This window comes from Actinokineospora sp. NPDC051303, assembly GCF_055586285.1.
In genome coordinates this window covers 1-57,671 of the sequence record NZ_JBVJIN010000016.1, presented here as the reverse complement: position 1 = coordinate 57,671, position 57,671 = coordinate 1, and the positions used below count along the sequence as shown (strand labels likewise).

At 69.0% G+C, this 57,671-nt stretch carries 43 protein-coding genes; 24 read left to right on the top strand and 19 right to left on the bottom strand.

Going from position 1 to position 57,671, the window contains the following annotated elements:
* Positions 1-14: 14 nt before the first annotated feature.
* Positions 15-650, bottom strand: coding sequence for an HD domain-containing protein (locus ACZ6SD_RS14785; protein ID WP_465317472.1), 636 nt, complete (start codon positions 648-650; stop codon positions 15-17).
* Positions 650-1,732, bottom strand: a complete 1,083-nt coding sequence (locus ACZ6SD_RS14780) for a hypothetical protein (RefSeq protein ID WP_465317471.1) — start codon at positions 1,730-1,732, stop codon at positions 650-652. Before ACZ6SD_RS14780 ends, ACZ6SD_RS14785 begins: the two co-directional genes overlap by 1 nt.
* 1,348 nt (positions 1,733-3,080) lie before the next feature.
* On the opposite strand from ACZ6SD_RS14780, the gene ACZ6SD_RS14775 reads away from it, so the two are divergent.
* The 12 genes from ACZ6SD_RS14775 to ACZ6SD_RS14720 all read left to right on the top strand — a co-directional run bounded on the left by ACZ6SD_RS14775 (position 3,081) and on the right by ACZ6SD_RS14720 (position 21,709).
* A complete protein-coding gene (locus ACZ6SD_RS14775; RefSeq protein ID WP_465317470.1) occupies positions 3,081-4,646 on the top strand; it encodes a nuclease-related domain-containing DEAD/DEAH box helicase in 1,566 nt (521 codons plus the stop codon).
* Entirely contained in the window at positions 4,643-7,810 is a 3,168-nt protein-coding gene (locus ACZ6SD_RS14770) for a helicase-related protein (protein WP_465317469.1), read from the top strand. The genes ACZ6SD_RS14775 and ACZ6SD_RS14770 overlap by 4 nt, the downstream gene beginning before the upstream one ends.
* Positions 7,807-9,588 carry a DrmB family protein gene (drmB, locus tag ACZ6SD_RS14765; protein WP_465317468.1) on the top strand — a complete coding sequence of 594 codons (1,782 nt, stop codon included), beginning with the start codon at positions 7,807-7,809 and terminating at the stop codon, positions 9,586-9,588. Before ACZ6SD_RS14770 ends, drmB begins: the two co-directional genes overlap by 4 nt.
* 185 nt (positions 9,589-9,773) lie before the next feature.
* Positions 9,774-12,626: a sigma-70 family RNA polymerase sigma factor gene (locus ACZ6SD_RS14760; RefSeq protein WP_465317538.1), complete on the top strand. Its 2,853-nt coding sequence runs from the start codon at positions 9,774-9,776 to the stop codon at positions 12,624-12,626.
* Positions 12,623-14,377 carry an AIPR family protein gene (locus ACZ6SD_RS14755; RefSeq protein ID WP_465317467.1) on the top strand — a complete coding sequence of 585 codons (1,755 nt, stop codon included), beginning with the start codon at positions 12,623-12,625 and terminating at the stop codon, positions 14,375-14,377. The genes ACZ6SD_RS14760 and ACZ6SD_RS14755 overlap by 4 nt, the downstream gene beginning before the upstream one ends.
* 11 nt (positions 14,378-14,388) lie before the next feature.
* Positions 14,389-16,338, top strand: a complete 1,950-nt coding sequence (locus ACZ6SD_RS14750) for a DNA cytosine methyltransferase (RefSeq protein WP_465317466.1) — start codon at positions 14,389-14,391, stop codon at positions 16,336-16,338.
* 133 nt (positions 16,339-16,471) lie between these two features.
* Entirely contained in the window at positions 16,472-17,329 is an 858-nt protein-coding gene (locus tag ACZ6SD_RS14745) for a restriction endonuclease (protein WP_465317465.1), read from the top strand.
* 279 nt (positions 17,330-17,608) lie between these two features.
* Positions 17,609-18,130 (top strand): YbaB/EbfC family nucleoid-associated protein, encoded by a 522-nt coding sequence (locus tag ACZ6SD_RS14740; RefSeq protein ID WP_465317464.1) that lies wholly within the window; start codon positions 17,609-17,611, stop codon positions 18,128-18,130.
* Positions 18,084-19,619 carry a WXG100 family type VII secretion target gene (locus tag ACZ6SD_RS14735; RefSeq protein ID WP_465317463.1) on the top strand — a complete coding sequence of 512 codons (1,536 nt, stop codon included), beginning with the start codon at positions 18,084-18,086 and terminating at the stop codon, positions 19,617-19,619. The genes ACZ6SD_RS14740 and ACZ6SD_RS14735 overlap by 47 nt, the downstream gene beginning before the upstream one ends.
* A 350-nt stretch (positions 19,620-19,969) precedes the next feature.
* The gene (locus ACZ6SD_RS14730; RefSeq protein ID WP_465317462.1) at positions 19,970-20,311 is read left to right on the top strand and encodes a hypothetical protein; all 342 of its coding nucleotides are present in this window, start codon (positions 19,970-19,972) and stop codon (positions 20,309-20,311) included.
* Positions 20,308-20,883, top strand: a complete 576-nt coding sequence (locus tag ACZ6SD_RS14725; protein WP_465317461.1) for a hypothetical protein — start codon at positions 20,308-20,310, stop codon at positions 20,881-20,883. Before ACZ6SD_RS14730 ends, ACZ6SD_RS14725 begins: the two co-directional genes overlap by 4 nt.
* A 136-nt stretch (positions 20,884-21,019) precedes the next feature.
* Positions 21,020-21,709 carry a GyrI-like domain-containing protein gene (locus ACZ6SD_RS14720; RefSeq protein WP_465317460.1) on the top strand — a complete coding sequence of 230 codons (690 nt, stop codon included), beginning with the start codon at positions 21,020-21,022 and terminating at the stop codon, positions 21,707-21,709.
* A 220-nt stretch (positions 21,710-21,929) separates the two neighbouring features.
* Here ACZ6SD_RS14720 and ACZ6SD_RS14715 read toward each other — a convergent pair whose 3' ends face one another.
* The gene (locus tag ACZ6SD_RS14715) at positions 21,930-23,228 is read right to left on the bottom strand and encodes a DUF6801 domain-containing protein (protein ID WP_465317459.1); all 1,299 of its coding nucleotides are present in this window, start codon (positions 23,226-23,228) and stop codon (positions 21,930-21,932) included.
* A gap of 321 nt (positions 23,229-23,549) precedes the next feature.
* Between ACZ6SD_RS14715 and ACZ6SD_RS14710 the strand changes: the two genes are divergently transcribed.
* Positions 23,550-24,245 carry a TetR/AcrR family transcriptional regulator gene (locus ACZ6SD_RS14710; RefSeq protein WP_465317458.1) on the top strand — a complete coding sequence of 232 codons (696 nt, stop codon included), beginning with the start codon at positions 23,550-23,552 and terminating at the stop codon, positions 24,243-24,245.
* A gap of 51 nt (positions 24,246-24,296) precedes the next feature.
* Here ACZ6SD_RS14710 and ACZ6SD_RS14705 read toward each other — a convergent pair whose 3' ends face one another.
* Positions 24,297-25,172, bottom strand: a complete 876-nt coding sequence (locus tag ACZ6SD_RS14705) for an SGNH/GDSL hydrolase family protein (protein WP_465317457.1) — start codon at positions 25,170-25,172, stop codon at positions 24,297-24,299.
* A 231-nt stretch (positions 25,173-25,403) separates the two neighbouring features.
* Complete coding sequence (locus ACZ6SD_RS14700) at positions 25,404-26,801, bottom strand: LVIVD repeat-containing protein (protein ID WP_465317456.1); 1,398 nt, start codon at positions 26,799-26,801, stop codon at positions 25,404-25,406.
* 102 nt (positions 26,802-26,903) lie between these two features.
* On the opposite strand from ACZ6SD_RS14700, the gene ACZ6SD_RS14695 reads away from it, so the two are divergent.
* Positions 26,904-27,803: a LysR family transcriptional regulator gene (locus ACZ6SD_RS14695; protein ID WP_465317455.1), complete on the top strand. Its 900-nt coding sequence runs from the start codon at positions 26,904-26,906 to the stop codon at positions 27,801-27,803.
* Here ACZ6SD_RS14695 and ACZ6SD_RS14690 read toward each other — a convergent pair.
* Positions 27,787-28,602 carry a helix-turn-helix domain-containing protein gene (locus ACZ6SD_RS14690; protein ID WP_465317454.1) on the bottom strand — a complete coding sequence of 272 codons (816 nt, stop codon included), beginning with the start codon at positions 28,600-28,602 and terminating at the stop codon, positions 27,787-27,789. The genes ACZ6SD_RS14695 and ACZ6SD_RS14690 overlap by 17 nt on opposite strands.
* A gap of 121 nt (positions 28,603-28,723) precedes the next feature.
* On the opposite strand from ACZ6SD_RS14690, the gene ACZ6SD_RS14685 reads away from it, so the two are divergent.
* Positions 28,724-29,767 (top strand): SMP-30/gluconolactonase/LRE family protein, encoded by a 1,044-nt coding sequence (locus tag ACZ6SD_RS14685; RefSeq protein WP_465317453.1) that lies wholly within the window; start codon positions 28,724-28,726, stop codon positions 29,765-29,767.
* Here ACZ6SD_RS14685 and lexA read toward each other — a convergent pair.
* A complete protein-coding gene (gene lexA, locus ACZ6SD_RS14680; RefSeq protein WP_465317452.1) occupies positions 29,698-30,360 on the bottom strand; it encodes a transcriptional repressor LexA in 663 nt (220 codons plus the stop codon). The genes ACZ6SD_RS14685 and lexA overlap by 70 nt on opposite strands.
* A 190-nt stretch (positions 30,361-30,550) precedes the next feature.
* Between lexA and ACZ6SD_RS14675 the strand changes: the two genes are divergently transcribed.
* Together ACZ6SD_RS14675 and ACZ6SD_RS14670 are read left to right on the top strand one after the other, a co-directional pair.
* Positions 30,551-31,915 (top strand): SNIPE associated domain-containing protein, encoded by a 1,365-nt coding sequence (locus ACZ6SD_RS14675; protein WP_465317451.1) that lies wholly within the window; start codon positions 30,551-30,553, stop codon positions 31,913-31,915.
* 4 nt (positions 31,916-31,919) lie between these two features.
* Positions 31,920-32,501, top strand: a complete 582-nt coding sequence (locus ACZ6SD_RS14670) for a DUF2510 domain-containing protein (RefSeq protein WP_465317450.1) — start codon at positions 31,920-31,922, stop codon at positions 32,499-32,501.
* A 23-nt stretch (positions 32,502-32,524) separates the two neighbouring features.
* On the opposite strand, the gene ACZ6SD_RS14665 is transcribed toward ACZ6SD_RS14670, so the two are convergent.
* The 3 genes from ACZ6SD_RS14665 to ACZ6SD_RS14655 form a co-directional block, all read right to left on the bottom strand.
* Positions 32,525-33,118, bottom strand: a complete 594-nt coding sequence (locus ACZ6SD_RS14665) for a TetR/AcrR family transcriptional regulator (RefSeq protein ID WP_465317449.1) — start codon at positions 33,116-33,118, stop codon at positions 32,525-32,527.
* 270 nt (positions 33,119-33,388) lie between these two features.
* The gene (locus tag ACZ6SD_RS14660) at positions 33,389-34,525 is read right to left on the bottom strand and encodes an XRE family transcriptional regulator (protein WP_465317448.1); all 1,137 of its coding nucleotides are present in this window, start codon (positions 34,523-34,525) and stop codon (positions 33,389-33,391) included.
* Positions 34,522-35,307: a hypothetical protein gene (locus ACZ6SD_RS14655; protein WP_465317447.1), complete on the bottom strand. Its 786-nt coding sequence runs from the start codon at positions 35,305-35,307 to the stop codon at positions 34,522-34,524. The genes ACZ6SD_RS14660 and ACZ6SD_RS14655 overlap by 4 nt, the downstream gene beginning before the upstream one ends.
* Positions 35,308-35,507: 200 nt before the next feature.
* Between ACZ6SD_RS14655 and ACZ6SD_RS14650 the strand changes: the two genes are divergently transcribed.
* Together ACZ6SD_RS14650 and ACZ6SD_RS14645 are read left to right on the top strand one after the other, a co-directional pair.
* Positions 35,508-35,681: a hypothetical protein gene (locus ACZ6SD_RS14650; protein ID WP_465317446.1), complete on the top strand. Its 174-nt coding sequence runs from the start codon at positions 35,508-35,510 to the stop codon at positions 35,679-35,681.
* Positions 35,678-38,431, top strand: a complete 2,754-nt coding sequence (locus ACZ6SD_RS14645; protein ID WP_465317445.1) for an FAD-binding and (Fe-S)-binding domain-containing protein — start codon at positions 35,678-35,680, stop codon at positions 38,429-38,431. The genes ACZ6SD_RS14650 and ACZ6SD_RS14645 overlap by 4 nt, the downstream gene beginning before the upstream one ends.
* 382 nt (positions 38,432-38,813) lie before the next feature.
* Here ACZ6SD_RS14645 and ACZ6SD_RS14640 read toward each other — a convergent pair whose 3' ends face one another.
* Positions 38,814-39,929 (bottom strand): DUF6801 domain-containing protein, encoded by a 1,116-nt coding sequence (locus ACZ6SD_RS14640; protein ID WP_465317444.1) that lies wholly within the window; start codon positions 39,927-39,929, stop codon positions 38,814-38,816.
* Positions 39,930-40,301: 372 nt separating this feature from the next.
* Between ACZ6SD_RS14640 and ACZ6SD_RS14635 the strand changes: the two genes are divergently transcribed.
* Positions 40,302-41,234, top strand: coding sequence for a glycosyl hydrolase family 18 protein (locus ACZ6SD_RS14635; protein ID WP_465317443.1), 933 nt, complete (start codon positions 40,302-40,304; stop codon positions 41,232-41,234).
* A gap of 8 nt (positions 41,235-41,242) precedes the next feature.
* On the opposite strand, the gene ACZ6SD_RS14630 is transcribed toward ACZ6SD_RS14635, so the two are convergent.
* From ACZ6SD_RS14630 to ACZ6SD_RS14605, 6 genes are all read right to left on the bottom strand, one after another.
* Positions 41,243-42,385: a pyridoxal phosphate-dependent aminotransferase gene (locus ACZ6SD_RS14630; RefSeq protein WP_465317442.1), complete on the bottom strand. Its 1,143-nt coding sequence runs from the start codon at positions 42,383-42,385 to the stop codon at positions 41,243-41,245.
* On the bottom strand, positions 42,385-43,593 hold the full coding sequence (locus ACZ6SD_RS14625) for an MDR family MFS transporter (RefSeq protein WP_465317441.1): 1,209 nt from the start codon (positions 43,591-43,593) through the stop codon (positions 42,385-42,387). Before ACZ6SD_RS14625 ends, ACZ6SD_RS14630 begins: the two co-directional genes overlap by 1 nt.
* 2 nt (positions 43,594-43,595) lie before the next feature.
* Positions 43,596-44,027, bottom strand: a complete 432-nt coding sequence (locus tag ACZ6SD_RS14620; protein ID WP_465317440.1) for a DUF2000 family protein — start codon at positions 44,025-44,027, stop codon at positions 43,596-43,598.
* Entirely contained in the window at positions 44,024-44,608 is a 585-nt protein-coding gene (locus tag ACZ6SD_RS14615) for a hypothetical protein (protein WP_465317439.1), read from the bottom strand. Before ACZ6SD_RS14615 ends, ACZ6SD_RS14620 begins: the two co-directional genes overlap by 4 nt.
* A complete protein-coding gene (locus tag ACZ6SD_RS14610; RefSeq protein WP_465317438.1) occupies positions 44,605-45,885 on the bottom strand; it encodes an ATP-grasp domain-containing protein in 1,281 nt (426 codons plus the stop codon). The genes ACZ6SD_RS14615 and ACZ6SD_RS14610 overlap by 4 nt, the downstream gene beginning before the upstream one ends.
* A gap of 210 nt (positions 45,886-46,095) precedes the next feature.
* Positions 46,096-46,455, bottom strand: coding sequence for a DUF2203 domain-containing protein (locus tag ACZ6SD_RS14605; RefSeq protein WP_465317437.1), 360 nt, complete (start codon positions 46,453-46,455; stop codon positions 46,096-46,098).
* 492 nt (positions 46,456-46,947) lie between these two features.
* Between ACZ6SD_RS14605 and ACZ6SD_RS14600 the strand changes: the two genes are divergently transcribed.
* The 3 genes from ACZ6SD_RS14600 (at position 46,948) to ACZ6SD_RS14590 (ending at position 50,095) form a co-directional block, all read left to right on the top strand.
* A complete protein-coding gene (locus tag ACZ6SD_RS14600) occupies positions 46,948-48,786 on the top strand; it encodes a DUF2339 domain-containing protein (RefSeq protein WP_465317436.1) in 1,839 nt (612 codons plus the stop codon).
* A gap of 259 nt (positions 48,787-49,045) precedes the next feature.
* A complete protein-coding gene (locus tag ACZ6SD_RS14595) occupies positions 49,046-49,243 on the top strand; it encodes a hypothetical protein (RefSeq protein ID WP_091455996.1) in 198 nt (65 codons plus the stop codon).
* Positions 49,244-49,300: 57 nt separating this feature from the next.
* On the top strand, positions 49,301-50,095 hold the full coding sequence (locus ACZ6SD_RS14590) for a DUF4184 family protein (RefSeq protein WP_465317435.1): 795 nt from the start codon (positions 49,301-49,303) through the stop codon (positions 50,093-50,095).
* Positions 50,096-51,484: 1,389 nt separating this feature from the next.
* Here ACZ6SD_RS14590 and ACZ6SD_RS14585 read toward each other — a convergent pair.
* Positions 51,485-52,690 carry a GGDEF domain-containing protein gene (locus ACZ6SD_RS14585; RefSeq protein WP_465317434.1) on the bottom strand — a complete coding sequence of 402 codons (1,206 nt, stop codon included), beginning with the start codon at positions 52,688-52,690 and terminating at the stop codon, positions 51,485-51,487.
* A 2,180-nt stretch (positions 52,691-54,870) separates the two neighbouring features.
* Positions 54,871-55,758, bottom strand: a complete 888-nt coding sequence (locus ACZ6SD_RS14580) for an SDR family NAD(P)-dependent oxidoreductase (protein ID WP_465317433.1) — start codon at positions 55,756-55,758, stop codon at positions 54,871-54,873.
* 402 nt (positions 55,759-56,160) lie between these two features.
* Here ACZ6SD_RS14580 and ACZ6SD_RS14575 point away from each other — a divergent pair, with 402 nt between their 5' ends.
* Positions 56,161-57,390: an MFS transporter gene (locus ACZ6SD_RS14575; protein WP_465317432.1), complete on the top strand. Its 1,230-nt coding sequence runs from the start codon at positions 56,161-56,163 to the stop codon at positions 57,388-57,390.
* Positions 57,391-57,671 lie beyond the last annotated feature (281 nt).

The following is a 57,671-nucleotide window of genomic DNA, read 5'->3' as shown; positions in this document are numbered from 1 at the left end:
GTTGGCGTCGCCGGTCATGAAGACCGGCCGTTCCCGCGCCCACCCGGCGAAGTTCCCTCGCTGAGCCAGCGGAACTCGGCGCGCCACATGTCGTACCAGTCGCGGAACCACCGGTGACGCTCGGCGAGTGGCAGGATCGAGCGGATGGTCTCGTCGTAGTAGGCGCGACGTTTCTCCGGCCGAGGATGGGTGTCCAACCGCTGAACGTTGCTCAGCCGGTCAGCGAGCTTCACCAGGACCGCCTCATCCGGCGCGGCGCGCAGCCGAACCAGGTAAGCGTCCCGGGCTTGGGCACGGCTCCAACTCTTTGGGCGCGGCGGTTTGGTCACCCAGTCGACCAGGGCGGCCACCCGGTCGCCAAAGCGTTCCCGGACTTCCGCCAGCGTGCAGGCGGTGTCCTCGACCACGTCGTGCAGCACCGCGGCCCGCAGGACGTCGACATCGGTGACCCCGATGGCCTCCACGAGCACGCGTGTCGCTTCGAGCAGGTGCTCCAGGTACGGCTCGCCCGCAGGCCGGACCTGGCCCGCGTGCAGGCGGTCAGCGAAGGCCACGGCCTCGTCCAGCGCCGCGAGGGCGGCTTCTGGAAGGCGGTCCGCCCAGTGGGCGCGAAGGGCGGGCCAGCCGTCCTTGGCGGTGAACGTGTCCATCACGAACCTGTCCCCTCCCCCGCGAACTTCTCCGCCCACAGGTCGAAAGCGCGGGTCAGGATGCGACGGCGGTAGGCGTCGTCGGGCTCGGCGGCTGCCTTGGCGTAGGCGTCGGCGATGGCGCCGTGCGCGTCGAGGGCGCGCCGACGATCCTCCACCGCGAGAAGCCAGGCGTGTTCGGTGACCCGGGTGCCGTCACCGGCCAGGACGGCCTCCGCGTCGGCCCGGTCCGTCGCGACGATCCGGCCCGTTGTCGCGTCCAGCCGCCGCGCCCTCCTCGGGACCCCGTCGTCGGTCATGTCCACCCGCACCGGTTCGCCGCCGACGAGGAAGAACGCCCTTCCGCGCTGGACTTGACGCCACAGCTGATAAGTGGCCCGCCGGGACCACTCGGTACGCCCTTCGCGGGCGGCCCGCTCGTAGGCGGCGAAAATCTCCGGTTTGTCGTGCCGCTGGTAGAACGACTCGCGCAGTAGCCGTTCCCGCCGCTCTTCGACCGCCTCGATGAACTCGGTCTCGTCGCGCAGCGGCCAGGTCTCGTCGTCCTCCCCACCGCGCGCGCACTGGAGAGCACGGCGCGTGTCGGGCTCGAACTCGCCGGTGTGGCCGTTGAGCCCGTAGCCCTTCGCCCGCCTGCCGAGGATGGGGTCGTCAGGGCCTTGGCCGTCAGGGAAGATCTCGACGAGCTGGCCCCAGCACTCGAAGTGGCGCTCGGAGTACAGCGGGGTCTTCGGCACGGCGACCGGCGCGGCCGGGACCGCCCTCGGCGGAGCCGACGGCCGACGCCAGGGATACACCGGGCCGAAGACGTCGAGGCAGCGGCGGAACTCGGCCCAACTCGGCCAGTAGGCGAGCTCCTTCTCGTTCTCCCGGATGGTGGCGGGCCGAAAATCGGCGATCCGCGCCCGCAGGTCGGTCTGTTCCAGGGCTTCACGAACGGCGGCGCGCGCCTGTTCGGCATCCGCGTAGTCACGACCGTCGACGGCGAAGGCCGCCCTCGGCTCCCCGTGCGGTCCGGAGGCGATCCACACGAACACCAGGCGCTCGTGGTACGGGATCGACCCCAGGTTCAGTGACTCCATCGGGTCTCCTCCTGGTCGAGCGCAGCCGCTTCGGCGAGCATCCGCCGGACCGTCTCCTCGTCGGTCGTCGACATCTCGACTTCGGCGACGCGTACATATTCTCGATCTCCAGGATGCGGCCGCCATCACCAACGCCGAAGTATCTCCTGGCCGCTGCCAAGACCCGCGCCAGATCGCGCATGTCGGCGGTCATGACCCGTGCGCCCACCGCATCGATGACGTCCCCTGCCCGGTAATCGGGCAGGGGCGGGCAAGCCGGTCGTCATGCGCTCGACCTTGTCCAGGACACCCTCGGCCGACTTCGTCCGAACGTTGACGGTCGAGTCCGGAGCCACCTGCTCCCTGTTCGCCGCTGCCCGAGACAAGGTCCGCGAACAGTCCGGACTCTCGTTTAACGGGAAATTACCTTGGAAAGCGACAGGAAAGCCGATCTTGGGGAAGAATCTTCGGATGCGACTCGACATCGGCGCCGAAACCTCTCGGGTGCTGCGCTACCGAGCGTGAAGCGATCTGCGGCCAGCGGATGGATTGACAGCTCACATATGCCGACGTTGGCAATTTCAGCAGGCATCACGGACTCACCCTGAGCGGCACCGAGATCGGCCACGCACCAATCCGCTCCATCGCACGATCCAAGCCGACGCCGGTGCGAGTATCCACATCAGATCGGCAGGAGCCCGCCGCCTCCAGTTCCACCCATATCAGGACCTCAGCGACGCAACAACCCTGCTGAGCTCCAATTCAGCATCAACAGCCCGCTCGTAGCTGGCGAGCTGCCACAGAACCATGCGGCGCCACAGCAACCATGTGCACCACGCGCCAATATCCAACGCGTCATCGGAATCCCGTCACGCACAGTTCCTCAGCATCCAAGCGACCCAGGAGACCTTGATCTGGCCGGAAAGGGTACGAAGGTTGCATTCGACCACGCGCCCCTGCACGTCGTAATTCAGGTGGTCGAGTTCGAACCGGTGTGGACCCGTGAGCCAGTCGTCAACGCGTGCCAGATGTCCATCGGCGTGGTAGCCGTGGAACTGGTCCGCGACCGGCCGGGCGCCGGTCGCGGACCTGCTTGCACAGGCGGCTCGCGGTGTCCCAGGTATGGGATGAGTGTGACGTCGCAGAGGGTGCGCCGAGTCTCTCGAATCCGTTTGCGCTGCTCAGCGCATCGCATAGGCACTCGTTGTAACTGTTGCACTACCGTTTACGACTCATCCTGCGGTAGGGTGTATGGTCCCGCAAAGGGGGGTGTCTTGAGTGCGCTTTGATGACTGTGCCGATGCGGCTACCGTGATGTCGATAATGGACTGATTGAACTCATCTCATCTTGGTTGGCGACTGCATGCGAATGATTCCCAACGAGCCCCGCGGAAAGACCACGAAGGTGGAATCGTGGGTGTTCTCCCAGCTCGAGGCTGCCGACGTGGACGGCTGGACCTATGCGCTGCATAGCCTGAGCCTGCCGGAGCACCCGCGTAAGCGGATGGCGGAAATCGACTTTTTGCTACTCGGCGAGCGCGGACTGCTAGCCATTGAGGTCAAGGGCGGGAAGGTCACCATACGTGATGGGATCTGGCACACACTGACCATGAAGGGCGACCGTCGCCGGCTGACCGAAAGCCCGATTGATCAGGTCAAATCCGCGATATCAACCGTGGAGAAGCGAATCCGGCAAAGTGATGTCGGAGACCTATGGGCGAAGACCGTCTTCGCACACGGGGCGATCTTCCCCGATTGCGAGTTCGACGTCCGCTCCGTCGAGTGGGACCCGGAGACCATCCTCGACTCCCGCGGGCTTGAGGAAGTCGGCGTGGCCAGGTGGATCGACCAGTTAGCGGTCTATTGGGAGAACAAGCCAGGACACCGAGCCAGGCTCAGCGTGGACGAGGTGCAGCGGTACCTCGACTATTTACGTCCCGACTTCGAGCAAGTACTCACCCTGCGCCAGCTCGGTGACTCGATCGACGCCGACGTGGCTGACTTGACCCTGAACCAGTACCGGGCGCTCGACCTAATCGAGAGCAACCCGCGGATAGTGTTCGAGGGCGGTGCGGGCACTGGCAAGACCATGCTCGCGATCGAGGCAGCCCGACGGATCGCCGCAGGTGGCCGCATGGTGCTCATCACCTGCAGCAGCCCGGTCCTCGCGGGCTTCATCGCGGGGCAGCCTGACATGGAGCGCGTAGCGGTCCGCCCATTCAACCAGGTCGCTCGGGAGTCCCAGGCGGTCTACGACGTCGTTGTGGTCGACGAAGGTCAAGACCTCATCAACGACGCCGATTTGGACGTGCTCGATCGGATCCTCCGCGGTGGGCTCGCCGACGGTTCCTGGACCGTACTCCTCGACTCCAACAACCAGCGGGGGTTGGTCGGCCGCTATGACCCCGCGGGCATGCGGCGGTTGCGCGACCACCGCCCCGCGACCCTCCAACTGCGGGAGAACTGCCGCAACACGGCCGAGATCGTGTCCGCCGTCCAAGAGCGCACCGGCGCTGACCTGGGCATCGCGTCCACCGCCCGTGGGCCCGCTGTGGTGCTCTTGCGCGAACCCCGCGTCGAGGCCGCCCGTGGTGTCGCAGAGGTCCTTAAGAGCCTGCAGGACGATCGGGTCTCTCTATCCGATGTCGTGCTGCTCTCGCCGTTCCCCTTCGCCGAGTCGGTGTTCAACGAGATGCCACACGCCTGGCGCGTTCGGGTTGACGAACTCGACCTGGTCAAGCTCGGCAACCCGGCCGGGGGTCGCGTCGGGTTCGCGCAGGTCGCTGAGTTCAAGGGCTTGGAGAGCCCGTTCGTCATCGTCGAGGCACCGGGTGTCCTCGACGATGACGAGAACAAGGCAGCGCTGTACGTCGGCATGACGCGTGCCCGGGCCGCTCTGTGGGTCGTCAACCCGGAGCTGGAGGAGACGACATGACGCCAACCTCGACCGGGTTCCAGGACCGTGACAGTGTCCTCGCCTACCTAAGCAAGCAACTCATCGGTCCCGTGAACGGTCCCGACGAGGTTCTGGGTCCGAAGGACAACCCGCACGAGCGCTACCTGACGGGCCTCCTCTACCCGCAAACCACCGATGCGGATGCTCCTGCCCGCGACGGAGCAGAAGACGACGGCGAGGAGGTCACAGAGGCCGCAGCCGCTCAGCAGACTGACGACGACGAGGATCCGGTCACCATGGCCGGCCAGTCCAAGCCCAGCTCGGTAGGCATCAGCTTCGTCACCGATCGGGTCTGCGCGATCGAGGTCGAACTGCTCGCCGGGACCTACGAGCAGGACCCGACCTCAGATGACGAATGGGTCCGCAGCGCCCACGACCTGACCGGGCCCGCGGCACTGACCATCGAGCCCCCCGCGGACGGCGCACTCCGCAAGTCCGTCCGCGTCCTCGGTGACCGGGCGGAGCTCTACGTGCGGTGGCGTCCTTGGGGCACCTCCTGGGTCGTGACCGTCGTGCTCATCAACAAGCGCGAGAAACCGGTCCGCTCGCTGGTCGACTCCGCAGACTGCCTATTTCAGGTCGAGCTGAGGTGCGCACCGACAGAGGGGGCCATCCTCCGCTACCCAACGCGGAACCACCTCAACCCCGACCACGAGGCGGCTGAGCTGCAATTGCAGTATCGGGACGTCCTCGTCTACGCACTCGGCCACGGTTGTGCCGCGACGTGGGATAGCGGTGCGACAACCCACTCCGTGCGCACTACCTTCCTCCCGGTCCATGTGGTCCCGGACATCGCCTTCGACGTCCCGGGCTCCGACGAGGTCCTGAGTCTGCGGCAGTTGAGCGGGATCCAGCGTGAACCCGCTGAGGTCTGCGCTCAGTTGCGAGACTTCGTCCGAGGCTATGAGCAGTGGATCATCGACGTCCGCGGCTCGCTCGACACGAGGCTTAGTGACGACTTGGCCCAAGCCGCCGACCGAATCCTCGCGAAGGCCACGGCCGCCGCCGAGCGGATGCGCAAAGGCGTCGAGACACTCGCCGACCCGGGGCACAATGCCCAGCGAGCTTTCGCACTCGCCAACGAGGCGATGCTCCGCCAGATGGTGCACGGATCGACCGAGTTCGCGGGTGCCCCGCACGCGCCGTCCGCAGCCCCGGACGTCTCGCACGTTGACTACAGCCGGTTCGATCCCCGTTGGCGCCCGTTTCAGCTCGGCTTCCTGCTGCTCAACATCGACGGGATCGTCAACGACGGCGTGGACCGCGAGCTGGTCGACCTCGTGTGGTTCCCTACCGGCGGCGGCAAGACCGAGGCCTACCTGGGGTTGGCCGCTTTCACCATTTTCTTCCGCAGACTTGAGCATGGTGAGGCGGGCGCGGGGACCACGGTCATCACCCGGTACACACTGCGCCTGCTCACCACTCAGCAGTTCCAGCGCGCGGCCACCATGATCGCCGCTTGTGAGGTCCTGCGCGCCGACGCGAAGACCGATCTCGGCAGCACCCCCATCTCGATCGGCATCTGGGTCGGTGGGTCGAACACGCCCAACTCCTACGCCGAGGCCGTGAAGCTCGTTGACGACCTGCGGCAGGAGCGCAAGGTCGGCCAAGGCTTCCAAATCGAGATGTGCCCGTGGTGCGGTACCCGCATCGTCCCCGGTCCAGACGACGTCCACCAAGACATCGGTGTCGTCGCGACCAACAACGCCTTTTTCATCACCTGTCTGAACACCACCTGCCCGTTCAACCGCAGGCTTCCGATGTCCTCCGTGGATGAAGACCTCTATGACAACCCGCCCACGATGCTGGTTGGCACCGTGGACAAGTTCGCGCGGGCGACTTGGGACGCCAAAGCGGGCGCGCTGCTCGGCGTCGGCAGGGGCATGGGGCCGTCGTTGATCATCCAGGACGAGTTCCACCTCATCTCCGGGCCGTTGGGGACGATCGTCGGCCTCTACGAGGCCGCGTTCGACATCGTCATGCGCTCGACGGGAACCCGACCGAAGATCGTCGCCGCGACCGCGACCATCCGCAACGCCGAGCAGCAGACGCGCGGGGTGTTCGGGCGCGAGGTGCGGCTGTTCCCGCCCGCAGGCGTCGACGCGGGCGATTCCTATTTCGTCCGCACGAACCACGACACGCCGGGACGCGCGTACGCGGGAGTCATGCCACAGGGACACAGCCCGGTGACCGGGTTGGTCCAACTCGCGTCCGCGCTCTTGCAGGCGCCCACCGAGACGGCCCTCGCCTCCGACGACGCCCGGGACGCCTACTCGACGCTGATCATTTACCACAACAGCTTGCGGGAGCTTGGCAAGACCATCACCCTGGCCCGCGATGACATCCCCGCCCGCATCCGGGTGATCGCCGCGGCCGAAGATCGCGTGCGCGATCTCAATGACGACAACATCGTCGAGCTGACCAGCAACATCGACTCGGTGCGCATCCCGCACATCCTTCAGCGGCTCGGTGAGCCCGCCGAATCCGGCATCGCGCTGCTCGCCAGCACCAACATGATCTCCGTTGGCGTGGACGTGACCAGGCTCGGGCTGATGGCCGTAGTCGGCCAGCCCAAGACCACAGCCGAGTACATCCAGGCGTCCAGCCGAGTCGGACGCGACCAGAGCAGACCCGGCTTGGTTCTGACCTTGTACTCGGCGACAAAGCCCAGGGACCGCTCCCACTACGAGTCGTTCATCCCCTACCACTCCGCCCTCTACCGCGCGGTCGAACCGACATCGGTCACGCCGTTCTCCATCGCCGCACGGGACCGGGCACTGCACGCCGACCTCGTGATCCTGGTCCGCCACGTCCTAGGCCTGGGAGCGAGGACGGATGCGGCTCGGTTCGACCCGGACGCACCCGAACTGGGCCGACTGCTGGCCGCCTTCCTGGACCGCGCCAAGCAAGCCGATCCCGATGAGGCGAAGGCCGTCGAGGACCATCTGATGAAGCTCAAGGACGTGTGGGCGGCTGAGGTGACGCGCAACGCCGACGAGGGCGGGTTGGTCTACAGCGGTTGGGGAAATCAGCCGCGGCTGCTCCGGCAGTTCAACAAGCCGCGCGGCACTTGGGCGACTCTGAACTCGATGCGCAACGTCGACGTCGAAATCGCTGTGCACGTCGAGGGGACACGCACATGACCGAACGGAAGATGCGCCGTTCCCAGATCATTGGTCCGTTTGGCCCCGGTGCGATTGTCGACATCGTCGGCGAGTCCTTCGTGGCAGTAGACGCAGGGCGTTGGCGTGGTCGGCTGGACCCCGTGCTCTTCCCCCGACTTGCCCGAAGGCTCGGTGTCGGCTCGTTACGCGCCCCGTCTGCTGATGGCAGCGGTGTGCCCTACTACCGCTTCCCGCAGTGGATGTTCTGCTTCCACTGCCGTCGGATGATCCGCTGGAGCACCACGCGAGAGGTGGCCGGTAAGGCACCGACCTGTACACAGGACACGGACAAACAATTGGTGCCGATGCGGTTCGTGGCTGCCTGCGAGGACGGCCACCTCGCCGACGTCGACTGGCACCGCTGGGCGCACTCCGGTCCCGTCCGCCCGTACCGCTGCGAGGTTCGGCCGCCCACCCTGGAGTTCCTCAACATGGCAGGCCAGGGAAGTGGTCTGCGTTCGTTGGTGGTGCACTGCCGGTCGTGCTCAGCGAGTCGATCGCTGGACGGCATCACCGGTAAGGGAGCCTTGCGGCAGCAGTGCAGGGGTACTCAGCCGTGGCAGTCATCCGCCGACGAGCGACCATGCGGCAAGACCCTCGTCGCGCTGCAACGAGGCGCGTCGAACATCTACTTCCCCACGGTCCACAGTGCGATAGACATCCCACCGGACTCAGACTTCCGGGAAGTCGATCCCTTGATCACCAAACTTGTCGCCGACCCAATGTTCTCGGTCTTCGTCAACGGAACCGGTGTGGACGAGGTGACCAAGACAGTTCTGATCTCGAACCTGGCAACCAAGTGGGGGATCCCAGAGGACGATGTGCGAGCCGAGATCACCAAACAGGTGACGGACCTCGCTGCCTCTGTGGGATCCGTCGAGGACATCCGTCCGGAAGAATGGGGTGCGCTTTGCAACCCCAAGTCGGAGCATGATCCGCGCAGCGACTTCATCAGCTCCAGTGCTCCGCACCCAGGCGAGTCGGGGCGGTCCGCCGTGCACTCAGAGCTGCGCAGAGTGATCCACAGTGTCGTGCTCGTGCACAAGCTCCGTGAGGTCCGTGTGCTCACGGAGTTCAAGCGCTACAAGGCCGAGACGGCCGTCCGCGCAAACATCTCCGGGCGGCTGGACTTCTTGCCCGCCCTTGAGACTTTTGGCGAAGGCTATTTTCTCCGGTTCAACGAGGACGCGGTCGCTGTCTGGGAGCAGCACCCCGAAGTGCGGGAGCGGGCAGCGTTGCTCGCCTCACGCATCCCCGACGGACAGGAGGACCGGTACCCCGAGCCGACGGCGCGGTACCTGATGCTGCATTCCTTCGCCCACCTCCTGCTGCGCAATACCGCCTTCGAGGCGGGTTACTCGACGTCTTCGCTTCGTGAGCGCCTCTACGTGACTCCGAAGGCGAAAGCTCCCGAGATGGCCGGAATCTTGATCTACACGGCCGCCGGGGACTCAGAGGGGACGCTCGGTGGGCTCGTACGCATGGGCAGGCCGGAACGCTTGCTCCGGTTGTTGACGGCGGCTGTCGCGTCCGCGCAGTCGTGCTCCTACGATCCCGTGTGCCGGGAGTCCTCCGGCCAGGGGCCCTACGGCATGTCGATGGCCGCGTGCCATGCCTGCTCCCTCGTCCCGGAGACCAGCTGCGACGAATCGTTCAACCGGTTGCTCGACCGGCGCCTGCTGATCGACGAAGACTGGGGCTTCTTCGCACACTTCGCCAAGGTGCTGAACGAGGTACCCGGTGGTGGCACGTGGTGATCGGTTCTGCAGGCCGACTGCCCGATTACCGCGTTGTGCAGCTCGGTCTCGGGGCCGACCCCGCCGAACTGGCTGTACAACAGCTGCGACCTGGGCGGACGGTACGCGTCATCACCAACCGCACATTGCTGCGAGGTCGAATCCGCAGCGTTCTCGCGTCTGCCCCGTCCCGGGGCAGGTGGGAGATGCGGTCCTACCTCGAACTGGTGCGGCAACTGTGGAAGGACGTGCACGGCAGCGGGCCTGACGGCTACAGCAAGTACGACGCGGAGCTGCAGGCGTTCTTGGAGATGCTGTCAGGAAGCACGAGCCCGCGCATCGACTATAGGCCACTCGTCATCCTCGAAGGGCAACAGTTGCCCTTGGACTTCTTCCGGGTAATCGCTTACCTGGGGATCTCCGCCGTGGTCGGGGTCGACCCCGGTGCCGCAGTCGCTGAAGAGGGATCGACGACCGCGGAGATCGTCGAGGCGCTCGGCAACGCCCCCCTCGAACGGTACTCCGGAGACGTGCCCGCCACCGCTGTGCTCGACCTGGTCGCTGCGGTGGATCCCGCCGGTCGTCCCGTTCCATCAGGGTCGCCGGTCACTGGTCCCAAACCGTCTGTTCGCTGCTTCGACAGCTCAGACGACGAAGCGCGGATGGTCATGAAGCTCGCGGCCGACCATCCGGGCGACCAGATCGGAGTCCTGCTGCCCACCGTCGAGCTCATCGACGACTTCGTCAAGCAGTTGCGAAAACTCGGCGCACGCTTCCAGTGGTACCACCACAGCCACTCCCGGCTGCTTCCGGCCAACCGCATTGATTTCGCTTCGGCCGGGATCAAGTTACTCAGCTGGGCCAGTTCTCCGGGCTTACGGTTCGACCGGGTGGTCCTCCCGCGGCTCCAGTACGCCACGGAGCAGCACTTCACTCCGAATCTGCCCGTTCTCGGCGTCACAGCCGTGCGGGAACTCCTGTTCTCATACAGCGGGGACGGACTGCCGACAGTCCTGGCCGCACTCCCGCCCCACTTGATCGACCTCACTGGCATCGCGACCGCCGCCGAGTGGGAATCGGGTGCCTCATTTCTCGACGAGGCCCCGACGGGCACCCGCCCAGTCACTCTGCCGGACCTTGAACCGGCGAGAGCCGTGCTGCGCGACGACCACTTGGTCCCCGCCCACCGTCAACGAGTGCTCACCGCCCAAGAGGAGGTCGGTCTCGCCTTACTCATGCGAGGTGCGCAGGTACCGCTCTCTGAAGAACTCCCAGTCGGTTATCGGGCGAGACTCCCCACAGGCGACGAACGCGCGGTGGCCTTCGACGCCATGGTCACACACAACCTCGGACTCGTGCGCAAGTACGCCGGGACGTACTCGATCACGCACTGGGACTTTGACGACTTGGTCCAATTCGGTGTCATCGGCCTCATACGGGCAGTCGAGAAGTTCGACGCGTCCATGGGATTAAAGTTCTCCACCTACGCGACCCGGTGGATCAACCAGGCGATCGGCCGTGCCATACCGGAGGGTTTGGCGATCCGGATCCCGGTTCACATGTGGGAGGTCGTCCGGAAGGTCGCCGCGGTGCGCTCGCAGATGACCAGATCCGACAGATCGCCGTCAGCCGTCGAGATCGCCGCACGAGCGGACATGCCAGTGGACAAGGTCTTGCTGAGCCTGGAGATCCTGTCCGGGGTGCGCAGTCTCGATGAGCCGATCGGGGACGATCCGAATCTCTCCCTGTGGGACGTCGTCGCCTCCGAAGCCGAAGAAGACTTCGATGAGGTCATCGACCGGCGGCAGCGAATCGAGCGCGTCCGGGCCGCGCTCCGACTGCTGAGCGACCGCGAGGCGGACATCCTGCGGCAGCGCTTCGGCTTCGGCGGCGAGGAACCGATGACACTGGACCGGATCGGTGAACGGTACTCGGTCACCCGTGAACGGATCCGCCAGATCGAGAGCAAGTCCAAGTCCAAGCTCCGCGATTACCTGTGCGGTGGTGTATCGGTACGCCCGACCAAGACCCGTCGGAAACCGCGCGTTCCACGACGGACGCCGCACCCGGTCGCCGTCCGACCCGCGGCACACACCGCCATCGATCTGGTGACATTACCGCCAGCCGTATACGAGAGCGCGGTCGACTCCCTGGTCCGGTTCATAGCCGAGCAAGTCGTGCTCTCGGCGACGAAAATCCTGACAGTCGTCCTCGGATCCGAGGACCTTTGGTGCGGAATCAGCTACCGGGGAACCGGAGATTCGGTTCGTGCTGTCCTGGATCCGCAGGGTGCCCCGAGCACGGGCGGTGGCGCCCAAGCCCTGCGCGGGCTCATGGCGGGAATCGGTGAGCTCACCACCTGGGTCAGCGATCAACCCGCGGGCATCCTGCTCCGCGTCCAGCAGGACCGGTGGACGGTGTCACGGGCCTCGGCCCGCACCCCCGCCGCGTTGCCGTTCGGCGACGAAGACACATGGACCATGATCAGGATGTGTGCTCCGGGATCCGCTTTCGCGGGTGCCAACGAACTCACCGCCCAGGTTTCAGCCGGTTTGGGTGTGGTGCTCGGACCACGCATCCGCGATAGCGGCCTGCTGGTGGCCGTCAACGGCAAGCCCGTCCAGGCAACGGACCCGTTCCTGTGGACCAACCCCGCCACCCAAGACCTGGGGCGGGAGGAGATCACAAACGCCGGGTGCGCGGTGACGGCCAACCCCTACGTGCTCCCACACCCCGATCGGCTCCGGGAGGGCGATATCGTGCAGGTGGGCCACCCAGCGCAGTGGCGGGCTCGCCAAGGTCTGTACCTGCGCTCCGGGGGCAGGTACCTGCTTCAGGGTGGCTGGTGGGGCCTGCCCGGATTCGAGAAGGATCACCCGTCCTCCCTCGTCCGCGTCGACCTCGAGATCGGTGCCGACCAACAGCGGCTCTGGGGCTTCGACGGGCCTGGCCCGATCCGCCCGCCCGCGGCACTCGTGCCCAGGCTGACCGCTGTGGCGTCCGTTGCCCGCAGGCGGTCTGAAGCCGTGTGGGCCACTGATCGGAAGGACTCGGCGTGACCGAACCAGAACTGCACGCCTTCGTCGAGGACCTCCGCGACCGCGTGGAGCACCGCCTCGAGGACAGCGACGTGATGGCGCGGGACGCCTTCGTCGAGGTGGTGCGAGAACACCTCGTGGACAGCGGGGTGCTCGACGACCTCACCGCCTGCTACCTGAACGTGTCGTGGCAGCAGCGAAGGGTAGAGATCGCGGGCTACGACATCAGCGATGACGGGACCATCCTGCACTTGGTCGGCGTGGACTACGGGTTGACCGGCAGCGCCGTCAAACGCGACCGCGTAGACCAGATCCTTCGGCGGCTGCGGGCGTTCGCCGACTTCTGCCGGACCGGGCAGCACACGCAACTCGAACCGTCGAATCCGGCCTACGACATGGTCCAGCGCATCAGCGAGATGTGGTCGGGCCTAGTCTCCATCCGCCTGCTGGTGCTGACCGACGGAGTGACCAGCATCCGCAAGCTCAAGGAGGGCCCGGTCTCGGACCTGCCCGCCACCACCTCGGTGTGGGACCTGCCCCGATTGCACAAGCTGCTCGGCCCGGCGGCCAAGCAGGAGGACATCGAGATCGACCTGCGCGAACTCGGCTACAGCGTTCCCTGCCTGGAGTCCAAGCCGCAACTCGACGGGTACCGGTGCCTAATGGTCGTGCTGCCCGGCGTGCTGCTCGCGGAGCTCTACGAGGAGCACCACAGCAGGCTCCTGCAACGCAACGTCCGAGCCTTCCTACAGGCCCGTGGAAAGGTGAACAAGGCGATCGGCGAGACCATCCGGGACGAACCCGGCCGGTTCTTGGCGTACAACAATGGGATTTCCGCGACCGCCAAGGCCGCGAACCTGGAGAACACCCCCGAGGGGCCGCTGCTGGTCAGCCTCACCGAACTGCAGATCGTCAACGGCGGACAGACGACGGCGTCGCTGCACCACGCACGGCGCCGAGGTCTTTCTCTGGACGAGGTCAACGTGCCCGCGAAGATCACGATCGTCGACGACGAGTCTCTCGACCCGATGATCCCGCTCATCTCGAAGTACGCCAACTCGCAGAACGCCGTGACGTCGGCGGATTTTGAGGCGAACAGCCCCTTCCACGTCGGTCTTGAGCGCCAGTCCCGGGGTACATGGAGCACCGGTCCGGACGACAAGCAGACCCGTTGGTATTACGAGCGCGTTCGTGGTCAGTACGAAGTGGAGAAAAACCGCGAGCCGACGTTGGCCAAGCGCAAGAGCTTTGAGGCCCGGAACCCGCGCGACCAGCGAATCGGCAAGACCGACGCCGCCAAGTACGAGTACGCCTATGGGCTCCGGCCGCACGTCGTCAACCTAGGTGGGCAGAAGTGCTTCCTGCAATGGACCACTAGCGAGAAACTGGAGACGAAGGAGCCACCCACTCAGGAATACTTCCGTCACCTGGTCGGCAAAGCGATCCTCTTCAACGACATTCGATCGATCATCTCGCAGGGCAACGTCGGTGGCTACCTCGGCCAGATCACCGCGTTCACCCTGTCTCTTCTCGTGGACCGGCTCGGTGCCATCGACTTGGACCAGGTGTGGCGGTCGCAGGCCGTTCCCGAGGCGCTTGCGCAGGTCGTGCCAGAGGTGTCGGCGGCTGTTCGCGAGGTCGTCACCACTCCGCCCAACTCGGCAAACATCACTGAGTGGTGCAAGAAGGAGGCGTGCTGGACCGAGGTGCGCAAGATCGCTTGGACGCCGCCGGATGAGTTGGTGCGGACCGTGGCGGTGCGAACGATGTGACCGGCGTACCTGTGCCCCACCGACCTGACGACGCGATGCCGCCGCTGGCGCTCGCCAATCCCCACAAAATCAAGAAAGCAGAGGGTGATGTGTCCGTCTACGGCGTGAAGCTACAGCGCAGCGAGGTGCTGAAGCTAGCCGAGCACGCCGACGCCTGCACCGAGGAGACCTTCGCCGAGTGGTGCGCGGCCAAAGCCAGCTCGGGGGCGCGCTTGGCGGTGGACCTGTTCTCCGGCGCGGGTGGGCTCAGTCTTGGGCTCACCGACGCGGGTTGGACTGTCGCCGCCTCGGTAGACCACAACGAGTTCGCGCTGCGCAGCCACCGCGCCAACTTCCCTGGCTTGGCGCTCAACATGGACCTCGGCGAACCTGCGTGCCGCAGGCGACTGGTCCGCATGTTGAGCGGGGCCGGGATCGATCTGATCGCAGGCGGACCGCCGTGTCAGCCGTTCAGCCGCGCGGGCCGCAGCAAGATCCGGAGTCTGGTCGACGCCGGGGTGCGCGACGAGCACGACGAACGCAAGGAAATGTGGCGGGCCTACCTCGACATCGTCCTGCGGGTGAAGCCGCGGGCTGTGTTGATGGAGAACGTCCCGGATATGGCCCTCGGGGACGACTTCCAGGTCGTGCGCACCATCATCGACAGCCTCGAGGAAGTCGGCTACCGCACCCAATTGGGCTTCGTCGACGCTTGGCGCTATGGCGTTCCCCAGCACCGCAAGCGCTTGATCGTGTTGGCACGCTTGGACTCCGACGAGTTCCCATGGCCGGAAGCCTCACCCCAGGTGAACCTACACGCCGCGATCCACGACCTGCCCCGCCTGGGAGAGGGCACCGGTGGCCGGGAAATGGCCTACGCCGAGCCTGCCGAGGGACTTTCGGAATTCGCGATGCGCATGCGCAAAGGCGCGGACGCCGACCGCGTCCACGACCACATGACCAGGCCGGTGCGTGACGATGACCGCGAAATCTTCGGGTTGATGACCCACCGAACGCTCTACGCCGACATCGACGCGCGGCTGCGCAGGTATAAGGCGGACACGTTCGACGACAAGTACAAGCGGCTGGACTGGAACAACCTCAGCCGGTCCATCACCGCGCACATCGCAAAGGACGGCTACTGGTACATCCACCCGGAGGAACACCGGACCCTCACCGTGCGCGAGGCCGCGCGCATCCAGACCTTCCCGGACTGGTTCCGGTTCGCGGGCACCCGCAGCCACGCGTTTCAGCAGATCGGCAACGCGGTCCCGCCGCGACTCGGCGAGGCGGCGGCACTGGCACTTCGGCCGCTGCCGGACGCCCCGAAGAACCGGGTGAATCCGTGGCGAGCCCTACGCAACCGGTTGACGAAGTGGGCACGCAGGCAACGGGAGGGCAGCCATTGGTGCGTCCTGCCCGGCCCGCAGTTGGGGCCAGCAACAGCGGCGATGATCGCGTTGCTCGACCCGTCCCCGATGGAGCTGCATGCCCTCGAACCCGCTCTGCGGGAGGTCGCCGCTCGCGGGCGCATCAGCGCCCGCGCGGTGAAACTCGTCCAGCAAGCAGGCGCCAGCGCGAAGGACGTCGCCGCGGTGGCCGCCGCTCGGGAAGCGCAGAACGCCCAGCGGATCTGGCAACACGTCGAGGACCTCCCGGAAATCCTCGACCTGCGACCGAAGCAGGTCGCCGTGCTGAAACTGCTGGCGGGTGACGACGTCCTGCTCCCCGGGGGTCCCGTGGTCCGAGTTGCGGCCCGGGTGCTTGGGACCGACTCCGACCGGACGAACAGCCTGACCAACGGGCGGGTCGACCTGGCCAAGCTGGTCGGGGGTGGACCGGACGCACCGTTGCGGATGGGGGCCATTCGGTTGATCAGCCAAGTGGCCTGCGCGAAGCAGGCTCCGGTATGTGGGACCTGCCCGTTGGCGACGCGGTGTGCCTACGCGAAGAAGACGGGGTCCGGGGACCGGTTGTTCTGAACACCGCGTCAAGCGGTGGCGGGCGAGTTGGGCGGCGATGGCTTCCAGGAGGTCGTCCACGTCGCTCGCCTCTGCACTCATGGCCACCGGGTCCGCGAAAGTAGCGTAGGCGACCTCGGGCATCATCATTGCCATGACTAACCCCGTGGTACCAGCCTACACCGACTTGTTGTGGCCGACACTCGTTGCGGTTCGGGCACTTGGCGGCTCGGCGTCCATCGACGAAATCGTCGAGAAAGTCATCGAACTAGAGAGTTTTACAGACGATCAGCAGCAGGTTCTGCACGGCGACGGTCCGCAAACCGAGATCGAGTACAGACTGGCCTGGGCGCGCACATATCTGAAGGGCATGGGTCTACTGGTCAATAGCCGCCGCGGGGTGTGGAGCCTGACCGAGGACTCCAAGTCTGTGAACCACCAGAAGGAGGTCCGTGATCTCCACGTCAAGTACACCGCACAACTGCGAGAGGCGCGGCGCCGAACCGCGACGTCTGCCACAGGAGGCGATGATGACCAAGACGAACAGAGTGAGTGGCAGGACCAACTCCTCGACGCGCTCATGGGAATCACACCGGACGCTTTTGAGCGCCTGACGCAGCGACTCCTGCGCGAGGCCGGATTCATCAATGCCACCGTGACTGGGCGAACCGGCGACGGCGGCATCGACGGCCTTGGCGTCTATCGCATGTCGCTCGTGTCGTTTCCGGTGTTCTTTCAGTGTAAACGGTACAAAGGAAGCGTTGGGTCAAGCGCCGTTCGGGACTTCCGTGGCGCGATGGCAGGTCGAGGCGACAAGGGCCTACTGATCACGACTGGCACATTCACCGGTGACGCGAAAGCCGAAGCCACCAGGGATGGCGCACCTCCGGTCGATCTCATCGACGGGCATCGCCTGTGCGACCTGCTTAAGGAGTACGAACTCGGAGTCGCCACGACCGTGCGCCAGGTCGAGGACGTACGAGTGGACACTGCGTTCTTCGCCGACATCTGAGTGTCACTGCAGCCGCTGGTCCCGTCGGTCCGAATGGGCTCCACCCACCCAGGTACGGCTTTACGTTCTGCAACCACGTCGTCACAGATACTTGCTGCTATGCCCTCAGCTGCGAAGCGCACTCTAAAGGGAGGGGCGCTTCGGTTCACCAACGCCGACTTCGGTTGGCGCGAGGAACGTCTTCGCCCCCGTTACCACGGGCCCGGATCGATATCCCCGCCCAGTAAACGTCCTCGCCGCTACTGTGTTTGGTGGGAAGCACGACCCGAGAGGAACTTGATGGACGAGGCCAAGCTCCAGGCGACGATGCGGCGCTTCGAGGAACAGGCTGCCCGCGCCTCGGCGCTCAAGGAGAGCATCGCGCAGCTCAGGGGGAGCGCACGCAACGCGGACGGCTCGGTGACGGTGACCGTCGCCCCGTCCGGGGCCGTGCTAGGGCTGCAGTTGGGACCGGCGGCGATGAAGAAGTCGCACACCCAGCTAACCCAGGAAATCCTCGGCGCCATCCGGCAGGCCACGCAGCAGGCCGCGGCGGCGATGGAGCAGCTCGTGCGGCCCGCGGTCGGTGAGGAACAGTTCGCCAAGTTCCAAGAGGCGTTCCGGGCGCAAACGCCGGACCAAGCCGCGATGGGGCCCTCGGCTCCGCCGCCGCCCGCGGCGCTGCCCGCGCCGCCGGTGCCGGGCGCGGGCCGGGCCGAGTACTCCGCCCCGGCGCCGATTCGGAACCAACGGCCGCGGCGTCCCGTCGAAGACGGTGACGACGACGACTTCTCCACGGGTTCGATCTTCGGGGGCAATTGATGACAATGATCGTCAACGGGCAGGCGCTGGCGGCCTACAGCAAGGGCTCGGCGGCCACCGGCGAGCACTTCGGCGCGCTGTCGGGTGTGTTCGAGCAGGCCAGGGTCTCGACGACTGCTTCGGGCCGCTCGGGGAGTTCCTCGCGTTCGCGTACTTCAACAACGTCGAGGAGTGCCAGCAGCTCGCCACCCAGGCGAAGACGTATCTGTCCGCGGTGTCCGCGGCGGTGACTGACACCGCCAAGAGTTACGCCGACACCGACACCGCCGAGGCCGGAACCTACGGCCAGCTCTCCGGCTCGCTCGGCGGCCCGGGCACCATCGGCGGCGTCAACGCGGGCGAAGGCGGCTCGAAGAGCTACCTGGAGCAGCACGCCGGGTACGGCAGCTCATGGGTCGACGCGAGTTCCGACCTCGCCAACGCGGGCACCCCGCCCGAGATCGCCATCGCGACGGTGAACGCGCGGATGCGGCAACTCGAAGCCGTCACCAGCCCCGGGCAGGCGTTCGTCGACAACGGTCTCGGATTCCTCATCGGCCTGGTGATCAGCCCGCTGGTCGAGTTCGTCCTCGAACCGGCGATCGGCGACCCCGAGCAGATGCGCAGGACCGGCGAGGGCTGGAAGAAGATCGCCGACTGGGTCGAAGGCGCGGCCGAGCACGAGAAGCAGCGCTCGGAGGCCACCCGGCCGGTCTGGGAAGGCGAGACGGGCGAGGCGTTCCGGGCCGAGATGGCCGAGTTCGTCGAGGGCGCCAAGGCCATGGCCGCGGACATCCGCGGACTCAAGGAGAACATGGACCTCGCCGCGGACCTGTTCGACCTGTTCGTGGAGACGGTCATCGACATCATCCAGGAACTCGTGATCGGCCTGATCATCGAGTGGCTGGCGGCGCTTGCCGCCTCCTGGATCACCGCGGGCGCCTCGGTGGCCGCGGCGGGCGGGCTGACCTCCGCCCAGGTGGCGATCACCGGCACCCGGCTGGGCACCAAGGTCGCGAACCTGCTGCACAAGCTCAAGCCGATCTTCAAACATCTGGAGGACCTGCTCAAGCAGCTTCGCTCCGGCAGGCTGAAGAACCTGTGCGACCGGGCCAACGGCCTGGCCGACACCCGCGGCGTCGGCGGCTACCTCGGCCGCACCATGGACCGCCGCAGCCCGACCCTGGGGGCGCTGCGCAACCACACCGACTCCAACATCGTCGACGGCATCGAAACCGGCCTGAAGACCAAGTCCTCGAACAACTACTTCGGCAAAGACGCGGTGGGCGAGGAAGCGCTGGCGCAGCGGGCGGTCAAGTACGGGCTCGGCGCCCTCGGCCTCGGCGGCACGACGCACACCGGCACGGCGGCCACCAACGGCGCGATGGAGAATGTGCCCGGCGCGGCCGTGGGGTACGGCGTCGAACAGGGTTACGACAAGGCAACCGACCCCGCGACAGAGGAGGAGCGCCCTGCGGACACCGACCGGGGCTTCACCTTCACCGAGTAGCCGATGCACCCGAACGTAGTGGGGCCAGGGATCAAGGCCCGACGACTCCTCGCCCCTGGGGAGGAACTGCTCTGGGCGACGCGGGCGAACCGCCAGCAGTTCGATGTCCGTGGGCTCAATCCAGACGGGACGCCCCGGCCAGGGTTTCTCTCGCGAGCCGGGGCAGGGGCTGTGGGGGTGGTCGCCGGGTTCGCGCTGGCGACGACGAGTGGAACCGACGCGTCGAGCCGCCCGGAGCTTCCGGATGTGATCGTCGTGGGCGACACGCCTGCTGACTTGGCTGTTGTCCATGGGTTTCAGCACCGCGAGTCCGCGATGTGGGCGCTGACGACGTGGCGGCTGTTGCGGCAGTGGGGGTTGCGCAGCCCCAGCAGGCACCCCCGCCGAAGAAGAAGGGCTTCCTGAGCGGTGTGGTCGAGGTCGGGCGGATCGTCGCCGACGTCATTTCCTCGCCCATGACCAACGCGGGCAAGGAGACCGTCGACGGTGACTCAGTGGTCGTCGCGGAGTTTCCCCGCGCGCAGATCAGCGGCATCACGCTGGTGGAACGGTCGACGCAAGACGGGCGGCGGCCCGCGCTGCGGGTGAGCCTGGTCGACGGGTCGGGCTTCGACTTCCTGCTCGGCGGTGGCCGGGTCGACAAAGCCCAGTTCCAGCGGATGCTCGACCTCTCCCACGGAGCCCCGGTATGACCACCGCACTTGACCCCGACGAGACTGTCTCGCATCTGCTGCCCTGCGAAGACCTCGCCGTGTGCAGCCGGATCGGCGGGGTCGTGCTGGCGCCCCGGCAGCCTCGGGCGGACGCGCCGAAGCTCTCGTTCGCCCAGCCGAGGTGGCCACTGCCCGCGGCGGTCATCACGCGTGGCGAGTTCTCCGACGACGACTGGGCCGACGACCCGGCGATCGGCATGTGGGCTGAGGCGGCCCGCGCCGACCAGGACGCGGCGCGGCTGGCCGAGGAAGCCGCGGCGGGCCGCGGGATCGTGGCGGTCCTGGCCACCCGCCAGCGGGTCGCCATCGGGTTCCCCGCGAAGTTCCTCGGCGAACGGTCCGGCAAGGCCTGGGAACCAGGCGACCAGGTCCACCTCCAGCACAGCGTGCCCGCGAGGCAGGTCGCGGGAATCGCCCCGACGCTGCTGGGCCGGTCGATTCCCGCCCCGGCGTTCGTCCGGGTGGCCTTCGTCGACGGCTCGACGCTCTACGTCCGCGACGACGGCACAGGCCGGGGCGCGATGCTCGCGAAGGAGATGAACCGGCGCTGACCGGCCGCTACCAGTGACTCCGCCTTGCCCGGCAAGGAATGCGCTGATCAGGTGGGAGTTCGGGGCGACCCAGCTATCGCCTGCCGGTGTCGACAGGCCGCGGATCAGCGACCGGCGCCGGATTCGCGTGTGGGGGATGCTCGGCATACTCAAGGTCGACGTCGGCTGGACCGAAGCAACGCTGGACGCGCTCACCAGGGGGACCGCGGTGGAGAAGTACGACATCAAGAAGGCCCACAAGAGGCTCTACTCCCCGTCCGCGGCCGAGTTCGCCATTGTCGACGTGCCCGAGTTCCGGCACATCGCCGTTGACGGCCGCGGTGATCCGAACACCTCACCCGCGCACGCGCACGCGATCGAAGCCCTCTACGGGGTGGCGTACACGCTGAAGTTCGCCAGCAAGCGGACCCTGGACCGGGACTTCGTGGTCGGCCCGCTGGAAGGACTGTGGCGGGCGGAGGACCCCAGCGTGTTCGTGACGCGGAACAAGGAGAAGTGGGAGTGGACCATGATGATCAGCCTGCCTGGCTGGATCACCGACGACATGGTCCGAGCCGCCGTTGACGCTGTCTCGAAGAAGAAGGACCTTCCCGCGCTCGGCGACGTTCGGCCGCTCACCCTGGTCGAAGAGCTCTGTGCGCAGATCCTGCACATCGGCTCCTACGACGACGAAGGTCCCACCCTGGACCGCCTCCACAACCGCTATCTCCCCGAGAACGGCCTCACCTTCAACGGCGACCACCACGAGATCTACCTCAGCGACGCGCGCCGCACCCCGCCCGCCAAGCTCAAGACGATCCTGCGGCAGCCGGTCAAGCGCGGGTAGCCCCCACCCGGGCAGCCGAGGCGGTTCCTCTGGAAAGAGAAGGTTTTCGTGGCGGTCCTGGCCTGATAATCTCCCGAGCAGGCCGACTGGCCCCCGCCTTCCTCGCAAGAGACAGGGGCCAGTCGCTCTTCCCTCACGGGCCTATTCCACGTAGGTCCGTGCGCCCCTTCCACGTAGGCATGGGGAAGTTTTCAGTTGTGTTCCGCCGGACAGGTCGGCCTCACTTCTTGGTGAGGTTGACCTCGATGGAGTTGCCGGTGCTGGTGACGAACGGGCCGACCCAGTCGTTCAGGCCGCCGCAGCCGGTGGCGCCGGACAGGTCGTACTTGCCGACCAGCTTGCCGCCGCCGAACGGGTCGAACGCGCCGGAGTTCACCAGCTTGATGGTCGTGACGTCCTTGGCGCGGCAGTCCGGACCGCCCGCGATCGGGAACCCGAAGGCCGCGATCTTGGGGAGCTTGACGATCAGCTTGCCGTCGACGGTGAGCCCGCCGGTGGGCAGCGTGCCGCTGAACTTGTCGACCTGCTCGAAGGCGACCTCGACGTCGAGGGGCAGGAAGCCCATCAGCTTGAAGCCCTGGCTCTTGGTCGGGTTCAAGATCAGGTCACCGACGTAGGTCTTCGCCGAGACGTTGGCGATGGCGTTGAACCCGCCTGCCAGCGGCAGGTTGCCACCGAAGTTCACCAGCTTCGACGCGCCGGTCAGGGTGTAGTTGATCGCGACGCCGTTGCCGGGCGGCGGGGTCGTGCTCGGCGGCGGAGTCGTGCTCGACGGCGGCGGGGTGGTGCTCGACGGCGGCGGAGTCGTGCTGCTCGGCGGCGGAGTGGTGCTGCTCGGCGGCGGGGTCGTGCTGGAGGGCGGCGGGGTGGTGCTCGACGGCGGCGGGGTCGTGCTGCCACCGCCGGTCACCTTGATGGTCGCGAGCTGCCGCGGCTCGCTGTCGGCGAGCGTGCACTGCGAGTCGAACGCGCCCAGACCGGTGAGCGATCCGTCCGCCTTCTTCGGGGTGATCTGCTTGAGGGTCAAGCCGTTGACGAAGATGTTCAGGTCACCCGGGGTGGTCGGCGTCAGCGACACCGTCTTGCCCAGCGCGATCAGCTCGAACGACCCCTCCGCCGGGATCTTCACCGGCGCGATGGTGACCGGGGTCTGCACGGGGACCTTCATGCCGTCCGGCATGTGGACCTCGTTGTCGGAGAGGGCGGCGCCCTCCAGGGTGTCGGCGCCCACGAGTTTGAGGCCGCTGGTGGCCTCCGGCGGAACGGTGGCGACCGCCTTGATGTCGATCCGCCCGCTGGGCGTCCCCGCCGGAACGCTCTCGGGGATCTCGCTGCTGATGACGACCTTGATCGGCTGGGCGCCGATCAGCGGGAACGGGCACGAGTAGGTCTGGGTCAGCGTGAACTCTTTCGCGGAGCTGGCGCCCGCTCCGATGAGCAGACCGCCCGCGACAAGCCCGGCGACACCGACAGCGGCAATGCCCGCCGTCAGCCGGGTGGGATTTTTCCGACGACTCACGATCATCCTTCTTTCTCAGGTATCAGCGGTGATACGCGCACGCACTGCCCTTCACGAACCAGAACGACAGACCCGAGGCCGTTTCAAGTACCGATTTGTGTTCGGAGAACTCAGTGGTGTCTAGGAGAACGTTACGGTACTCAAAACGCGCCTGGCAAGTGGTCGAATCGGTTTCGCCGCACACCTGAGCCGGGCTGACAAGGGCCGCCGGGCGGTTTGTGGCTCACCGCACAAAGAACCGGCCGATTGGCGGCGGAAGACCTGCTCAGCCAGGGCGCGGCGAGGTGAACAGCGCGTGCCGTCAACCGATAGAATGCGCAGGTGAGCGAAGATCCGACCCTGTCCAGCATGGCGGCCTTCGCCAGCGTGGGGCACGGCCTGCCGAGTAGGCATCGGCTCACCCGCGACGAGGTCGAGGAGTCTCAGCGCAAACGCATTGTGGTCGCGTTCCTGCAGGTGACCGCGGAGAAGGGTTATGCCGCGGTCACCATCAGCGACATCGTGGAACGCGCGGGCGTGTCCCGGCAGGCGTTCTACAAGCAGTTCCCCACCAAGAAGGACTGCTTCATCGGGGCCTTCCGCGCCGCGGCCAAAGTGGCGCTTGGCTCGGCCACCGCGGGGCTGAGCAAGGTCCCGCACGCCGACTGGCGGACCGGCGTGCGGATCGCGATGGAGGAGTACCTGCGGGTGATGGCCACCGAGCCGAAGGTGACCTGGACCATGCAGATCGAGTGCCTGGCCGCGGGCCCCGAGGTCGCCGCCCTGTACCACAAGGCCATCGGCCGGATCGCCGAGATGTACCGCGTCGCCTACAACCAGGTGGTGCGCCGGGAAGACCCGAGCAGACCCGTGCTGCCGGACGAGAGCTTCGACGTGCTGGTCGGCGGATTATCGGACCGGATTCGCTACTGCCTCTACACCAAGGGCGCCGAGGCCATCCCCGACCTGGCGCCGGACTTCATCACGACGATCATGGCCCTGTTCGGCGAGAAGCTCCCGTCCGCCAACCAGTCCTGATCGCAGGCCGCGGACCGGTCGCGGCCCCCTGGACCGCGACCGGTTCCGCCGTCAGTGGCCCAGCGCCGCGAGCACCTGGCGGGCCTGGTTCTGCGCGCCCAGCGCGTTGGGGTGCACCGGCACGGCGGGCGAGGTGGGCAGGACGCTCTCCATCCACTTGACGCCCGGCAGCTGGCAGGCGTCGTGGCCGATGCTGCTGGTGTAGACGTCCACGAAGGTCACGCCGTTGGCCGAGGCCACGTCCGCGAGCACGGTGTTGAGGAGCTTGGTGATATCCCGCAGGTACGGCGCGTCGCCCGGGGCGATCGGCACCACCGGCCAGCAGCTGCCGCCGTTGTCGGGCAGGATCGCCGGGTAGCCGACCAGCAGGACCTTGGCCTGGGGCGAGCGCTGCTTGACGCCCTTGAGCACCCCGTCCACCTTCGGGCCGACGGCCCTGACCTTGGCGGCGAGCCGGTCCACCCCGCCGACGGTGTACAGCGTCTTGCACGGCGAGCCGACCGGGACGAACACCCCCGGCATGCCGCAGGTCACCAGGATCTCGGAGAACGGGATGTCGTTGCCGCCGATGCCCACGGTGACCAGCTCGGTGTCCGGCTTCAGGGCGTCGAACTGCGGGGCCACCACCCCCAGCTGGTTGCTCGTCATGTTGGCGGCCACGGCGCCACCGCAGGTCACATCGGTGAACTTGCCGGGCTGAATGGTCTTCGAGACCAGGGACGGGTAGTTGCGGTCGGACCTGGTGCACAGCAGGTCGACCTGGTTGGGCACGCCGCTCGCCGAGCTGTACGAGTCGCCGAGAGCGACGTACGAGGCGTAGGACGGCGCGGCCGACCCGGTCCCCGACCCGATGTGCAGCCCGCCCGCGACCAGTCCCGCGGCCGCGAGGCCCGCCGTCACCCGACCGGTGATCTTCCGACGACTCACGATCATCCCACTTTCTCAGTCAGCGGCTGCGACTCGCCGTCGAACAGATCGCCCGGCCGCCAGGGCAGATCGCCCAAGGTCGGGTCGACTGTTTGAAACACCCGGCGATACTTCGCGAACGCTACAGTTCTTCAATCCTGGCGGGCAAGCGCCTGAGACACACTTGAACCGCGCTGACAGGACGGCCGTCCGGATTGCGTACCGATGGCACAAAGAAACCGCGGTCGGCGGTCACCTGGCCCCCGCCCTCGGGGGTGGGCCGACATAGCGCAAGATCCACATGCCCTGGTTCTTGTCGGTGATGTAGATGAACCCGCGCCGGTCCACCACGACGTCTTCGGTCTGCACGACGAGGTCGCGCTCGGGGAGGTAGCCGTAGCGCCTGCGGGGTTCGGGCGGGATGAAGTAGCCGATCTCCCGGGGCAGGCGCCGGTTGGACACGTCGTAGACGCGCAGGCCAGCGTTGAAGTGCGCGAGGTAGAACAGGTCGCCCTGCTTCTGCACGTCGGGGTGGTGCTGGTGGTGGTTGAAGTTGTGCGGGCCGCACCAGCCGCCGCGCGTGGTGAAGTCCGGATAGGGCGCGCCGCGGGGCGGGATCGGTTCGGGCAGCAGGGAAAGCAGGAACGGCTTCGCCGGGTCGCTGATGTCCACAATGGACGCGTGGTGGGCCGGGCCGGTGCCGTAGGAGATGTCCTCGGAGTTGGCGTACCCGATGCCCTGCTCGGGCAGCGGCAGGAATCCGTGCACCCCGAACCGCGAGTGAAACGGCGGGCTGAACGGCAGGTGGCCGATCTGCCGTGGCCGGGACACGTCGGAGATGTCCAGCACGATCAGGCCCGCGCCGCCGTAGGGCAGGTAAACCAGGCCGTCGTCGGTCGGATAGGGCGGGCCGTGCAGGTGGACGTCGGCTCCCGCACCGCAGCAGAATCCGTGAGTGTGCGCGGGCGGGTTTTCCGGCGCGGCGCCGCGGGCCTCCTGGCCCGGCACCCACCAGCGCCCGGCTTCGCGGGGATTGGCCCGGTCGGAGATATCCAGGATCACGTAGATGTTGCCGTGGAACCCGGGCATCGCGGCGGACAGGTGCGCGTACCGGCCGCCGGTGTAGATATTGCGGTGCGTTCCGTTGCCGCCGGTCCGGAAATGGCTGAGCAGTCGGGGATTCGCCGGTTCGGCGATGTCGTAGATGAGCACGCCCTCGTTGAACGGCGCGGTCGGGTCCGTTCCCGGCGCGCCTTCGGGAAACACCTTTTCCATCGCGGTGATCAGGGTGTCGCCCGCCAGCGTGGTCTGCATTCCCATGGTGTTGCCCTGCGGCCCCGGGGTCGGCCAGTAGCGCAACACCTTGGCGCGCCGGGGATCGGTCACGTCGACCACGCTCCAGCCCGGCGACCAGAAATGTCCCAGATAGAGGTACCAGCGGCCCGCTTTCTCCCGGATCGCCATCTTGAACCCGGGCCGTTCGTCCAAATCGCAATAGCCGACCACTTCCACATTGCGGGCATAGGCGCCCTCCGGCGGGTCGACCGGCACGTCCCCTTCCGCTGCCGCGGCCGGAATGCCCAGCGCGGTCGCTCCGGCGATGCCCGCCGTGGTCAGCGCGCGGCGGCGGGAAAAACGCTGCTCTGACAAGTCGTCTCCTTGACCTCGACGTCCTGACACCAGCCTTGACGAGGCCGAACCGCGCGTCCAATATATTTTTCAGGGGCAACTAATAGCGATGGGATATCAGTGATGGTCGACCTGCGGCGCATGGAGTACTTCGTGGCGGTGGCCGAGGAACTGCACTTCGGCCGGGCCGCGCGGCGGCTGCGGATCTCCCAGCCACCGCTGAGCACGCAGATCCAGCGCCTTGAGGACGAACTCGGCGTGGTGCTGCTGCGGCGCACCAAGCGCAGCGTCGCGCTCACCGCCGCGGGCGCGGTGTTCCTCGACGAGGCGCGGGACACCCTGCGGCGGGTCGGCCAGGCCACCGAGCGGACCCGGCGGGCCGCCCGAGGCGACCTGGGCAAGATCGCCATCGGGGTGATCGAGTCCGCCCTCTACAGCGTCGCGCCGCCGGTCATCCGGCACTTCTGCGCGCGCTTCCCGGAAGTCGAGATCAGCGTCACCGAGTCGCGGATCGCCACTCAACTGGCCGACTTGGCCGAGGGAAAGCTGGACGTCGGTTTCGTGCACCCGCCGCTGCGGAATGCCGAACTGGCCGAGGAACCGCTCCTCACCGAACCGCTCCTCGCGGTCGTCCCGGACAGCCATCCCCTCGCCGCGCGGCCGGACGTGCGCCTGGCTGACCTGTGCGCGCAGCCGCTGATCATGATTCCCCGGGAGGTCAACCCGCCCCTGCACGACCAGTTCATCGCCCGCTGCCACCAGCTCGGGCTGGCTCCGGTGATCTCCCGGGAAGCCTGGCCCAAGCAGACCGTCGTCGCCCTGGTCGCGGCGGGCCTCGGGCTCTCGATCCTGCCCGCGTGCATGCGGCGGCTCGGGCGCCCCGATGTCGTCTACCGCCCCATCGCCGACAGCGAGATCGACGTGACCACCTCGCTGGTCTGGCGCGCGGCCGACACCGCGCCTACCACGCTGGCGTTCCTTGACTCCGCCCGCGAGGTGTCGGGGACTACGGCCCGCCCGTGAGGACGCGGAGACGGTCCTCGTCGGGCGACCCGGGCACAGCGGTGTAGACGGTGAGGTATTGCTCGGGATCGTCGGGCAGGTGCAGGGTCTCGAAGTTCAGGGTCAGCGCGCCGACGACGGGGTGGTCGAAACGCTTGTGGCCGTGGGACTTGCTCTTCACGGTGTGCGTCGACCAGTGCTCGCGAAACTCCGCGCTGCCCAGCGACAGCTCGCGGACCAGCGCCGCCAGCAGCGGGTCGTCCGGGTTGCGGCCCGCGTCCATCCGCAGGTGCCCGACGGTGTCCTCGGCGACAAAATCCCGGTCCGGGTAGAGCCGGACGACGTCCTCGTCCAGCAGCACCAGGCGCGCGAGGTTGCGCCGGTGCCGGGGCAGCGCGTCGAAGTCGGTGATCAGGGCGCACGCGTGCCGGTTCCACGCCAGGATGTCCATGCGCCGCCCGAAGACGAACGCGGGGACGCACAGGGCGCGCAGCAGCTGACGGGTGCCCGGCCGGACCCGCTGGGGGCGGGGCGCCTGGGCGACGGGACCGCGGGCGAGCCGGTGCAGGTGGGCGCGCTCGTCCGCATCGAGCCGCAGCGCGGTCGCTACCGCGTCCACCACCGCGTCGGAGACGTTTCGGCGGCCCTGCTCGAAGCGGACGTAGTACTCGACGCTGATCCCGGCGAGGTTGGCCAGTTCCTCCCGGCGCAGCCCAGGCACCCGGCGCAGGCCGCCGCCCGGAGCCAGGCCGACGTCCTCCGGGCGCAGCCGGGCGCGGCGGGAGCTCAGGAAGGCGGCGAGGTCCGCGCGGCGAGCCATGGCGCCAGTATCCCCGGTTTGGGGGGTCCTGCCGGTCCCCGGGAACAGCAGGGCGACGGCAGCGGGGCCCGGGTCCGGCCAGGATGGTGGGGCGCATTCGGACACGGGGGAGGAAACCGGGATGGGACAACAGCCGATGACCCGGCGGACGCTGCTGGCCGCGACCGCCGCCGCCGCGCTCGTGACGGCGACAGCGACCCGGGCGGCGGCGGGCGGCGGGCTGCCGGACACGTATGTCCTTCCGGGAGACCGGGCCTTCCCCAGCGGCCACGCCGTCGACCCACGCGCCGGGCGCGTCTACGTCGGCAGCGCCGCGGACGGGACGCTCTACCGCGGACACCTGACCAGCCCCGCTCTGCGCCCGTGGTCGCCGGACGGCACGGACGGGCGCGGCACGACGTCCGGCATGGCCGTCGACGCCGAGGGGCGGCTGCTGGTCGGCGGCGCGGACACCGGGACACTGCGGGTGTACGACACCGCCGACGGCACGCTGCTGGGCTTGGTGCACGGCGTGGAAGGCGGTTTCGTCAACGAGATCGCCGCCGCCCCGGACGGAACCGCCTACGTCACCGACTCGTTCCGCCCGGTCGTCTACCGGCTGTCGGTCGCGAGTGGACAGTGGCGGCTCGAACCCTGGCTCGACGCCACCGCCGTCGACTGGGTCGACGGGCGGCACAACCTCAACGGCATCACCTGGGCGGGCCGCCACCTGCTGACCGTCAACAGCACCACCGGACAGCTCTGGCGCGTCGACCCGCGCACCAGGCACGTGCGCCAAGTCGACCTCGGCGGCCACCTCCTGCCCAACGGCGACGGACTCGCCTTCCGCGACGGCCTGCTCTACGTGGTGCAGGGCAACATCAACAACGTGCCCGACCTCACCCCGCAGGTGACCGTCATCGCGCTGTCGGCCGACCTGACTCACGGCCGCCCCACGGCCCGCCTCGTCCCGCCCGGCGGCTTCCACCACCCCAGTTCGATCTCCCTCGCCGGGGACCGCGCGCTGGTGGTCAACAGCCAGTACAACCGCTGGATCGCCGGTCTCCCACCGGAAGTGCTCCCCTTCACCCTCTCCGCCGTGCCGCTCGGCCCTAGTCAGATGCTGCGCAGCACCGAGACGACGGCGCCCAGGATGACGGCGTTGTCCCCGTCGATGACGTCGTAGGCCGAGTTACGGGGCTCCAGGAAGACGTGACCGTTGCGACGGCGGTAGACCTTCACGGTGGCCTCGTCGTCCAGCATGGCGGCCACGATCTGGCCGGAATGCGCCTCGGGCTGCTGGCGCACCAGGACGATGTCGCCGTCGCAAATCGCCGCGTCAACCATGGAGTCGCCGCGGACACGGAGCCCGAAGATCGTGCCGCGGCCAGTGAGCTCACGCGGCAGGGTCAGAACGTCGTCCACGTGCTCCTCAGCCGAGATCGGCGTGCCGGCGGCGATGTGGCCGACCACGGGCACCGCCACCGAGTCCGCGCCCGCCTCCCTGGCCGAGGGCTCGTGGAGAAACGCCCGCACATCGATCGGCCGCGACATCGTGTCGCTCCGCCGCAGGAACCCCTTCTCCTCCAGGCTCGCCAGATGCTTCGACACCGAAGACGACGACCGCAACCCCACCGCGGCGCCGATCTCCCGCGTGCTCGGCGGATACCCGTGCCGCACCACCCAATCCCGGATCGTCGCCAGAATCCGCTGCTGACGCTGCGGCAGGGCCGAGGTGTCCAGGTGCTCGAACGCGTCGAAGTCGTGGTAGGCGGTCACCGGGGAAATGGTAGAGCACGCGACAGGCTTGACCCTGTCGGCGTGGAATACGGCGGCCGACGGAAAGGGGTGACGGAACAAACCGGGCCGGTGCACAGCGGGTAACGCGTGAAGTCTCCTCCGCGATAACCGCAGGGCCGACGGGAGCCGTGTCGACGCGGCCCGGGGCTGGGTGTGGGAGGGGCTGGTTGTGGCGTTTTTCGGCAACAAGGAGGGCGCCGAGGTCGCCGCGCTCCGGCAGCAATTGGCGGCGGCGCACGGCTCGATCGCCGAACTGCGGGAGTGGGTGACCCAGCTACGCGGCGTGGGCACTCCCGGGCTGGAAGCCGAACTGCGCCAATTGCGGGCGGCGGTGGAACACGCCCAGCAGGAACGCGCGGCACTCGATTCGGAGCAGCGACAGCTCAGAGCGGAGATCGATTCGTGGCGCTCGCGGCTGGTCGAGACGCGTGAGCTCGCGCTACTGCAAGAGGTCGGCATCTATGAGTACGCGCACCCCTTGGACGACGCGCTCGCGTACAAGGACGCGCTAAACGCCCTCAAACAGCGGATCAAGGCGGCGGCCAAGGACGACGCGGTGACCTGCGCGGTCGACTGGGCGGTGAACGGGTCCGTCAAGGAGGGGCAGAAGCTGGGGCGTGATATGGCCAAGCTGATGTTGCGGGCCTACAACGCGGAAGCGGATAACGCGGTACGCGGGGTGAAACCGCACACACGCGAAGCGGTGAAGAAGAGGTTGACCACGACCAGGGACACGATTGGCAAGCTCGGCGTCTTGATGCGGATCGCCATTTCGGCGGATTACCACGAGCTTCGACTCCGCGAGATCGACCTCACCGCCGACTATCTCGTGAAGGTCGAGATGGAGCGCGAACAGGCGCGGGCGGAGCGCGAACGGCTTCGCGAAGAAGCCAAGGTGATGAAGGAGATCGAGCGGGAACGGGCTCGGCTGGCCAAGGAGCGCGCCCACTACTCCGCCGTGGTCGCGAAATTGGAGGCGAACGGCGACGTCGAGGCGCTGGCACGGGCGCAGGAGCAGTTGGCTTCGGTGGACGACGCGATCAGCGGGGTGGAGCAGCGGGCGGCGAACGTGCGCGCGGGCTACGTCTACGTGATCTCCAACGTCGGCGCGTTCGGCCCCGATGTCGTCAAGATCGGCATGACTCGGCGGCTCGACCCGACGGACCGGGTGCGCGAACTCGGTGACGCGTCGGTGCCGTTCCGCTTCGACACCCACGCGCTGTTCTTCTCCGAGGACGCGGTCGCCCTTGAGACCACCCTGCACCAGCGACTCACCGACAAGCGGGTGAACCTGGTGAACCCGCGTCGTGAGTTCTTCTACGCGACGCCTGCCGAGGTGAAAGAGCTGTTGGTGAGCCTGGGCAACGACCACGTTCTTGAGTACACCGACACCGTGGAAGCCGTCGAATGGCGGGCATCGGACCCCAGCCGTCGTCGGATGGCTCCGCAGGTGGGCCAGGTCGCGTTGTCGGCTGTCGGCGCGCGAATCGACACAGGCGCGGATGGCGATCTGTCCGACGACGGCGGTGAGTGAGGCGATGGTCCAGCCTCAGCACACCACGCCGATGCGGCAAGCCGGGTGGCTGCCCGACCCGCTCGACCCCGCGCTGGTCCGCTACTGGGACGGCGCCCGGTGGACCTTTCACACCGCCGTGCGACCGAGCACCGCGCCGGTCGAACCAGCGCCCACCCGCCCCGCGACGCCGCCACCGCCTGCCCTGCGCCCGGATGTGGCCGCGGCATTGGACAAAGTGCGGGGCACTCTCGTCGGGTCGATGAAAGAGATCGGTCTCTTGGCGGACTACCTCGCCGCGGAAGAACGCGTGCTGGCGTTGACCGGGGCCCACGGTGAAGGCTCGGGCGTGCTGGTTTGCACAGACCAGCGGCTGATCTTCCTCTTTGTCGGGCTTGTGCGCAGGCAGTTCCTGCACGTCGACTGGAATCAGGCGAAAGAAGTGTCCTACGACCAGTCGACCAAACTGTTCGCGGTCTATACCACCAAGCGAACGAAACGAGCGATTCCCGCCATGGTAGTGCGAGTCAATCGACTGGCGGACGCGCAGACGGTCGCCAACGCCGCCCAGATCGCCTCTGCCGCGCCGCGGCTCGACATTGTCTGAGTCCCCTTTGGACAGATCCTGAGTCAGGAAGCGGGCGGCGGGTGGGGCAGCGGGTGGGCGCCTTCGGGGCGCAGGCCGTCGAAGATGACGGCGAGGTAGCGCCGCCAGAGGTCGGGTGGGGCGTTGTGGGCGTGGGCGGCGACGTGGTGGGGGGCGCACATCAGCAGGATGACGTCCGCGCCGGTGACGTCGGGGCGGAGGGCGCCGTGGTGGCGGGCGCGGGCGGCCAGGGTTTCCACGGTGCGGAACAGTGTGGCGCGGGCCTGGGTGGCGGCGGGGGTGAGTGGCGCGGTTTGCAGGAAGGACAGGTCTCGCCGCTGGTGTCGCTGGGCGGCCGCGGTGAGGAAGTCCAGGAGGGCGGCGCCGGGGTCGGGGGCGTCCAGCAGCTGCTCACCGAGGTCGTTGAGGGCGTTGACGCGGTCGAGGACGATCGCGGCGATCAGGTCGTCCTTGGTGGCGAAATGGCGGAAAACGGTGCCCTTCCCGACTCCCGCTCTGCGGGCGATGTCGGCGACCGAGGCGGCCGGGCCGCGCTCGGCGAACTCGTCCGCCGCGGCGGCCAGCAGCAGCTCCCGATTGCGGGCCGCGTCGGCGCGCAGAGGGCGGGACGGAGTCACCTTCGCAGCCTAACAACGTGACCGCACGGTCCGTTTATGACCGCGCAGGCGGACCCGACCCAGCCGAACGACTGGCTGACCGGCGTCGCCAAGGCGGTCCTGCCGGGTGGGCGGCCTACCCGAAATGGGGCGGCCGCGACGACGTAGACGTGCGGTTCGTCCTCTCCGGGGAAGGCATTCCAGGTGGGCAGTGCCGCGAGCGGCGCCCGGCCTGGCCGAAGGACCGCGGGTGTGGGTCGACTTCGGCCGCCCGCGCACGACCGGCAAGGCTCACTCGTCGAGAGTCAGCAGCGACACCGGCCTGCCTGCCGCCTCCGCGGCCACCGGGTGCGCTGAAGGCGAGCGGGAGACGATGGTGCGGAACAGCCCCAGCGGCGCCTGGCACTCCGCGGCTATCGCGTGCTCGTCCACGTGGGCCTCCTCGGCGAGGAGTTTGAGGGCGCGGGGCAGCAGCGAAGGCTGCTCCAGCAGGGGCATCGGGCCGGGCTCGCGCCGCCGCCAGCCGCGGGCGGAGACCGTGGCCATGGCGTTGCGGTAGGTCACGTCGCTCATGACCTTGAGGGTTCTGGCGCGGAACAGCAGTGCTTGGAGGCTGACGTTCCAGTGCTGCTTGAGCTGCCCGAGGCGGCTCCAGTCCGCCTTGGCGGGCAGCTCGCCCGCGATCTCGGCGGCGGGCATGAGGAACTCGGCGGCGAACCGGTGCGCCTGGTCCTCCACCGCGCGCCCGCCCGGCTCGGCGTCGACGTGCATCACCAGGTGCCCGAGTTCGTGGGCGACATCGAACCGCTGGCGGTAGTAGTCGTCCTTGAGCGGGTTGAGCAGGATGATCGGGCGCTGCGCGGTGTCGAAGGAATAAGCGTCCACAGTGGCGTTGGCCAGCGGGCTGAACACCACCACGCCGCCATGGTTTTCCACCAGCCGCACCAAATGCCCGACCGGGCCCGGCGGCAGCTCCCACGCCCGCCGCAGCTCGGCCGCCGCGGCTTCCGGGCCGCGCCCGATCGCGTCCGGGGCGACCGGGCAGCACGGCAGGTCGCGGGCCGGGAACTCGACGTGCCGCTCGATCGCGGTGACCACGTCCAGCGCCAGACACCCGTAAGCGTGCGCTTGGTCGCGGGAGACCTGGCTGGTCGAGCGCAGCGACCGGAAATGCGGCGCGGTGGCGGCCAGCGTGCGGTGGCTCGGGCGCGCGGTGAAGAAGCCGGGGGCGACCTGCAACGCCAGCGCCAGCGCGGCGACCGTCGCCGGGGCCGGGTTCTTCGACCCGCTCTCGTACGCCGCGACCGCCGTGGGCGTCTTGCCGATCAGCCCGGCCAGCGCGTTCTTGCGCAAACCCGCGAGCTGGCGGGCCAGGGTGAGACGCCCGCCGTCGAAAAAGGCGGCGATGTCGTCGAGCCGGTCACTCATGCCTCACCAATAGCACGCGGCCCGCCGTCGGCCCGCACCGACCGTCGAACCTGGACGCGGGCGTCGGCGGCGCCGTCCCCGGCAGCGGCCCGCCCGACCTCGCTGACCAACGGCCGCCCGCCGCCGGTGGCCGGGGGCAGGGCCAGCAGGTTCTCCCGCCACACCCACGGGACGCCGCCGCCCGCGTTCCACCGGCTGCGGCCGAGATACAGCTCGACCTCGCCGGTGTCGGGGTCCATGGCGTGCGCGAGGACGAGCGTGCCGCGCGGATCGTCGGCGCTTTCGGGGAGCCCGAAGAGTTCCGCCACGCCGAACAGGCCGCCGTCGTCGGCGTTGTGCGGCTGGCGGGCCACCGCGCCCTTGGTCTCGCTGCGGTCCTGCCACCGGATCTTGTCGAGGTGGCCGAACTTGTAGGACGCCATCAGCCACCGCCACCCGCCCGCCACCCACCCGGGCGAGGCGTTGAGGTCCTGGCGGACCACGATCCCCGGCGCGAGCCACGGCATGGTCCGGAAGTCCTCGTCGGCGATCCCCTTGGCGAGCACGTCCCGGCCGACCGAGGGCTCCCCCTCCGGCGCGGTGTACTCCTCGCACTGGAACACGCGGTCCTGCCGGTTGATCATGAACTTGTGCGCGGTGAACCCGACCCAGGCCTGGTCATGGCCGCCGTCTGGCTCGTAGTCCTGCCAGAGCTGCCGGTAGGCCGACCCGTGCGCCCAGCGGATCCCGCTCAGCGCCCCGAGGTCACCGAGCTTGCCCAGCACCTGATCCCGCTCGTCCATGGCAGCGAACAGTACGCGATCACAGTAAGCGGCGCGCGGAAATGAACCCCGGCGTGTCTTTCGCGAGGCCAGATGAACTCAGGGCTGTCCCGGTTCCGCGCCGCGCGGACAGCCGGGCGCGCCCCGAGGGACGACAGAAGGCTGTCGGCCATAGAACGACCGACTTGGCGCATACCATGTCACCGGCGACCCTCCGGCTCGTGAGGAGCGACATGACCGGCACGCTGCCCGCTGGGGCGACCGCGACGTCCGGAATGGACACTGCCCGCCACGCGGTGCTCGACCGCGGCACGAATCCGATTTCGGTGGGGTCGCCCGCGGGGACCGAGGACGGCGCGGCCCGTGTCTTCGCGCGTTCGAGCGGGCCGCGGTGACCGATCTCGTCGCGACCCTGCGCGCGGCCGGGGTGGCGGAGGCCAGCGCGGCCACGGTGGAGCGCGCCGCGTACGCTGCCGACGCGTCGCTGTACCGGGTGGTGCCTGCGGCGGTCGCCTGGCCACGGCACGCCGACGAGGTCGCCGCGGCGCTGGAGGTCTGCCGAACGCTGGAGGTTCCGGTCACGTGCCGGGGCGCGGGCACGTCCATCGCGGGCAACGCGGTCGGCGCGGGCTTGGTGCTGGACTTCAGCAGGCACCTCGACCAGGTCCTCGACGTGAACCCGGACGAGCGCGTCGCCACAGTGCAGCCCGGCGTCGTGCACGCCCGCTTGCAGAAGGCCGCCGCCTCGCACGGACTGCGGTTCGGGCCGGATCCGTCCACGCACAGCCGCTGCACGATCGGCGGGATGATCGGCAACAACGCCTGCGGCTCCCGCGCGCTCGCCTACGGCCGCACCTCCGACAACGTGGTCGGCCTCGACGTCTTCACCGGCGCCGGTCAGCGGCTGCGGCTCGACGGGCCGGACCCGGCCGGGCACGAGCGCCTGCGCGCCGTGGTGGCGGGCGCGCTGGCCACGATCCGCACCGAGTTCGGCCGCTTTCCCCGGCAGGGCTCCGGGTACGCGCTGGAAGCCCTCCTCCCGGAGAACCGGTTCGACCTGCGGCGGCTGTTCGCGGGCAGCGAGGGGACGCTCGGGGTGATCACCGCCGCCACCGTCCGCCTGGTCGCTGATCCGCCGCACCGCGCGCTCGCCGTGTTGGGCTACCCGGACATGGCCACCGCCGCCGACGCGGTGCCCGCGATCCTGGCGCACCGCCCCACCGCGTGCGAGGGCTTGGACTCGCGGATCGTCGCCGCTGCCGCCGCCGCGGCTCCCGTGCCGGAACTGCCGCGCGGCGGGGGTTGGCTGTTCGTGGAGACCACCGGGGACACCGCGGCGGAGGCGGTCGACGCGGCACGGCGCGTGGTCGTGGACGGTGCGGCGGTGGACAGCGCGGTCGTCACCGATCCCGCGCACGCCGCCGCGTTGTGGCGCATTCGGGAAGACGGGGCCGGGTTGGTCGGCCGTGGTTCCGTGGGCCAGCCCATGTTCCCGGGCTGGGAGGACTCGGCGGTGCCGCCCGCGGCTCTCGGCGCGTACCTACGCGAGTTGGACGGGCTGCTCGGCGAGCACCGGCTGACCGGGGTCCCCTACGGCCACTTCGGCGACGGCTGCCTGCACCTGCGCCTGGACTTCCCGCTGCACCGGCCGGACGGCAAAGCCGCCCTGCGCGCCTTCCTCACCGACGCGGCCCGGCTCGTGGCGGGCTTCGGCGGCTCCCTCTCCGGCGAACACGGCGACGGCCGCGCCCGCGGCGAGCTGCTGCCACTGATGTACTCCGCAGCGGCGCTCGACTTGTTCGGCCAGGTGAAAGCGGTCTTCGACCCCGACAACGGGCTCAACCCGGGCGTTCTCGTGCGCACCCGGCCCCTCGACTCCGACATCCGGCCCGCGCCCCGCCCGCTGCCCGCCCCGCTCGCGCTGGCGTACCGGCACGACCGGGGCGATTTCGGCACGGCGGTGCACCGCTGCACGGGAATCGCCCGGTGCCGGGACCCCCAGGGCACGATGTGCCCGTCCTTCCAAGCGACCCGCGACGAAAAGCACTCGACCCGGGGACGGGCGCGGATTCTGCAGGAGATGGTCGACGGCTCACTGGTGCGCGAAGGCTGGCGCTCGCCGGAAGTGCACGAAGCGCTGGATTTGTGCCTGTCCTGCAAGGCATGCTCGTCGGAGTGTCCGACCGGAGTGGACATGGCCGCCTACAAAGCCGAAGTCCTGCACCAGTCCTACCGGGGACGACTGCGTCCGCGCAGCCACTACACGCTCGGCTGGCTCCCCCGCTGGGCCCGGCTGGCTGCCCTCGCGCCAGGGCCTGCGAACGCTGTGCTCGCCTCGCCCGCCCTCGCTCGGGGCGCGCGGTGGATCGCGGGCGTTGACCAGCGGCGGTCGCTGCCTACCTTCGCGCGCAACACTTTCCGGTCCTGGTTCGCCTCGCATGAGGGGCGGGAGGGCAAGCCTGTGGTGCTGTGGCCGGATACCTTCACGAACTATTTCGCGCCTGAGATCGGTGTCGCGGCTGTTCGGGTGTTGGAGGACGCGGGTTTCGCGGTGTCGATTCCTCGGGAGGCCGTGTGTTGCGGGCTCACGTGGATTTCGACTGGGCAATTGGGCTCGGCTCGGCGGATCTTGCGGCGTACGGTGGGGAGTCTGTTGCCCGCTGCGGAGGCTGGGGTTCCGATCGTTGGTTTGGAGCCTTCCTGCACGGCTGTGTTGCGGTCGGACAGCTTGGAGTTGGTCGATTCTCCTGCCGCCGCCACCGTTGGGCGTGCTACTCGCACGCTCGCTGAGCTTCTGGTTGGGTCGGATTGGCGTCCGCCGGATTTGTCTGGGAAGACGGTTCTGGCTCAGCCGCATTGTCATCATGCGGCGGTGTTGCGGTGGGATGCTGATCAGGAACTGTTGCGGCTGACTGGGGCTGAGGTGTCGCGGGTTGGCGGCTGTTGTGGGTTGGCGGGGAACTTCGGCGTTGAGCGTGGGCATTATGAGGTGTCGGTCGCGGTGGCCGAGAACGCTTTGTTGCCTGCGGTGCGTGCTGATCCGGATGCTGTGGTGTTGGCTGATGGGTTTTCTTGCCGGACTCAGCTTGCTGATCTCGCTGGTCGGGGTGCCGTGCATTTGGCGCAGCTGCTTGGACGTGGCTGAGTTGCGGGGTTTGCTCGATGGGGTGTGGTTCTCGGTTTCGTGGGGTTGCTCGATGGGGTGGAGTGGTTTCTTCGGGGCCCCTACGAAGGAAGATCGCCGTGTGAAAGACGGGTGGGAAGCCTACGGCCTCACACGCGCGCAGCCAGCTTAGCGATCTTCCTTCTCCCCCGAAGAAACCACTCCACCCCATCGAGCACCTGGCAGCTTCGGGTGCCTGCTGGTAGGAACGTGGGTTCGCTGTCTCCGCTCCCACGGGTGCCTGGCAGCTTTGGGTGCGGTTGGTAGGAGGGCGAGTGTGCCACTCCACCTCGCCAAGTGCTTGTCCGACAGGGGCGGGCTCTCGGCTTGGCGGGTGGGTGGGGTGCGGCACTATCGCCATCTGTTAGGGGGTCAGGGTGAGGTTGAGGTTGTTGCCTGGGCCGGTCACCAGGGCGCTCAGTAGATCGTTGTGCCTGCCGCAGCCCGTCAGTGGGGGGAGGGTGTAATCGCTGGTTGTTTGGCCGCCTAGGTGGAGGGTGAAGCCGGGGGTGGAGGTCAGGGGCAGCTCTACGGGGGTTGTGGTGCGGCAGTCCGGTGATGCTGTGAGGACCCGTCCGGCGATTGTGACGCGGGGCAGGTGGACGGTGACGGCGGTGGACGCGGTGAGGGTGTCTTGGGTGAGGGTTCCGGTGACCGGGGCTTCGGGGACGAACTCGACATCCGCTGTTGCTGGGATTCGGCCGAGGAGGCGGAAAGTCGCCTTGGTCGGCGGCAGGGACAGAGTGCCGGTGAACGCGCCGGTGAGGGGGTCGCGGGTGGTGGTGAGGGTGCCGGGGCCGATGGGGATGGCGCCGTTGAGCTTCGCCAGGGTTGAGGTGCCCGCGATGGTGTAGGCGTGGTGGGTTGGGCGGGGGTGGGCCACGTCGAAGCGGAGTAGGACGGGGTCGCCTGCGGTGAGGGCGGCTTCGGTGGTGATGATGCCGAGGGGGGTGGGGTCGCCGGTTCCGTTTGTCGGGGTGATCATGGCTTGGAAGCGGTCCACGACGCGGACCAGGCTGGGGCCGGGGTTGGGGAGGACCACGGGCGGGATGGTCTGCGCGGCCGACACCAGGGTGAACGTGCTGCCCAGGCCGGGGAGTGGGGTGTCGGGGAAGACGATCGGGCCGGTGGTCGGCACGGGGATCACCGTGCCCGCGTTGACGACCTCCAAGCCGGGGCCGCCGGTGATTCGGAGGGTTTTCGCCCCGATGAGGTGGAGGGCCTGCACCGCCTGCTCGGGCAGCGTGATGGTCTGGCGGAAGTCTGTGACGCGCAACTGGTCACCCGCCGCTTCTGGCGGATCGATCGTCGCCGAGACTCTGATCTGGGCGGCCACGGGGCCGATCAGCGGCATGGTCATCGAGTAGTCCAGCACCCGCTCGACCGGGGGAGCCGCGGCCGCCTGCGTGGGGGCGACGATGGCCGCCCCGACCAAAGCCGTTCCGACAAGGCTTGCGAGGTATGCGTTCCGTATTCCCATAGTGCGGATCGAACAATTCCCGAACCGGTCGGGATACCGCCGAACGGCCTACGGGAAGCGAGAGTTTCCCGGTCACCCATCAGCTTCGTCCGTGAATGACAAAAGCTGGTCGCCGTTTGTGCCGGTTGAGCACGTCTTCGCGCGTTCAGGAACGGCGAACGCGCGGACGACGCCAAGGGCTCGATGGGTCGGGTGAACACCGGTGCCCCGATGTGGGAGAACCGGCTCGGTTCCACTCCCGCGTTCGGGTGATGGAAGGTGACGCGACGTCGACCTTGAACGGCACGTGAATGTCCCTCCGACGGTATCGGAGTCCACTCATTCGAGCAGAAAATCCCGGCTATCGTCAGAAACGACCAAAGGAGGTCCACGATGCCGTCATTCCGTTTCCCGAAACTGTTGCTCGCCACCGCGCTCGCCATGGCCGCGGCCATAACGCCCGCGACCGCCGACCACACCAGCCCATCGGCTGATCCGCACCGGGTCATCGCGTTCTACCAAACCCAGTTCGTCGACAGCGGCCATGGCAAGGTTTATGTGTCGCCGCTGAAGCTGAAGGGCGTCGCCACGCATGTCGAGGTGGCCGCGCTGCATCTCAACGACGGCGGCAAAGTCACGCTCAACGACGACCCGCCGTCCGCGCCCAAGTACGACCAGATGTGGAAAGACCTGGCCGCCCTGCGGCAGGGGCCCGACGCGGCGAAGGTCATCATGCTGCTCGGAGGCGCGGCCCAAGGCACGTACCAGCGGCTGCACGAGGATTTCGACCTCCATTACGGCGCGCTCAAGGAGGTGCTGCGCGCCTACGATCTCGACGGCGTCGACATCGACATCGAGGAGAAGTTCTCACTGGCGGACACCCAGAAATTGATCCGCGCGCTGCGCGCGGACTTCGGGCCGGACTTCCTGATCACCCTGGTCCCGGTGGCCACTGACCTCAGCGGCGAGAGCACATTCTCCGGCGGCTTCGATTACCGGGAACTCGAAAAGACGACAGGCGCCGACATCAACTGGTACACCGGGCAGTTCTACTGCGATTGGGGCGACCTGTCCAGCACCGCCGACTACCAGGCCATCATCGACAACGGCTTCAAACCCTCGCGGGTAGTCGCCGGAACAGTGACCAACCCGGCGAACTGCGCGGGCCACGTCGCATTGCCCAAGCTGGTCCCGGTGCTCAAGAACCTCGTCAAAAAATACCCCGACTTCGGCGGCGTCGCGGGCTGGGAATACTTCAACGCCATCGGCGCCGCGGGCAAAGGACCAGAATCCTGGTACGCGGCGGTGCGAGAAGCGATGAACTGACCCCGGCCTCAGCCGCGCAGGAAGCGGCCGATACGGCGCATGCCCTCGGCGAGGTCGGCCTCGGCGGCGGCGAGGGAGACACGGACGTAGCCCTCGCCGCCCTGGCCGAACGCGGTGCCCGGGGCGACCGCGACCTGTTCCTCGGCCAGCAGGCGCAGCGCGAAGTCGCGGGCGGCTCCGGGTTCGGCGCGGCCGATGTCGAGCCAGCCGTAGAACGCGCCCGCCGGAGTGGGCATGGGGATGCCCGCGGCGTCCGCGTGCTTGGCCACCAGGTCCCGCCGGGCCCGGTAGCTCGCCAGCATGTCCGCGACGCAGTCCTGTGGCCCGGTCAGGGCGGCGTGCGCCGCGTGCTGCGCCGGGGCATTCACACAGGACACGATCGTCTCCTGGCACTTGGCCACCGCGGCGACGGCCTCGGGCGGCACGGCCAGGTAGCCGATGCGCCAGCCGGTCATGGCGTAGGTCTTGGAGAAGCTGTACGCCGCGACCGTCCGCTCGGGGGCGAACACGGCGGGGCTGGTGCACGGCAGGTCGAAGACGATCTCGTCGTAGCACTCGTCCGAGATCAGCCACAGGTCGTGGCGGCGGGCGAACTCGGCCAGCGCCGCGACGCGCTCCCGGTCGGCCACGGTCCCGATCGGGTTGGACGGGGAGTTGACCACGAGCACCCGGGTGCGCGGCGTGACCCGCTCGCTCAGCGCGGCGACGTCCGGCAGGAACCGGGTCTGGACGTTGAGCGGGTACGGCACCGCGTCGAGACCGAGGAGCCGGGTCATCATCAGCAGGTTGGGCCACGCCGGGTCCGGGAGCAGGACCTCGTCGCCCGCCCGCGCCAGCGCCGACAGCGCCGCGAAGATGCCCTGGGTCGCGCCCTGCGTCACGACCACGCGCTCCGGTGTGACCGGGAAACCGTTGCGGGCGGCGACTTTCTCCGCGAGCGCGGCCCGCAGGAACGGCAGGCCCGTGTTGGGTGTGTAGTGCGTCGCGCCATCGGCTACCGCGCGGGCGGCGGCCTCGGCGATGTGCGGCGGCGTCGGGAAGTCCGGGTCGCCGACCTCCAGCCGGATCACCTCCGGCCTGCCGAACGCGATGTCCATGACTTCCCGGATGCCTGACCGGGGCAGCGTTTCAGCGGCGGGGTTGGCGCGCATCATGGTCCTCCCAGGGCGGCACGGCGACGGATGGCGGGGCCGAGCAGCGCCTGCGCGGCGGCGGCGAGCACGGCCAGTGCCAGGCAGGTCCACCAGAGCGCCGACTGGCCCAAGGTGAGCAGCCACGTGCCACCCAGCGGGGCGACGAGACCGCCGACGCCCCAGGCCATCCCGTACGCGCCCGCGTAGCGGCCACGCAGGTGCGCCGGGGACAGGTCGGCGACAACGGCGGCGGCCACCGAGTGGATCACGATCTCCCCACAGGTCCAGACCACCACGGTGACCACGTAGTCCACTGTGGACTCGGCCAGCGCGGTCGCGCCGAACCCGACGCCGAGCACCAGGGTCCCGACCGTGAGCACCCGCGCGTTGTCCCACCGGCCGATGCGGTGCCCGATCAGCGGCTGCGCCAGGACGACCACGATTCCGTTGCAGGCCATGACAATGCCGTACTCGGCGGGCGAGTGGCCGTCGGCGCCCATGGCCAGCGGCAACGTCGACAGGCTCTGCAGGAACACGAACGCGCACACCAGGACGATCAGGATGAAGCCGACCATCACCCGGTCGCGCAGCACGTCCAGCAGGCCACCCGGTTCGGGGTTCGCCGCGGACCGGCCGCCGGTCTCGGGCACCATGCGCCACACCAGCAGGCCGAACACCAGGCAGGTCACGGCATCGGCCCAGAACAGGGTGAGGAACCCGGTGCGCGCCAGCGTTCCGCCGAGCACCATCGACACCGAGAACCCGATGTTGACTGCCCACAGCAGCAGCCCGTACGCCCTCGGCCGTTCGGCCGCGGGCACCAGGTCCGCCACGATCGCCTGCACGGCAGGACGGAACAGGTCCATGGCCAGCCCGAGCAGCAGCGCGCACACCGCGACCAGCTCGACGCGCTGCGCGTAGCCGAGCGCGATCATGGTCGCGCCGGTGGCGACCATGCCGCCGGTTAACGTCGCCCGCCTGCCCACCCGGTCGGCGAGCACGCCGCCGAGAAGCTGCGAGAACACCTGCCCCAGGCCGAGCAGCGCGAGCACCGTCCCGGCGGTGGTGACCGGCAGCGCGAGCCCGCTGGTCAGGTACAGCGACAGGAACGGCAGCACCATCGTGCCGAGCCGGTTGACCAGCGTGCCCGTCCACAGCACCCAGAACGGCCGGGGCAGCCCGCCCACCCGGGCCCGGACGAACCCGGGCGCGGCCGGGCGGGTCACGGTCACGGCGTGGGGCCCCGGTAGGAGCTGAACGACTTGGTCAGCTCCCGGACCGTGGCGTCCGGGCCGACCAGCCCGACCGCGCACACGTCCAGCTCATCGGCCGCCGACCGCCCGATCAGCTCCTCGTAGGCGGGAAAGTCGTTGCTCAGCCCGCGGCCCGCCGTGGTGAACACGGCGTTGGGCACCTCGGCGTCGGTCGCCGCGGCGATCAGCTTGGCGACCGGGCCGGGCCGCCCGGTGAGCACGACGGTGTTGTAGCGGATGCCCGCGTGCCGCACGCCGTCGGAGCCGGTGACCCCGTCCGGGGCGTAGAGGCGGGGTTCGAGGTGCGCGAGCTGTCCCATCAGGATCGCCGCGGCGTTGGCCACCGCGGCCGGTTCGAGGGTCTTGTGCACCACGATGGCGGCGCGCAGCGTGGGTGACTCGGTCACTCGGGTCCTTTCCTGGCGAACACGACGAAGCCCATCGGCGTCCCGGCGGACAGCACGCGCGCCGTGCGCATCCCGTAGTGGTCCGCGGCCGTCCGGTTGGTCACCGCCCCCGCCGCGCCCGGAAAGGCGATCGCGTCGCGGCAGGCCGCGCTGTTGGACGTGGCGTGCTCGGTCCGCGTGGCCCGGACGGGCAGCGCGTCGACCAGCGACGTGGTCGCCGGGTGGTGGAAGAGTACGTCGAGGTCGGTCGCCCGCGTGTCGGCGGGGACCGCGAACACCATGTCCGGCAACGTGCTCAGGAAAGTCTCCACGGCCCGCAGGCCGGGATCGAAGAAGAACCGCCGGATGTCGGGGTAGGCCGAGGGCACCAGCAGCACGTCGTGCTCGCCGTCGCGGACCCTCTCGGCGGCCAGCTCGAAACTCGGGTAGCCGAGCACCTCGCCCACCCGGCCGCGGGCCCACTCGCGGCCGACGGTCACGCTGCACGTGAGCCCGGCCGACTCGTCGCCGAGGGTGGCCAGGGAGCGGTATTCCGGTTGGAAGGAAAGGACTTCCCGGTACGCGGGAACGGTGTCGATCACTGCGGATCTCCCAGTTCGTAAAAGCCAACACCATCCAGATAGCGCAGGGTCCCGAGGTCGCGGCGCACGATCTCCTCGACCTCGTGCATGAAGGTGACGATGATCGGGTACGTGGTGTCGTCGACCGTGCGGCGCAGCCAGTCGCCCGGCTTGGTCAGCTCCCACATCTCGTGGAAGCTCTCCAGCGCGCGAATCTCCGCCAGCGCGGTGTACCGGCGCAGCGTGCCCTCGACCGGCGAGATCATCGCCGCCCAGGAGTAGTGGCGCCGGATGCGGTAGTCCTCGCCGCACCGGGCGTGGAACCGTTGCGGCCGCAGGCACGCGTCGACCATCCAGTCCAATTGGGACTCGCCGAGCGCCAGCCGCGCGTAGTGCGGCAGGTCGCCGCCGGACAGTCGCGCCCCGACCTCGATCAGGCACGGCCCATCCGGGGTCAGCTTGAGCTCGACGTGCCCGGCGCCGTGCCGGATGCCCACCGCGTCCAGCACGGCGAAGGCGTAGTCGACAAGTTCGTCGTGCCGCGGACCGCGCCGGGGCACGAGGTAGCAAGCGCCGGACAGGTCGGTGATGCCGTTGACGGAGAACCGCTGGCTTTTCCAGATGTCGCTCACGTGGTGACGCCCGTCCAGGCTCACCGTGTTCACGATGTACTCGGCGCCGACCAGGTACTCCTGGGCCACCACGACGTCGTTGTCCTCGGAGAACAGGTTCTGCCGCGCGGTGATGGCGCGCAGCGCGGCCACCGCCTGCTCCGGTGTGTCGCAAAAGGACACTCCGTCGCCGCCCGCGCTGCGGCTGGGCTTGACCACGATCCGCCCGCCGAGCGCGCGGTGCCAGGCGGCGAGTTCAGCGGCGTCCCCGGTCCGCAGTTGCCGGGGCCCGCGCAACCCGGCCGCGGTCACCGCGTCGACCATCGCGGCCTTGTCGCGGCGGACGTGGCTGCGCGCGGCGCCGTTCGTCGGCACGCCCAGCGCCTCGCTGAGCACATCGGCGAAGGCCACCCCGTACTCGCCCCCGGCGACGACAGCCACCGGCTTGTAAGGCGCGACCATGGCCAGGGTCTTCTCCAAGTCGCCGTCGTGCACGATGTTGTCGCGGTAGTTCCCCAACTCGGGCACCGACGACCGGTACACCCCCGGCGGGTCCGGCGCGCTCTGCACCCGCACGCACTCGGCCCCCGCCGCCGCGAACGCGGGCGCGATGTGCCGAGCGGTCTGCGGCACTCCGTGGTCAGCGGTCTCGTAGGTGTCCACGAGCACGACACAGCTATTCGGCACAACTCCCCCAGCACACGATTCCCCCCGGACCATTCTTCCGGAGTATCGGAGCAGGGGATCGCGGTCGGCGCGGGGTTCGCCCGAATGTCATCCGGTTGGCCTAAAGTGACCATCGCCATAATCACCGATGGCCGCGCGCTGACCTGCGTGTTCAGTCCATCCGCCGCCAACTGTGGCGACCCGCCGCGCCCCGCGCGGGATAAGCCGCTGTCACCCCAGCCGTCTGCGCCCGGCGAAACCGAGGTCGGCCCGGTGGTACCAGCCCAGGTCCGGCTCGCCCTCCAGCCAGCACAGCAGCACCGCCACGCCGTCGATCTCGCTGGGGAAGTCCACCAGCAGCGGCGCGAAACCCTTGAGCTCAGCCCCGGTCCGCTGCACCAGCGTCATCAACTCGTCCAGCCGCGCCTGCGCCGCCTTGAACTCCGGCAGCCCGCCCAGCCCGCTCGGTTCGCCCCCCGGCGCCAACGCCGCGGCCAATTCCGCCGCGTCCGCCCGCACCGCCACGATCTCGGCCAGCACCGGCCGCAACCGCTCGAACTCGGCTTTGGCCTCGGCGACAGTGAACAACACTTACCCAGGATCTCACCGCCGCGCGCCTCATCCCAGGACGACCCGGCTCCCGGCACGCACGCAAGCGCTTGCCGGTCGGCGGTGGCATCGAACCGCCAGGGGCGCCACGGGACGTGCCCGGCCGGTCCGCTTTCGCGCAGCACGGCGTCGAGGTAGTCCAGGAAGACCGACAGCGAGGTCCCCGGCCCGCGCGCCTGCCCTGCTTGCCGCTCGACCGCTCCGCGCTCGTCCGGCGTGGCCGCGGTCAAGGCGACCATGCCGACCAGCGGCTGGCTCAGTTCACGGCGTTGGCGAGCGAGCAGCCACGCGACCGATCACGGAACTCCCGCCAGTCAACGGTTTCCTCTTCCGCCGCCTGCCCTGACCGTGATCTGGTAGCGATACCGGACGCGGACGGACGATGAACCGGTCACCCACCGACGTGCGCGAATTCCTCGAATTTGAGTAGTGCTACGCATCAGCGCGGTGGTGTTGGTGGCCCATTCTTGATCCATGTCCACGCACGGAGATCCGCTTCTCCGGCTCGCCGGGGAAATCGACGAGTTGGGGCGCCGTCTCACGCGGGCGGGCGCCGAGTTACGGGGCCTGCGGGCCGACCAGTCCACGCCCGCGCCGAGCCCGCCCGCGTGGCCACAGGCCGCGCCGCTGCCACCGAGCGTGCCCGTTTCGCAAGGGCAACCCTGGCCGCGAACCCAGGCGCCCCAAGGGTTTCCGGTCGCCCAACCGGGGCCGCGGATGGGCCACTGGCAGCCCGCGGGCCCCGAAATCGACGGCCCGTCCCTGGTCGAGCGGCTCGGGCGGGAAGGCGCGGGCAGCAGGCTGCTCGCCTGGGTTGGCGGAGCGGTGACTCTGCTGGGCATCGTGCTGCTGCTCGTCCTGGCGGTCCAGCGCGGCTGGCTGGGGCCGCTGCCGCGGGTGCTCGGGGGCGCGGCGCTCGGGCTCGCGCTGGTCGGAATCGGGATGTGGCTGCACCGCGTTCCGGCCGGTCGGACGGGGGCGCTCGCGCTCGCCGCGACGGGGATCGCGACGCTGTATCTGGACGTGGTCGCGGCGACGACGCTGTACGGGTTTCTACCGACTGTCCTGGGGTTGGGGTTCGGGCTGGCCGTCGCGGTCGGGGGGCTGTGGCTGGCGGCGCGGTGGAATTCGGTCACGCTCGGCACCGCCGTGGTGGTGGGCTGCGTGGTGTGCGCGCCGATGATCACCGGCGGGTTCACCCCCGAGTTGGTGACGTTCCTGCTCGCCGTCCAGGTGGCGACAGTGCCCGCGCGGGCTCGGCGCGGCTGGACGGTGCTGACGGTCTCGGCCGCGGTGCCGCCGTTGTTCGCCTCGGTGGTGTGCGCGGCGTTGGCCCCAGGCGACTGGCGCGCGACCTTCGCCGCGCTGATCACGGCGGCGGTGGGGATCGTCTTGGCGCTAGTCGAGCTACGCGGGCGGGCCGACGACCCGGCCGCGCTCGTCCTGCTGGCCGTGGCCGCGGTGCCCGCGCTGTTCGCCGCGCCGTTCCTCGCACCGGCCTCGGCCGCGCTGGTGGCGGGCGGGGTGGGGGTCGCGTTGCTCGGTCTGTGGGCGGCGCGCCGCCCGCTGCCCGGGCACGCGGGCGAGGTCGCCGGGGCGGTCGGCCTGGTCGCGGTCCTGGAGGCGACGCTGACCTGGTTCGACGGGTCGGCGGTCGCGACGGCGCTCCTCGGTGAGGCGATCGCGCTGGTGCTGGTCGCGCTGTGGACCGGCAACCGGGCCGAGTTGGCCGGGGCGGTCGCGTTCGGCGCCCTCGGCTACGGCTTCGCGCTCGTCCGCGACCTGCCGCCCGCGCTGCTGCTGGGCTTCGACCCACGGTCCACCGCCGACCTCGCGGGCAGCGCCGCGGCGGCCCTGCTGATCGTCGGGTTCGCGGTCGCGCTGGCCGGGGTCGCGGCCCGGCTCGGGGTGATTCCCGCGCCGTCGAAGAACCTGGCGCCCTGGGTGGCCGCGGGGGTGGCCGCGCTGTACGGGGCGGCTGGGGCGCTGCTGTGCGGAGCCCTGCTGCTCCTGCCCGACCGGACCGGTTTCCTGGCCGGGCACGCGGCCATCACCGTGTCCTGGGCGGTCGCGGCGCTGGTGCTGCTGGTCCGCGGCATCGACACCGCCGCGCCCCGGTTGACCGGCCTGGTGCTGTTCGGCGCCGCGGTGCTCAAGCTGGTGCTGTTCGACCTGGCCACACTGGACGGCATGGCGCGGGTGGCGGCGTTCCTCGGCGCGGGTCTCATCCTGCTCGCCGCCGGGACCCGCTACGCGCGCCTGGTCTCCACCCGACAGGACAATGCGGAACCGGCCACGGTGCGCCAGAAGTGACCTGATGGCAACAAAAGGGAACGCCGAGCACTTTCGAGCGGACCCACCGTGCGGAAAGATCGACAGTGCCGAAGACCGACACCGCCCGCCCGGGGCCATCCCGGGCGCCGTGGCACGGGCACGATCGGGTGGTCGGCGTGTTCGGCCCGGCCGGTCGCCGCCCGCGGCGCGGGCCACCCCGGACGGGGGGTGGCCCGCGTTGGCCGCACCCGGCCCGAGTGGCAGGATCGGCTGCTTGCAGGCCCGGTCGAGGAGGGTGATGGACGACAGCGACGAGTCCGAACTCGACGTCCCAGCCGAGGTGCACACGGTGTGCCAGTACTGCGGGGGCGGCGGCATGGTCGCCGACCCGAAACTGGCCATCATCGGCGGCGCGCCCCGCACCGTCGACAATGGCCGTCCCTGCCCGCACTGTGAGACGGTGGGCCACTTCCCCGGCATCGTCCCCCCGGTCTGACCGGGATCTCCACCGGACGTCCACCACTGCCCGCGTCCCGCCCGGCAGGGTTGCGCCATGCCTTACACGCTCTCCCACGCCGCGGCCGTGCTGCCGTTCGCCCGGCGGCCGCTGGTGGGGTCCGCGCTGGTCTTCGGGTCCATGTCCCCGGACCTGCTGTACTTCCTGGCCCTGCACACCGGGGTGGACGGGCGGACGCACACCTGGTGGGGCCTGGTCGTGATCGACCTGCCGGTGGCGCTGGCGCTGCTCGCGGTGTTCCACGCGTTCGTGGTCCCCGCCGCGCTCCCCTTGGCCCCCGCCTGGGTCCGGGCCCGTCTCGTGCCGATGGCCACACCGCCGCGACTGGGGGTCGCGACGGTGGCGTCGGTGCTGGTCGGTGGCGCGACCCACCTAGTGTGGGACGCGTTCACCCACCACGACGGCTGGATCGTGCGGCAGTTCCCCGCGCTGCGGGAGTGGCTGTGGGTCGGGATGCCGCGCTACCACTTCCTCCAGCTGCTGAGCAGCGTGCTCGGCCTCGCCGTCATCGGGTGGTGGTCGGCCCGCGCCCTGCGCCGGGCGACCCCCGCCGAGACCATCCCACCCGAGTACGCCCCGCCGAAGCGCCCGTGGGCGGTGGTGGGCGCGGTGCTCGGCACGGGCGTGGCCCTGGCCGCGGTCAACGCCCTGACCAGCATGGCCGGGGTGGCCGACCAGTCGGTGCTGACCATGGCCCACACCATGGCCGCCGGGGTGGCCCCGACCCAGACCCAGGTGACGGAGGGCGCGGTCCGGGCGTCGATCGGGATCGTGACCGGCGTGTTCGCGGCCCTGGTCGGCTACGGCCTGCTGCGCCGCGCACGCCGGTGAGGCTTATACCCGATTCCGCCCGAGAGGCGGCGGCGGTTATCCACATAGCCCGGATTCATCCACAGGTTCAGCGGACCGCTTTAACTCCCTGACCTGGGTCGATAGACATGAAGCATGACTCAGACCAGCGTGCTTCCACGCTCCCTGCCCGTTCCCGAGGCCACACCGATCCTGTCCACCCGCAGGCACTCCCGCCGCCACGGACCAGTCGGCGCCCGCCCCACAACCGCGCCCACTCCCAGATCCGCGCGGACCCCAACCCACCCGCGTCACCCCGCCGATGCCGCCGTCAACGCCACGGCTGGCACCCGCCATCGAAGCCGCCCATCGACGCGACCCAGCCCTCTTCCGCTCCCTGGCGGGCCTTCTCCCGCCGCACGGACCATCCCTTGCCGCCGAACGCACCGCCCCACCCACCCAGACGCGCTGCCCCTTACGACCGAACGCGCTGTCCCGCGCCGCCGAACGGTGTCAACTCCCGGCAGGCTTTCCCAGCCAGACACGGCTTCCCCACCACGGAACGACGTCCCCCAGGACTCCTGCCGAACATCGCTTGCCTACCCCCAAACCCCGCAGCCCGCACACGAGCACTCCCGCGAGCGAACAAAGCACTACCGCGCGAGCCCACCACCAAACGACGTCTCCCACCAAACGACGCTCGCCCACCTCCGAACCCCGCCGCCCCCAAACGGGCACCGCCACCTACGCACGGAGCTTCCCCACCACCACGCAAGCCCACCCCCACCACCAAACGACGTTCCCCAGGTCTCGTGCCGAACGTCGCTTGCCTACCTCCGAACTCCGCAGCCCGCACACGAGCACTCCCGCGAGCGAACGAGGCACTGTCGCGCGAGCCCACCCCTACCACTGAACGACGTTCCCCAGGACACCCACCAAACGACGCCCGCCCACCTCCGAACCCCGCCGCCCCCAAACGGGCACCGCCACCAGCGAACGGAGCTTCCCCACAACCACGCAAGCCCACCCCGACTACGGAACGACGTTCCTCAGGGTTCCTGCCGAACGTCGCTTCTCCACCGTCAAACTCCACCACCCCGGACTCGGGGCGCCCTCCACACGAACGGAGCTTCCCCACGACGTGGGCGAGGCCACTGGGGCGAGACCACCGCCGCAGCGCTTTCCTGGGGCCGACAGGACTCGACCGAACGAAGCGCCCCCACCACCGACCCCACCGCGCCGCAAGCGGCCGCCGCTCCGCGCGGAGGGGACTTTCCACCCTGGACACCTCCGCCGCCAGATGGCGTTCACCGCCGCAGGACTGCGCTTCCCCGGGTGGGCAGAGCCTTCACCGCCTCCACCCGGCACCTCCCCCGCGCGGGTGACCTTCCCCCGCGCGGGTGGGTTTTCGGGGCGGTGGGTCCGGGGTGGTCAGGGAGTGGGGTGGTCGCTGGTGGGCGGCTCGGCGAGGCGGACCTGGTCGCGGCCGCCGCTCTTGGCCTCGTAGACGGCGGCGTCGGCCCAGCGGAGCAGGGTTTCCAGTTCCGCGGTGGTGCCGGGGCCCGCGGCGACGCCAATCGAGGTGGTGCGGCCGGTGATCAGGACCGGCTGGCCGCGCTTGTCGGTGGCGGCCACGTTCATCGCCGCGACGCCCAGGCGGACGCGTTCGGCGACCACGGCGGCCTGGGCCGCGTCGGTGTCGGGGAGCAGCAGGACGAACTCCTCGCCGCCGAAGCGGCCGACGACGTCGCCCTTTCGGGTCGTCTCGCGCAGGACCGCGCCGACGGCGCGCAGCACGGCGTCGCCCGCCGGGTGTCCCCAGGTGTCATTGACCTGTTTGAAGTAGTCCAGGTCCAGCACCGCCACCGCCAGCATGGAGTGCTGGCGACGGGCGCGGGCGATCTCGCGGCCCGCCTGCTCGTGCCAGCCGCGGGAGTTCAGCAGCTGGGTCTTGTGGTCGGTGCGGGCGTCGCCGCGCAGGTTCTCGATCTGCAGGGCGCCCCAGTCGAGCGCGCACAGCAGCGGCACCAGGAACAGCGGCGCCAGCCAGGCGTGCGCGATGGCGATGGCGGCCAGCGCGCCGAGGCACACGGTGAGCGCGGCCATCGCGTTGTCGCGGCGGGTGCCCGCGACCGCGGTCCAGGTCGGCTGCGGGGTGGACAGGGCGATGACGCCGCCGATGGCGATCGCGTTGACCAAGAAGTACGTCATTCCGGCCAACGCGAGGACCAGAGCCTCACGCGCGCCGAAAGCGGCGGTCACGTCGACGCCGGATACCCGAATTATCCACAGCGAAGCCAATGCGGCGAGCAGGATGCCCGCCGTTCCGAAGGTGTAACGATAAAGGGGCCTGCGGGCCACGGGATAAAGCTGGACGCGCAAGAGCAGCATTGACGCCACCGCCATCCAGGCGGGCAGCAGCACCATGGCGGGCAGGATCCAGACGACGCTGGTATCCATATGCGGGCCTGGTCCGCTGTCGCGCCTGGTTTCCTCCGTTCGGCGGGACAGCCACAGGTGCACCGCGCCCGCGCCGACAAGGACCGCGAGCCTGCGCCAATCCATCGCGGCGGCGGGCGCGTCGGTGAACGCGGTCAGCACGACCGCGACCACCGTGACCGCCTCGAAGGCGATCACATAGCGTCGCGCCGGACGGGGAAGCGTCCAGAGTCCCCAACGTCGTACGGAGAACAACGAAGGGTGTTCACTGCGCAGTGAGTCCGTCACACTGAGCCGTGACCGGAGCCGCCGCAATCCTCGCCCGCGAACGTCCCCACCGTGGGTCCGGGCGTGCGCGGCATCGGGATGCGTGCTGTCGCGAGGAGGTGTTCCCGGTGCAGGGCCATGATTGGCTTCTCCCTTGCTCGAATCCGCGCCCGGGCCGTGACCTTCGGGCGGCTCGCACGTTTCGTCCAGTGTGGAACTTGTCGGTGACGTGCCGGACGCGTGGCTCGCACCGATGAGCGGCACCGCGGCCTTATCCACTTCGACCGAAGGAGCAGTCGATGCGCTCTCGCGCCTGGTGACCTTTTTTCGCGCCACATCCATGTCAACACCTGGCGCCCCCGTTGCGTTCCCGCCAGTGTCGCCGGAACGACCCGCTTCCCCCGCGCTCATTGGAGCCCCCCATGCGCTCTCGCGACTGGTAACCGACGAGTCCAGACCATCCGCACCCACCACAGGAGCCCGCCGTGCGCTCACGCGACTGGTGACCCCCACGTCCGCCACTTCCCCTACCACCAAAGGAATGCCTGATGCGCAGCCGCGACTGGTGACCCCCGCCCGACCCGATTCCCCTTCACCTTCAGGAGAACCCGATGCGCTCACGCGACTGGTAATCCCAACCCCCACACCACCCTCATCGTCCACACCCACCACAGGAGCCCCACATGCGTTCCCGCGACTGGTAACCCCCACCCAGCCGACATCCCCTACGACCACAGGAGCGACCAATGCGTTCCCGCGACTGGTGACCCCGACCGAAACCCCTTCCCCCACAACCAAAGGAACCTGCCATGCGCAGCCGCGACTGGTGATCCCCGAACCACCCGAAGCCCCGACAACCCCTGGAGAACGCAATGCGCTCACGCGACTGGTGACCCCGAACTCCACACCATCCACACCGACAACAGGAGCCCCACATGCGCTCGCGCGACTGGTAACCCCTACCCAGCCGACATCCCCTACGACCACAGGAGCAACGAATGCGTTCCCGCGACTGGTAACCCCGACCCAAACCCCTTCCCCCACAACCAAAGGAACCCCCAATGCGCAGCCGCGACTGGTAGCCCCCGGCGTCCCGTCCCCACGAACCGAAGGAGCACCGCGTGCGATCTCGCGACTGGTGAAACCCGAACCCGCCACTACCGCAGCCCCAGGAGAACTCAATGTCCCGCGACTGGTGACCACCAAGCAGGCCTCATCCCCCACAACCTCAGGAGAACCGCATGCGCTCCCGCGACTGGTAACCGGAATCCCCATTCCGTCCACCCCGACACAAGGAGAACTCAATGCGCAGCCGCGACTGGTGACCCCCGATTCCACCGCCCCCACGACCCCAGGAGAACTCGATGTCCCGCGACTGGTGACCGAAGCCCCCACCCCGTCCACCCCGACACAAGGAGAACCCCATGCGCAGCCGCGACTGGTGACCCCCGCGTCCTCGCCATCCCAAGGAGCAACACAGGCGATCTCGCGACTGGTGACCCCCGATTCCACCGTCCCCTCGACCACAGGAGAGCCCGATGTCCCGCGACTGGTGACCACAGCGCCCGCACTGTCCACATCTACCGAAGGAGTGTCCGTTGCGTTCCCGCGACTGGTGACCTCGACCCCACTGTCCACCTTGTCCGTCCTGACCGGAGGGATCTCAGATGTGCGGCCGTGACTGGTGAAGCGCGCGTCGTCCTCGCCCGCCCGTGTCCTACCCGGAGGTGCTTTCCGTGCGTTCCCGCGATTGGTGAAACCCAACGGTGCGACCTCCCCTTCTCCGTTCGGCGGCACCCGCCAGGGGCGCCTGTCGTGTCGGGAAGGGCGCTGGCCCTCGCCGACTTGGTTTCCTGTTCAACGATCCGCTGCCCGTGACATCGTCGCCCATGGGGGCCGCGTATCACGTCCGATCGCCGACGGCTCGCCATCCGACGATTCCACGTTACGGCCTGCGCCGACAGTAGTGGTCCCACTACGCCAAGCAGCGCCCGAATGGAGCAGGACCTTAGTCGGACACCACCCCGGAGAAACACCCTCTTTCGACGCATACCCGCGACGCGGCGGGCGCGAAACCGGACGTCACCCGATCCCGCGCCGCCGACCGGCGCTCAGGCGGTGCGGACCGGCGTGAGCCACTTGCGCACGCGCGGCGGCAGCCGCTTCTCCAGCCCGTAGGGCTCCAGGTGCCCGCCCAGGATCTCGCTGAACGCGGTGGCGACCGCGTCGACGTCCCAGTGGTCCCTGGCCAGGATGGGCGCCTTGAAGTACGGCTGGCCGACGATGTGCAGGTCCGGGCCGGTGCACCGGATCACCTGCCCGGTGATGCCCGAGGACCGGTCGCCGAGGAGGAAGTGCACCAGCGGCGCGACCAGGTCCGGGGTCTGCTCGGGCGGGGTCTGCCGGGACGCGCGCTCCGAGGTCCACACCATCCGGGTGTAGGCGCGGGGGCAGACGGCGTTGACGCGGATGCCGCAGTCCTCCAGGTCGAGCGCCCACGAGTAGGTCAGCGACGACACCGCGCCCTTGCTCGCCGCGTAGGCCCCGATGGTGCGCTGGCCCAGCGACGCCCCGGAGGACACGTTGACGATCGAGCCGCCGCCCGCCGCGCGCATCCGCCGGATCGCGGCCATCCCGGTGTAGATGACGCCCAAGACGTTCACCTCGACAAGTTCCCGCACCCGGGCGGGGTCGTCCTCCCACGGCAGCGCCTCGTAGTTCAGGCCCGCGTTGTTGACCAGGCCGTCGACAGCCCCGAACTCGGCGGCGCACAGGTCAACGATGGCCGCCGCCTGCTCCGGGTCGGCCACGGAGTGCGTGCTCGCCACGACCGCGCCGCCGTCGGCGCGGATGCGCGCGGCCACGGCCAGCGCCTGCTCGGCGTCCACGTCGTTGACCACCACCGCGGCCCCGGCCTTGGCCAGGTGCGCGGCGAACGCCGCGCCCAGCCCGCGACCCGCTCCGGTCACCACTATCGCTTTGCCGTCTACCGTGTTCACTGTCGCCTCCCACCGCCGGTCCCGATCCCGCGCCGGGCACGCCCGACGCGGCGGCGGTCGTCGGACCGCCACCGGCTGTGGCCAGTGTTGGTCCCCGGCGCCCGCCCGGGAGGCTGGTCTCGGCGAGTGGTGGCGCGGATGCGCCGAGCGTGGTGGGCCTTTCAGCCCGCCGGTAAGCGCCGACCGATCGGGCCCGCTGCGCCGGACGGCCGCACTGAAGCGTTTCGCGGGGTCTCCGAACACGATCCAGCGGCGGGATACCGGTACTCTGTGCAACGCCGTGATAACCGAGCGGCAGTACGCCGGGTCCACCGCGCCGCCACCAGGGCGCGGCGGACGACAGCAGCCGCGCGGGCCACCCGCCCGCCTGGGGGAGCGTAGATGGGCCGTACAGCGCCGAAAATGTCCGCGGTTCTCGCCGACCGCGAGTTCCGCGCCCTCTGGTTCGCCGAGGCCGTCTCAGTCGGCGGCGACCAGTTGACCCGGGTGGCGCTCGCCATCCTGGTCTATGAGCGAACAGGCTCCGCGTTCTATGCGGCGAGCATCTACGCGCTGACTTTCCTCCCCGCGTTGGCGGGCGGCCTGGGCCTGTCCCAACTCGCCGACCGGTACCGCCGCCGGACGCTCATGGTGGTGTGCTCCGCGATCCAGGCCGTGGTCGTCGGGGTGATGGCGATCCCGCAGATGCCGCTGTGGGTGCTGTTCGTGTTGGTGATCATAATCCCCATGGTCCAGTCCCCCGCCATGGCCGCCCAGAACGCCACCACCCGCGAGGTCTTCACCGACGACGACCTGTATCTGCGCAGCCAGGACCTCCGCGGGATCACCACCAACACGATGATGCTGCTTGGCCTGGGCGGTGGCGGCCTGCTGGTGGGCGCCATCGGCACCAGCTGGGCGCTGATCATCGACGCGATCACCTTCGCCCTGGCCGCCGTGCTGGTGCGCTACAGCGTCCGCAACCGCCCGACCGCGGGCTCCAAGGAAGACGCCTGGTTCGCGGGCGCCAGGTGGGTCTTCGGCGACCGCAGGCTGCGTGTCCTGCTGACCCTGTCCTGGCTGGTCGGCCTGGCGGTGATCCCCGAGGGGCTGGCTGCCCCGCTGGCCAAGGAGGCGGGCGCCCCAGAGCAGGCGGTCGGCTGGCTCCTGGCGGCGGACCCGCTCGGCTTCATCGTGGGCACCTTCCTGATCTCTCACTTCATCCCCGCCAAGCACCGCCCCAAGCTGATCGGCGTCCTGGCGACGGCTTCGGTGGGCGTGCTGATCCTCTTCTTCCTCAAACCCGGCCTGATCTGGGCCTTGGTCCTGCTGGCGCTGGCGGGCGCGGTCGGCGCCTACCAGATCACCGTGATGGGCGTGTTCAACTCGATCGTCCCCAACGAGATCCGCGGCGGCGCCTTCGGCACGGCCCGCACCGGCCTGCGCGTCTCCCAGGGCCTGGGCATGGCCGCGGGCGGCGCCGTGGCGGAACTGACCGGCTCGACCATGAACACCATCGCCCTGGCGGGGCTGTTGGGCGTCCTGATCGCGATCCCCGCCACCATCACCTGGTCGCGCATCCACAACCAGGACGAGACCAAAAGCCCCACCGCCCCAACCCCATCCGCCGCCAACCACCAAGACGCCGCCTAACCCCCCGTTCGGGTGACCGAAAAGCTGGGAGTTATCCACAGGCAAGATCATTCTGCCCCCGATTGTCGGCCCACCCCGATAGACTGGAGCGGGGTCAGCCCCCAGGGTGGGTGGGGCTTTGTTGTGGGAGTTTGGGGCTGGCTGGTTGGTGGGGCTGGAAGCACACCTGAGCGCCTGCCAGGCCGAACCTACGCTCGCCCAGTGCTCGATGGGGTGGAGTGGTTTCTTTGGGGGAGAAGGAAGATCCCTAAACTCGCCGTGGTCGTGGGGCCGAAGGCTCC

What these genes read in the sequence shown, in the direction of transcription:
- ACZ6SD_RS14595 (WP_091455996.1), top strand. Translation starts at nt 49,046, where the DNA reads ATGGACGACAGCGACGAGTCCGAACTCGACGTCCCAGCCGAGGTGCAC.
- ACZ6SD_RS14640 (WP_465317444.1), bottom strand. Translation starts at nt 39,929, where the DNA reads ATGGGAATACGGAACGCATACCTCGCAAGCCTTGTCGGAACGGCTTTG.
- ACZ6SD_RS14685 (WP_465317453.1), top strand. Translation starts at nt 28,724, where the DNA reads ATGGGACAACAGCCGATGACCCGGCGGACGCTGCTGGCCGCGACCGCC.
- ACZ6SD_RS14720 (WP_465317460.1), top strand. Translation starts at nt 21,020, where the DNA reads ATGCTCGGCATACTCAAGGTCGACGTCGGCTGGACCGAAGCAACGCTG.
- ACZ6SD_RS14760 (WP_465317538.1), top strand. Translation starts at nt 9,774, where the DNA reads ATGCGGTCCTACCTCGAACTGGTGCGGCAACTGTGGAAGGACGTGCAC.
- ACZ6SD_RS14695 (WP_465317455.1), top strand. Translation starts at nt 26,904, where the DNA reads ATGGTCGACCTGCGGCGCATGGAGTACTTCGTGGCGGTGGCCGAGGAA.
- ACZ6SD_RS14575 (WP_465317432.1), top strand. Translation starts at nt 56,161, where the DNA reads ATGTCCGCGGTTCTCGCCGACCGCGAGTTCCGCGCCCTCTGGTTCGCC.
- drmB (WP_465317468.1), top strand. Translation starts at nt 7,807, where the DNA reads ATGACCGAACGGAAGATGCGCCGTTCCCAGATCATTGGTCCGTTTGGC.
- ACZ6SD_RS14670 (WP_465317450.1), top strand. Translation starts at nt 31,920, where the DNA reads ATGGTCCAGCCTCAGCACACCACGCCGATGCGGCAAGCCGGGTGGCTG.
- ACZ6SD_RS14660 (WP_465317448.1), bottom strand. Translation starts at nt 34,525, where the DNA reads ATGAGTGACCGGCTCGACGACATCGCCGCCTTTTTCGACGGCGGGCGT.
- ACZ6SD_RS14690 (WP_465317454.1), bottom strand. Translation starts at nt 28,602, where the DNA reads ATGGCTCGCCGCGCGGACCTCGCCGCCTTCCTGAGCTCCCGCCGCGCC.
- ACZ6SD_RS14770 (WP_465317469.1), top strand. Translation starts at nt 4,643, where the DNA reads ATGACGCCAACCTCGACCGGGTTCCAGGACCGTGACAGTGTCCTCGCC.
- ACZ6SD_RS14745 (WP_465317465.1), top strand. Translation starts at nt 16,472, where the DNA reads ATGACTAACCCCGTGGTACCAGCCTACACCGACTTGTTGTGGCCGACA.
- ACZ6SD_RS14725 (WP_465317461.1), top strand. Translation starts at nt 20,308, where the DNA reads ATGACCACCGCACTTGACCCCGACGAGACTGTCTCGCATCTGCTGCCC.
- ACZ6SD_RS14635 (WP_465317443.1), top strand. Translation starts at nt 40,302, where the DNA reads ATGCCGTCATTCCGTTTCCCGAAACTGTTGCTCGCCACCGCGCTCGCC.
- ACZ6SD_RS14785 (WP_465317472.1), bottom strand. Translation starts at nt 650, where the DNA reads ATGGACACGTTCACCGCCAAGGACGGCTGGCCCGCCCTTCGCGCCCAC.
- ACZ6SD_RS14775 (WP_465317470.1), top strand. Translation starts at nt 3,081, where the DNA reads ATGATTCCCAACGAGCCCCGCGGAAAGACCACGAAGGTGGAATCGTGG.
- ACZ6SD_RS14780 (WP_465317471.1), bottom strand. Translation starts at nt 1,732, where the DNA reads ATGGAGTCACTGAACCTGGGGTCGATCCCGTACCACGAGCGCCTGGTG.
- ACZ6SD_RS14655 (WP_465317447.1), bottom strand. Translation starts at nt 35,307, where the DNA reads ATGGACGAGCGGGATCAGGTGCTGGGCAAGCTCGGTGACCTCGGGGCG.
- ACZ6SD_RS14630 (WP_465317442.1), bottom strand. Translation starts at nt 42,385, where the DNA reads ATGCGCGCCAACCCCGCCGCTGAAACGCTGCCCCGGTCAGGCATCCGG.
- ACZ6SD_RS14740 (WP_465317464.1), top strand. Translation starts at nt 17,609, where the DNA reads ATGGACGAGGCCAAGCTCCAGGCGACGATGCGGCGCTTCGAGGAACAG.
- ACZ6SD_RS14600 (WP_465317436.1), top strand. Translation starts at nt 46,948, where the DNA reads ATGTCCACGCACGGAGATCCGCTTCTCCGGCTCGCCGGGGAAATCGAC.
- ACZ6SD_RS14590 (WP_465317435.1), top strand. Translation starts at nt 49,301, where the DNA reads ATGCCTTACACGCTCTCCCACGCCGCGGCCGTGCTGCCGTTCGCCCGG.